The sequence below is a fragment of the Pseudomonas alkylphenolica genome (genome assembly GCF_016009175.1).
GTDB classification, from domain to species: Bacteria; Pseudomonadota; Gammaproteobacteria; order Pseudomonadales; family Pseudomonadaceae; genus Aquipseudomonas; species Aquipseudomonas alkylphenolica_B.
The window spans coordinates 1-56618 of the sequence record NZ_JADUCM010000028.1 but is presented as its reverse complement, the minus strand read 5'-3'; the positions used below and the strand labels follow the sequence as shown (position 1 = coordinate 56618).

51 protein-coding genes (1 of these 51 running past the window's edge) are annotated in these 56618 nt (G+C 63.4%); 29 read left to right on the top strand and 22 right to left on the bottom strand.

Annotated features, from left to right (window positions below; genetic code table 11):
• From I5S59_RS20550 to I5S59_RS20525, 6 genes are all read right to left on the bottom strand, one after another.
• Nucleotides 1-115, bottom strand: the 5' end (the start) of a protein-coding gene (locus I5S59_RS20550) for a LysR family transcriptional regulator (protein ID WP_197878227.1). The gene continues 791 nt to the left of window position 1, outside the view; the window shows 115 of its 906 coding nt (coding positions 1-115); the start codon lies at nucleotides 113-115; the stop codon falls past the left edge of the window.
• 82 nt (nucleotides 116-197) lie between these two features.
• On the bottom strand, nucleotides 198-527 hold the full coding sequence (locus tag I5S59_RS20545; protein ID WP_197878226.1) for a DUF202 domain-containing protein: 330 nt from the start codon (nucleotides 525-527) through the stop codon (nucleotides 198-200).
• Nucleotides 524-880, bottom strand: a complete 357-nt coding sequence (locus I5S59_RS20540) for a YidH family protein (RefSeq protein ID WP_197878225.1) — start codon at nucleotides 878-880, stop codon at nucleotides 524-526. The genes I5S59_RS20545 and I5S59_RS20540 overlap by 4 nt, the downstream gene beginning before the upstream one ends.
• Before the next feature lie 55 nt (nucleotides 881-935).
• Nucleotides 936-2252 (bottom strand): MFS transporter, encoded by a 1317-nt coding sequence (locus I5S59_RS20535; RefSeq protein WP_197878224.1) that lies wholly within the window; start codon nucleotides 2250-2252, stop codon nucleotides 936-938.
• 84 nt (nucleotides 2253-2336) lie between these two features.
• Nucleotides 2337-4502: an acetate--CoA ligase family protein gene (locus I5S59_RS20530; protein ID WP_197878223.1), complete on the bottom strand. Its 2166-nt coding sequence runs from the start codon at nucleotides 4500-4502 to the stop codon at nucleotides 2337-2339.
• 42 nt (nucleotides 4503-4544) lie between these two features.
• A complete protein-coding gene (locus I5S59_RS20525; protein ID WP_197878222.1) occupies nucleotides 4545-5699 on the bottom strand; it encodes an acyl-CoA dehydrogenase family protein in 1155 nt (384 codons plus the stop codon).
• A 155-nt stretch (nucleotides 5700-5854) separates the two neighbouring features.
• On the opposite strand from I5S59_RS20525, the gene I5S59_RS20520 reads away from it, so the two are divergent.
• The gene (locus I5S59_RS20520; RefSeq protein ID WP_232239883.1) at nucleotides 5855-6697 is read left to right on the top strand and encodes an IclR family transcriptional regulator; all 843 of its coding nucleotides are present in this window, start codon (nucleotides 5855-5857) and stop codon (nucleotides 6695-6697) included.
• A 62-nt stretch (nucleotides 6698-6759) separates the two neighbouring features.
• Here I5S59_RS20520 and I5S59_RS20515 read toward each other — a convergent pair whose 3' ends face one another.
• Entirely contained in the window at nucleotides 6760-8385 is a 1626-nt protein-coding gene (locus I5S59_RS20515) for a methyl-accepting chemotaxis protein (protein WP_197878221.1), read from the bottom strand.
• Nucleotides 8386-8522: 137 nt separating this feature from the next.
• A complete protein-coding gene (locus I5S59_RS20510) occupies nucleotides 8523-9434 on the bottom strand; it encodes an AraC family transcriptional regulator (protein ID WP_197878220.1) in 912 nt (303 codons plus the stop codon).
• 105 nt (nucleotides 9435-9539) lie between these two features.
• On the opposite strand from I5S59_RS20510, the gene I5S59_RS20505 reads away from it, so the two are divergent.
• The 7 genes from I5S59_RS20505 to I5S59_RS20475 all read left to right on the top strand — a co-directional run bounded on the left by I5S59_RS20505 (nucleotide 9540) and on the right by I5S59_RS20475 (nucleotide 17067).
• Nucleotides 9540-10097: a carboxymuconolactone decarboxylase family protein gene (locus tag I5S59_RS20505; RefSeq protein ID WP_197878219.1), complete on the top strand. Its 558-nt coding sequence runs from the start codon at nucleotides 9540-9542 to the stop codon at nucleotides 10095-10097.
• Nucleotides 10098-10147: 50 nt separating this feature from the next.
• Nucleotides 10148-11209 (top strand): acyl-CoA dehydrogenase family protein, encoded by a 1062-nt coding sequence (locus I5S59_RS20500; RefSeq protein WP_197878218.1) that lies wholly within the window; start codon nucleotides 10148-10150, stop codon nucleotides 11207-11209.
• Complete coding sequence (locus I5S59_RS20495) at nucleotides 11206-12054, top strand: ABC transporter ATP-binding protein (protein WP_197878217.1); 849 nt, start codon at nucleotides 11206-11208, stop codon at nucleotides 12052-12054. Before I5S59_RS20500 ends, I5S59_RS20495 begins: the two co-directional genes overlap by 4 nt.
• Nucleotides 12020-13219 carry an ABC transporter substrate-binding protein gene (locus I5S59_RS20490; RefSeq protein WP_197878216.1) on the top strand — a complete coding sequence of 400 codons (1200 nt, stop codon included), beginning with the start codon at nucleotides 12020-12022 and terminating at the stop codon, nucleotides 13217-13219. Before I5S59_RS20495 ends, I5S59_RS20490 begins: the two co-directional genes overlap by 35 nt.
• Nucleotides 13219-13974 (top strand): ABC transporter permease, encoded by a 756-nt coding sequence (locus I5S59_RS20485; RefSeq protein WP_197878215.1) that lies wholly within the window; start codon nucleotides 13219-13221, stop codon nucleotides 13972-13974. Before I5S59_RS20490 ends, I5S59_RS20485 begins: the two co-directional genes overlap by 1 nt.
• A 129-nt stretch (nucleotides 13975-14103) precedes the next feature.
• Nucleotides 14104-16197, top strand: a complete 2094-nt coding sequence (locus I5S59_RS20480) for a TonB-dependent siderophore receptor (protein ID WP_197878214.1) — start codon at nucleotides 14104-14106, stop codon at nucleotides 16195-16197.
• Nucleotides 16198-16242: 45 nt separating this feature from the next.
• On the top strand, nucleotides 16243-17067 hold the full coding sequence (locus I5S59_RS20475; protein ID WP_197878213.1) for a class I SAM-dependent methyltransferase: 825 nt from the start codon (nucleotides 16243-16245) through the stop codon (nucleotides 17065-17067).
• A 21-nt stretch (nucleotides 17068-17088) separates the two neighbouring features.
• Here I5S59_RS20475 and I5S59_RS20470 read toward each other — a convergent pair whose 3' ends face one another.
• From I5S59_RS20470 to I5S59_RS20455, 4 genes are all read right to left on the bottom strand, one after another.
• Entirely contained in the window at nucleotides 17089-17652 is a 564-nt protein-coding gene (locus I5S59_RS20470; protein WP_197878247.1) for a nucleotidyltransferase family protein, read from the bottom strand.
• Nucleotides 17653-17748: 96 nt separating this feature from the next.
• A complete protein-coding gene (locus tag I5S59_RS20465) occupies nucleotides 17749-18228 on the bottom strand; it encodes a VOC family protein (RefSeq protein WP_197878212.1) in 480 nt (159 codons plus the stop codon).
• Nucleotides 18229-18302: 74 nt separating this feature from the next.
• Nucleotides 18303-19055: a carbonic anhydrase gene (locus tag I5S59_RS20460; RefSeq protein ID WP_197878211.1), complete on the bottom strand. Its 753-nt coding sequence runs from the start codon at nucleotides 19053-19055 to the stop codon at nucleotides 18303-18305.
• Nucleotides 19056-19150: 95 nt separating this feature from the next.
• Nucleotides 19151-20122 carry a DMT family transporter gene (locus I5S59_RS20455; protein ID WP_197878210.1) on the bottom strand — a complete coding sequence of 324 codons (972 nt, stop codon included), beginning with the start codon at nucleotides 20120-20122 and terminating at the stop codon, nucleotides 19151-19153.
• A gap of 104 nt (nucleotides 20123-20226) precedes the next feature.
• Between I5S59_RS20455 and I5S59_RS20450 the strand changes: the two genes are divergently transcribed.
• Both I5S59_RS20450 and I5S59_RS20445 read left to right on the top strand, forming a co-directional pair.
• The gene (locus I5S59_RS20450) at nucleotides 20227-21108 is read left to right on the top strand and encodes a LysR family transcriptional regulator (protein WP_197878209.1); all 882 of its coding nucleotides are present in this window, start codon (nucleotides 20227-20229) and stop codon (nucleotides 21106-21108) included.
• A gap of 196 nt (nucleotides 21109-21304) precedes the next feature.
• Nucleotides 21305-21763: an REP-associated tyrosine transposase gene (locus I5S59_RS20445; RefSeq protein WP_197878208.1), complete on the top strand. Its 459-nt coding sequence runs from the start codon at nucleotides 21305-21307 to the stop codon at nucleotides 21761-21763.
• A 170-nt stretch (nucleotides 21764-21933) separates the two neighbouring features.
• Here I5S59_RS20445 and I5S59_RS20440 read toward each other — a convergent pair whose 3' ends face one another.
• From I5S59_RS20440 to I5S59_RS20430, 3 genes are all read right to left on the bottom strand, one after another.
• Complete coding sequence (locus I5S59_RS20440) at nucleotides 21934-22386, bottom strand: nuclear transport factor 2 family protein (protein WP_197878207.1); 453 nt, start codon at nucleotides 22384-22386, stop codon at nucleotides 21934-21936.
• A 37-nt stretch (nucleotides 22387-22423) separates the two neighbouring features.
• Nucleotides 22424-22855, bottom strand: a complete 432-nt coding sequence (locus I5S59_RS20435) for a nuclear transport factor 2 family protein (protein ID WP_197878206.1) — start codon at nucleotides 22853-22855, stop codon at nucleotides 22424-22426.
• A 64-nt stretch (nucleotides 22856-22919) separates the two neighbouring features.
• Nucleotides 22920-24248 carry a spinster family MFS transporter gene (locus I5S59_RS20430; RefSeq protein ID WP_197878205.1) on the bottom strand — a complete coding sequence of 443 codons (1329 nt, stop codon included), beginning with the start codon at nucleotides 24246-24248 and terminating at the stop codon, nucleotides 22920-22922.
• Between the two features lie 242 nt (nucleotides 24249-24490).
• On the opposite strand from I5S59_RS20430, the gene I5S59_RS20425 reads away from it, so the two are divergent.
• The 11 genes from I5S59_RS20425 (at nucleotide 24491) to I5S59_RS20375 (ending at nucleotide 39383) form a co-directional block, all read left to right on the top strand.
• Nucleotides 24491-25576: an alkene reductase gene (locus I5S59_RS20425; RefSeq protein WP_197878204.1), complete on the top strand. Its 1086-nt coding sequence runs from the start codon at nucleotides 24491-24493 to the stop codon at nucleotides 25574-25576.
• Entirely contained in the window at nucleotides 25573-27426 is a 1854-nt protein-coding gene (locus I5S59_RS20420; protein WP_197878203.1) for a long-chain-acyl-CoA synthetase, read from the top strand. The genes I5S59_RS20425 and I5S59_RS20420 overlap by 4 nt, the downstream gene beginning before the upstream one ends.
• Nucleotides 27419-28504: an MBL fold metallo-hydrolase gene (locus I5S59_RS20415; protein ID WP_197878202.1), complete on the top strand. Its 1086-nt coding sequence runs from the start codon at nucleotides 27419-27421 to the stop codon at nucleotides 28502-28504. The genes I5S59_RS20420 and I5S59_RS20415 overlap by 8 nt, the downstream gene beginning before the upstream one ends.
• A gap of 67 nt (nucleotides 28505-28571) precedes the next feature.
• Nucleotides 28572-30242, top strand: a complete 1671-nt coding sequence (locus tag I5S59_RS20410) for a DUF1302 domain-containing protein (RefSeq protein WP_197878201.1) — start codon at nucleotides 28572-28574, stop codon at nucleotides 30240-30242.
• Nucleotides 30243-30335: 93 nt separating this feature from the next.
• Complete coding sequence (locus I5S59_RS20405; protein ID WP_197878200.1) at nucleotides 30336-31547, top strand: thiolase family protein; 1212 nt, start codon at nucleotides 30336-30338, stop codon at nucleotides 31545-31547.
• Nucleotides 31548-31551: 4 nt separating this feature from the next.
• Nucleotides 31552-32502 carry an OB-fold domain-containing protein gene (locus I5S59_RS20400; RefSeq protein WP_197878199.1) on the top strand — a complete coding sequence of 317 codons (951 nt, stop codon included), beginning with the start codon at nucleotides 31552-31554 and terminating at the stop codon, nucleotides 32500-32502.
• Nucleotides 32503-32827: 325 nt separating this feature from the next.
• A complete protein-coding gene (locus tag I5S59_RS20395) occupies nucleotides 32828-33814 on the top strand; it encodes a WD40/YVTN/BNR-like repeat-containing protein (protein ID WP_197878198.1) in 987 nt (328 codons plus the stop codon).
• Between the two features lie 14 nt (nucleotides 33815-33828).
• A complete protein-coding gene (locus tag I5S59_RS20390; protein WP_197878197.1) occupies nucleotides 33829-36255 on the top strand; it encodes an efflux RND transporter permease subunit in 2427 nt (808 codons plus the stop codon).
• Nucleotides 36256-36435: 180 nt separating this feature from the next.
• The gene (locus I5S59_RS20385; RefSeq protein ID WP_197878196.1) at nucleotides 36436-37659 is read left to right on the top strand and encodes a helix-turn-helix transcriptional regulator; all 1224 of its coding nucleotides are present in this window, start codon (nucleotides 36436-36438) and stop codon (nucleotides 37657-37659) included.
• Between the two features lie 110 nt (nucleotides 37660-37769).
• A complete protein-coding gene (locus I5S59_RS20380) occupies nucleotides 37770-38537 on the top strand; it encodes an SDR family oxidoreductase (RefSeq protein ID WP_197878195.1) in 768 nt (255 codons plus the stop codon).
• A gap of 12 nt (nucleotides 38538-38549) precedes the next feature.
• Entirely contained in the window at nucleotides 38550-39383 is an 834-nt protein-coding gene (locus tag I5S59_RS20375; RefSeq protein WP_197878194.1) for an SDR family NAD(P)-dependent oxidoreductase, read from the top strand.
• A gap of 142 nt (nucleotides 39384-39525) precedes the next feature.
• On the opposite strand, the gene dmpG is transcribed toward I5S59_RS20375, so the two are convergent.
• The 4 genes from dmpG to I5S59_RS20355 form a co-directional block, all read right to left on the bottom strand.
• Entirely contained in the window at nucleotides 39526-40554 is a 1029-nt protein-coding gene (dmpG, locus tag I5S59_RS20370) for a 4-hydroxy-2-oxovalerate aldolase (protein WP_128326343.1), read from the bottom strand.
• Between the two features lie 10 nt (nucleotides 40555-40564).
• On the bottom strand, nucleotides 40565-41491 hold the full coding sequence (locus I5S59_RS20365) for an acetaldehyde dehydrogenase (acetylating) (RefSeq protein ID WP_197878193.1): 927 nt from the start codon (nucleotides 41489-41491) through the stop codon (nucleotides 40565-40567).
• A gap of 31 nt (nucleotides 41492-41522) precedes the next feature.
• Complete coding sequence (locus I5S59_RS20360; RefSeq protein ID WP_197878192.1) at nucleotides 41523-42314, bottom strand: fumarylacetoacetate hydrolase family protein; 792 nt, start codon at nucleotides 42312-42314, stop codon at nucleotides 41523-41525.
• 74 nt (nucleotides 42315-42388) lie between these two features.
• A complete protein-coding gene (locus I5S59_RS20355; protein ID WP_197878191.1) occupies nucleotides 42389-43162 on the bottom strand; it encodes a glucose 1-dehydrogenase in 774 nt (257 codons plus the stop codon).
• 302 nt (nucleotides 43163-43464) lie between these two features.
• Here I5S59_RS20355 and I5S59_RS20350 point away from each other — a divergent pair, with 302 nt between their 5' ends.
• From I5S59_RS20350 to I5S59_RS20330, 5 genes are all read left to right on the top strand, one after another.
• The gene (locus tag I5S59_RS20350; RefSeq protein WP_197878190.1) at nucleotides 43465-44652 is read left to right on the top strand and encodes an acyl-CoA dehydrogenase family protein; all 1188 of its coding nucleotides are present in this window, start codon (nucleotides 43465-43467) and stop codon (nucleotides 44650-44652) included.
• Nucleotides 44653-44731: 79 nt separating this feature from the next.
• Nucleotides 44732-45754, top strand: a complete 1023-nt coding sequence (locus I5S59_RS20345; protein WP_197878189.1) for a ferredoxin--NADP reductase — start codon at nucleotides 44732-44734, stop codon at nucleotides 45752-45754.
• Between the two features lie 32 nt (nucleotides 45755-45786).
• Entirely contained in the window at nucleotides 45787-47403 is a 1617-nt protein-coding gene (locus I5S59_RS20340; protein WP_197878188.1) for a FadD3 family acyl-CoA ligase, read from the top strand.
• A 77-nt stretch (nucleotides 47404-47480) separates the two neighbouring features.
• Nucleotides 47481-49118 carry a DUF1302 domain-containing protein gene (locus I5S59_RS20335; protein ID WP_197878187.1) on the top strand — a complete coding sequence of 546 codons (1638 nt, stop codon included), beginning with the start codon at nucleotides 47481-47483 and terminating at the stop codon, nucleotides 49116-49118.
• 73 nt (nucleotides 49119-49191) lie between these two features.
• The gene (locus tag I5S59_RS20330; RefSeq protein ID WP_197878186.1) at nucleotides 49192-50424 is read left to right on the top strand and encodes an NADH:flavin oxidoreductase; all 1233 of its coding nucleotides are present in this window, start codon (nucleotides 49192-49194) and stop codon (nucleotides 50422-50424) included.
• Between the two features lie 139 nt (nucleotides 50425-50563).
• Here I5S59_RS20330 and I5S59_RS20325 read toward each other — a convergent pair whose 3' ends face one another.
• On the bottom strand, nucleotides 50564-51397 hold the full coding sequence (locus I5S59_RS20325) for an alpha/beta fold hydrolase (protein ID WP_128326352.1): 834 nt from the start codon (nucleotides 51395-51397) through the stop codon (nucleotides 50564-50566).
• 263 nt (nucleotides 51398-51660) lie between these two features.
• On the opposite strand from I5S59_RS20325, the gene I5S59_RS20320 reads away from it, so the two are divergent.
• The 3 genes from I5S59_RS20320 to I5S59_RS20310 are packed head-to-tail and all read left to right on the top strand — an operon-like array spanning nucleotide 51661 to nucleotide 53818.
• Entirely contained in the window at nucleotides 51661-52395 is a 735-nt protein-coding gene (locus I5S59_RS20320; RefSeq protein WP_197878185.1) for an SDR family NAD(P)-dependent oxidoreductase, read from the top strand.
• 14 nt (nucleotides 52396-52409) lie between these two features.
• Nucleotides 52410-53183 carry an SDR family NAD(P)-dependent oxidoreductase gene (locus tag I5S59_RS20315; RefSeq protein ID WP_128326354.1) on the top strand — a complete coding sequence of 258 codons (774 nt, stop codon included), beginning with the start codon at nucleotides 52410-52412 and terminating at the stop codon, nucleotides 53181-53183.
• Between the two features lie 5 nt (nucleotides 53184-53188).
• Nucleotides 53189-53818 carry a nuclear transport factor 2 family protein gene (locus I5S59_RS20310; RefSeq protein ID WP_197878246.1) on the top strand — a complete coding sequence of 210 codons (630 nt, stop codon included), beginning with the start codon at nucleotides 53189-53191 and terminating at the stop codon, nucleotides 53816-53818.
• A 113-nt stretch (nucleotides 53819-53931) separates the two neighbouring features.
• On the opposite strand, the gene I5S59_RS20305 is transcribed toward I5S59_RS20310, so the two are convergent.
• Both I5S59_RS20305 and I5S59_RS20300 read right to left on the bottom strand, forming a co-directional pair.
• On the bottom strand, nucleotides 53932-55122 hold the full coding sequence (locus tag I5S59_RS20305; RefSeq protein ID WP_197878184.1) for an acyl-CoA dehydrogenase family protein: 1191 nt from the start codon (nucleotides 55120-55122) through the stop codon (nucleotides 53932-53934).
• Entirely contained in the window at nucleotides 55119-56291 is a 1173-nt protein-coding gene (locus tag I5S59_RS20300) for an acyl-CoA dehydrogenase family protein (protein ID WP_197878183.1), read from the bottom strand. Before I5S59_RS20300 ends, I5S59_RS20305 begins: the two co-directional genes overlap by 4 nt.
• Between the last annotated feature and the right edge of the window lie 327 nt (nucleotides 56292-56618).

Sequence of the window (56618 nt, the reverse complement as noted above, 5' to 3'; positions counted from 1 at the left end):
CGCTGATGGCCGAGGCGCTGATGTTCAGGGCCGACTGCGCGGCCGAAAAGCCGCCGCATTGCACGATCGTCTCGAAGATTCGCAGTGCCTTGAGGTCTGCATCCTGTATCCGCATCGATAGAACTCCCTGTTGCCGGGGGCGCCGCGCTCGGCACCGACAGATTGGCCGCGCTGTTATTTACCACAGCGTATGGGGTTCACAAAAGTCGTGCAGCGCAGCCCCCCAGGTGCACCACTACAGCGCCGCAGACCATCAGCGAGATGATGCTTGCCGTCGCGATCACGTGGGCTGACACCGCCAGCGGCGCCTCGCCGTTCAACAGCTGCTGTCGACGCCATGTGCCGTAAATCACGGCGGCCGCAGCCGCTACCAGCATGACACAGGCCAGCACACTGATCGGCCCGTGCTGGCCGTGCCAGCCTTCGCGCAACGCCAGCAGCGCATTGGCCAGCACCGCCAACCCGGTGCGACTCCATGACAAGGCGGTGCGTTCGGCCTGCAAGCCAGGATCGCGTAGCAGGTTCATGCACGGACCACCAACAACAGCGCGATGGTAGCGGCTATGCCCAAGGTTGCGCTGGCCAGCAAGGCGATGCCTGCCGTGCCTGGCAATCGGTGTGCATGGCGCATGGCGATCTCATTGGCGCGCCAGCGCAGGTAGGCTATCGCGCACAGCGTGGCAGCCAAAATGCCAAACGCGATAGCGAGGCCTTCGATGATCACCGGCGGGCCAAGCTTGCTGGCGAACTGATCGAGCAACAACCCGGCGGCCAGCAGGCCAAGTGCAGTGCGAATCCAGGCCAGGAACGTGCGTTCATTGGCCAGGGAAAAACGGTAGTCCGGCTCTTCACCTTTGAGCCGCCATTGCGGTTCGCGCATGGTCTGTTCCTGCAGGAAGGGCCGTAACCTGTCGGTTACGGCGGGTCGATGAAGGTTACTTGCGTGCAGGCAGGGCGATCAGCACAACCACAGCACCCAACAAGGTGATCAGCCCCAGAATGGTCAGGCCCGCGTAGATGCTGCCGGTGCTGGCTTTCATCCAGCCGACCAGGGTCGGGCTGACGAAAGCGCCAATACCCCCCAGGCTGGTGATAAGGGCAATGCCACTGGCCTTGCTACTGCTGGTCAGGAAGGTTTGCGGGATGGTCCAGAACACCACAAAGCTGCCATAGGACGCTGCTGCGGCCAGCGAGAGCAGGGCAATCGCCAGTGTGACGTCGTGGGCTACCAGTGGCAGCAAGACGAAGCAGGCAGCGATGACGGCGCTGCAAGCCAGCAGGTGCCAGCGGCGTTCCATCCGCAGGTCCGAACTGTAGCCGACGACATAGGTACCGACCGCGCCCGCCAGGAACACCGCGCTGGACAACATCCCGACCTGCAGCAGGTCGCTCACCCCGACGTCGCGGATGATGGTCGGCGCCCAGAAGCCAATGGCGTTGAACGACACCAGTACGCAGAAATAGCCCAGCATCCCGATGTACAGCTTGCGGTTGCACAGTGCCTCACGCAGGCCGTGACCTGAGCCGTGTTGCGCGCTGGTCTGCTCGCCAGCCAGGTCGCCCCGCAAGATCGACTTTTCCCTTTCACTGAGCCAGTCGGCATCCTCGGGGCGATCGCACAAGTAGTAGAACGCGACAACGCCTAGACCTACCGCAGGCAGCCCTTCGAGCAGGAACAACCACTGCCAGCCATGCAGACCTTGCAGGCCAGCCATGTGGACCATGATCCAGGTAGAAACCGGCCCACCAATGATGCCGGCGGTGGCCGCACCCATCATGAAGAAACCGGTGACGCGCCCGCGGCGTGCGGCGGGAAACCAGTAAGTCAGGTAGAGGATGACCCCTGGAAAGAACCCGGCTTCGGCAGCGCCGAGCAGGAATCGCATGACGTAGAACTGTGTCGGTGTGTTGACGAACATCATGGCGCTGGAGATCAGACCCCAGAGAATCATGATGCGCAGCAAGGTACGGCGTGCGCCGATGCGTTGCATCCACAGGTTGCTGGGGACCTCGAACAGCACGTAGCCGACGAAAAACAAGCCGGCACCCAGCCCGTAGGCCGCTTCGGAAAAGCCCAGGTCGCTCATGAACTGCAGCTTGGCGTAGCTGATGTTGGCGCGGTCCAGGTAGGAAACGATGTAGCAGATAATCAAGAACGGCATGAGGCGAAGCGCGATCTTGCGGTAGGTTTGCTCAACTTCGTGAGCGGCAAACGTGTCCGGAAAAGCGTTGGTCTGGTGAGAAATGTTCATAGGACCCTCGTTAACTGCAACTATAAAGTCGTTTCAAAGGTCGGCTGCCGTCAGCAGCCATCAGGGTGGCTGAAACGGCCAGCGTCATGAACCGACGAGGGCATCCTTGAGTGCAAGGTGAGGCTGTATGTTAGCGGCCCGGGGCTTGATCAGCGCATCGCCGGCCTTAACACCCTGGCCGGCATTCATCACGAACAGCGGGTTGATATCCAGCTCCTGCACGCTGTCTTTCAAGTCGACGGCCAGCGCCGACAGGCGCATCAGGGTATCGATCAGTGCGGTCAGGTCGGCCTTGGGGCGGCCGCGGGCGCCATCGAGGATCGCAAAAGCGCGCAGGTCGCGCACCATCGACTCGGCTTCCGAGCGGGTAATCGGTGCCAGGCGAAAGCTCACGTCTTTCCACACCTCAGCGAAAATACCGCCAAACCCGACCATCACTGCCGGGCCGAACAGGGGGTCGTTGTTGATACCCAGGATCATCTCGATACCGCCACCGACCATTTCCTGAACCAGTACACCGTCGACAGCAGCCAGGGCATTGTGGCCTTCGGCATTGGTAATGATCTGACGGTAGGCCGCAGTGATGTCCGCAGCCCCCTCAACACCCACGCGCACGCCACCGGCTTCGGTCTTGTGCGGGATATCGGCTGATTGAATTTTCAGCACCACCGGGCCGTGCAAGGCAGCTGCGATATGTACAGCCTCTTCGGCGCTGGTGGCAAGGCCTTCGCGGGTGACGCCGATGCCATAGGCGGCGAGTACTTTTTTGGCTTCGAATTCGGTCAGGTCGTTTCGGCGACCGTGCAGCGCCGCCCGTACTTCAGACCGGTCAAGCACCAGCGGGTGCTCGTCCAGCACCTTGGCAATCTGCCCTCGCGCCTGTGCGAAGGCCCACAGCGCGCTGGCACCACGGGCGCAGCGAACCGGCGACTGATAGCGTGGAATGCCGGCCTTGTCGAGAATCTCGTAAGCCTCTGCGACGCTGGCGGGGTCGGCGTTCCAGGCCACCAGAATGGGAACCTCGCGGGCCTTGGAGATGCGTACGATTTCCTTGGCCAGCTCGACGGCCAGCGTGCCACTGGCAGCGGCCAGTGCGAGGCCGATCATGTCGACATTCGGGTCGTCCGCCAACGTCTCAAGGGTGACCCGCAGCAGGTTCGCGTCGTTGAGCAGACTGGCGGTGACATCGAGCGGGTTGGCAATGGCGGCAAAGGACGGCAGTACCTCTTTGAGGGCAGCAACTGTATGCGCCGACAGGGCAGGCAGTTGCAGATGGCCGTCGGCAGCCCCATCGGCCATGGCAATGCCGGCACCGCCTGAAATGGTGACGACAGCCAGGCGATTGCCCGCAGGCAGACGTCCTGGCAGCAAGGCTTTGCTGCAGTCGGCCAGGTCGCCGACGTCCGAGACTTCGATGATGCCACTCTGGCGGAAAGCGGCTCGATACAGCGCCATCGAACCGCCGAGGTTGGCGGTGTGGGAGGCGGCGGCTTTGGCTCCGGCTTCAGAGGTGCCGACTTTCCAGATCAGCAGCGGTTTACCGGCCATCAGTGCCCGACGGCCAATCGACAACAAGCGCCCGGCGTCCTGGAAGCCTTCGACGTAGCCGGCGATCATGTGCGTGTCGGGGTCGTCGATCATCGCGTCCATGAAGTCCAGCGACGTAGTGACGGATTCGTTGCCGGTGGACACATAGTGACGAAAACCGATGCCTTCCTGGCTGGCCAGCATCACGATTGAATTACCAAATGCGCCGCTTTGCGAGGTGAGGCTCAGGTGGCCTTTGGGGTAGGTGAGGCCATACGGAGCGCCGAAGCCGACATGGATGCCTTCGCTGATATTCATGTAGCCCTGGCAGTTGGGGCCGGTCACCTGCATGCCATGGCAGTGGGCGATGGCGGTGATTTCCCGCTGGACGCGAGCACCGGCTTCACCGGCTTCGGCAAAGCCAGAAGAGAGGATGACCGCATAGCGACAACCTGCTTTCCCCAGCTCGCTGAGCACGCCAGCCACCCGTTGGGCGCCGACGGCGATTACCGCCACATCAGGGCACTCGGGGAGCGATGCCACATCGGGGTAGCACGGGTAACCCGCGACGTCTGTGTAGCGAGGGTTGACGGGTAGAATCTGTCCGCAAAAACCTTTCGCCAGCAGATGGGCGATGGGCTGCCCGCTGATCGAGGACAGGTCCTGGGAGGCGCCAATCACGGCAATGGAGTGAGGATTGAAAAAGGGCTCGAAACGGGACATGGGGCAGTTCCTGTAGCAGAGAAAAGTAGGCGCGTACCCGACTCAGCGGTGGGCAGCGAACACCTGCTTGGCAATGTTCAACTGGTGGATCTGGCTGGTGCCCTCGTAGAGGCGGAACAGCCTGACATCTCGATACCAGCGCTCTATTGCGCCATGGTCGGCGATATACCCGGCACCGCCGAACATCTGCACACAGCGGTCGGCGACCCGTCCGCACATTTCCGTGGCGAAGTACTTGCACATTGAGGCTTCGAGCACCACGTCCTCGCCGCGATCACGCTTGCGGGCGGTTTCAAGGATCATCGAACGGGCCGCAAAGATCTCGGTCTGGCAGTCGGCAATCATCGCCTGAACCAGCTGCATGTTCGCGACGGGCTGGCCAAACTGCACACGGGCACTGGTGTGCTCTATGGCCATTTGCAGCATGCGTATGGCGGGGCCGGTCGACAGCGCGGCGAGGTGTATCCGCTGCTTGTTCAGGGTCTTCATCACAGTCTTGAAGCCTTGACCCTCAACGCCTCCGATCAGGTTGGCCGCCGGCACCCGGCAATTGTCGAAGTACACCGCACTGACGGGCGAACCCGCCTGGCCCATCTTGCGGTAGGGCGTGCCGGTGGTCAGGCCCGGCGTATTACGTTCGACGATGAACGCCGAAACACCTTTTGCGCCCTGGCTGCCCGGTTCAGTACGGGCGGTGACGGTGAATACATCGGCGAGGGGGGCGTTGGTGATGTAGCACTTCTCACCCTTGAGGATGTAGCTGTCACCGTCGCGTTGCGCATGGGTGAGTACGTTGGTGGCCTCCGAACCTGCCTCGGGCTCGGTTACCGCCAGGCAGCCGGTCCATTCGCCGCTGGCCAGGCGAGGCAGAAACTGCTGTTTCTGGGTCTCGGTGCCGTCGATCACGATACCTTCCGAGCCGATGCCGGTATTGGTGCCAACACGCGCGCGGAATGCCACTGCGCATTGCGACAGTTCAAATGCCGCCAGCACCAGTTCCTCGGTGGTCAGTCCGGCCCCTCCATAGGCTTGGGGAATGCTCCAGCCAAAAAAGCCGTTGTCGCGCATGCGCTGCACCAGCGCGGGAGGGACTTCATCGTGCTGCTCGACGTGGGCCTCCATCGGTATGGCCTCGGTCGTCACGAAACGGCGGATGGTGTTCAAGAACACGTCCAGCGCCTGCTGATCGCGGATCATTGTTGCCTCCAGTCTTGTTTTTATTGGTTTGCAGGAACATATGGCGCTTCATCCGATCGTCAAACAAGCATCGTTCTGCTCTGCAGAACACTGTTTGAATAATCGGAACATTGCTGGCACGCTTGTTTTGGATTGCACAGCGCTGGAGGTGGACAATGACGACACACGACATGCCGCAAAACGGCTCTGAGGATTGGCATTCACCCGAGCGGCACTACCTCGCGGAAGAGTTTGCCGATGACCGGCAATTTGCTATGACGCTGGCCCGTGGGTTGGAGATTCTGCATTGCTTCACCGCGCGCGATACCCAACTCGGCAATGCCGAACTGTCTGTGCGTACCGGGATGCCCAAAGCGACGATTTCGCGCTTCACCTACACCCTGGTGCGCATGGGGTACTTGCGTATCAACCGCCTGAACAACAAATACCAGTTGGGCGCGGCGGTGCTTTCTCTGGGTTATCCGTTGCTGGCCAGCCTCAATATCCGGCAGATTGCCCGGCCGTTCATGAAAGAGCTGGCTGATCACATCCGTGGCTCGGTGTCGCTGGGCATGCGCGACCGGCTCAATGTGGTGTACCTGGAAAGCAGCCGCAGCTCTGCTCCCATGAGCCACCCGCCGGATGTCGGGCTGAGCTACCCGGTGGCACGTACGGCGATGGGCCGGGCGTTCCTGGCGGCAGCCTCGCGTGAAGAACGCACGGCGTTGCTGAACCAGATCAAAGTGCGGACTCCCGAGGACTGGACGGCTTTTCAGGGGCGTATTGAAGAGAGCATCCAGGATGTTCACGCACGTGGTTTTTGTCTGTCGTACGGTGACCTGCGTCGCGAGATTCACGCCGTTGCGGTGCCGATGCGGCCCATGGCCGATGGCGAGATTCTGGTGTTCAACTGTGGCGTATCGGCGTTTTTGCTTAATGAGGGGCAGCTGAAAAACGATATCGGCCCGCGACTGGTATCCATGGTGCGCAGCATCGAAGGCATGATGGGGATTTTTTAAGGGATACCTGCGCACAACCCGCGCAGGTATTTACGCCACAGTGCACTGTACGAGCCCAGCGCTTACACCTTGAAACGGGCCACCAATGCCGTCAGCTCGCCGGCCAGTCCTGACAACGCCTGGCTGGCCTGTTGCGTCTGCTGTGCGCCGCTTGCCGAGCGGGTCGACAGCTCGCGGATGTTCAGCAGGTTGCGGTCGACCTCACGGGCCACCTGGGCCTGTTCTTCGGCAGCGCTGGCAATCACCAGGTTGCGTTCGTTGATCTGGCCAATCGCGCTGTAGATGCCTTCGAGCACCTGGCCTGATGCCTGGGTGATGCTCAGCGTCGATTGCGCGCGCTGGGTGCTGGCCTGCATCGAGGCCACGGCCGATTCGGTGCCCTGTTGTACCGCAGCGATCATCTGTTCGATTTCCTGGGTCGACTGCTGGGTGCGGTAGGCGAGGGTGCGCACTTCGTCTGCCACCACCGCAAAGCCACGGCCTGCCTCGCCGGCACGTGCCGCTTCGATGGCCGCATTAAGCGCCAGCAGGTTGGTTTGCTCGGACACCGAGCGAATCACATCCAGCACCTGGCCGATGTCGCGAATCTGCCCGGCCAGTTGTTGCAGGCGCTCGCTGCTGGTGTGCACTTCGCTGGCCATGGCGCGGGTGCCGTCGAGGTTTTCTCCGACCTGCCTGCGGCTTTGTTCAGCCAGTTGATTGGAGGCGCTGGCCGCTTGCGAGGTGGTGACGGCGTTGCGCGCCACTTCTTCGACGGCAGTGGTCATTTCAGTGACGGCGGTGGCGGCCTGTTCCAGCTCCTGGTCCTGTTGACGCAAGCTGCTGGCGCTTTGTTCGGTGACTTCATCGAGGGCGCTCGCGGCACTGGCCAGCTGGCTGGCGCAGCCGGCGATCTGCCCGAGGGTGTCACGCTGGCTGTGCTGCATACGCTGCAATTCGCTGAACAGCTGGCCGATTTCGTTACGGCTGTGCACGGCCACCGGCACGCTCAGGTCGCCGCTGGCGATGCGTTGAAAATGCAGGCCTGCCTCGCGCAGCGGGCGCAGCACGCGCTGGGCGATGAAGCTCCAGCACAGTGCGGCCAGCAGCAGGGTGACAACGCCCAGCACCGCGCTCAGCACCTGGGCGTTGCTCAGGCGCCGGTCAGACTCCAGCATGATCTGCTGGCTGCGCTCGTTCAGCGCCGCCACCAGCTGCTGACGCAAGGCTTGCAGGCGGGCCATGGCATTGCCGGCGTCGGTGTTGACGGTGAAGTAGCGCTGCAGGTCGTTCTGCTGGGTGGCCTCGCGCTGCCCGGCCACGGCGCGGGCGTAATCGCCGAAGGTGTTTTGCAGGTCCACAGCCAGGGCTTTGAGGGCAGGGTCCTGAGCATTGGCGACCAGCTCGCCGATCAATGTGCGGCTGTTTTCCAGCAGTTGTTGCGACAAGGCGAGGCGCTTGTTGGCGCTGTCGCTATGGCCGCCGGTCTGTTCGATAAAGCCGGAGGAGACGTTGGCACTGGCGCGGATGGCCATCAGCAGGGCGTTGTTGAGGCGGTCCGACTGGTGTGCGGTGTGGTCCAGCTCGGTGATCTGCTCGTCGCTGCCGACGGCTGCGCGCCAGGCGCTGACGGTGGAGAACAGCAGGGTCAGGCTGAACAGCGTCAATACCCAGAACATCCCGGTGCGGATTTTCAGGTCGGCGAACATGCGGGCAGTACTCCTTGGTTTTTTATTAGCGTCGCGCCGCGTCGAAGACTCGCGGTGAGTGGACTGCTATCGGAGTGTGCCCGCGCAGACTTGAGGGCCCGGATGCGCTTGTGTTCGATTACCGCCCGCAGATTGTCTCAACGCCCCTCATGCTGGCGCCGGTAAGCCCCCGGCTGCACGCCCATGGCCTTGCTGAAGGCGCGGGTGAAGGCGGCGATGGACTGGTAGCCCACGGCCGCGCACACCTGTTCGACGGTGTTGTGCGCCTTGAGCAACTGGCAGGCATGGCGCATGCGCAGGGCCAGCAGCACTTGCCCCGGCGACTGGCCGGCCAGCTCGCTGAAGCGCTTGAAAAAGGCCGAGCGCGACAGCCCGGTGCAGGCCGCCATGCTTTCCAGTGGCCAGGGCTGCTCGGGATGTTCGATCAGTTGCTCGACCAGGGTGGCGAACTGCGGGTGGCGGGCCAGCGATACCAGGCCGCCCATGGGCAGGTCTGCCTGCACCTGCTGGCGCAGCACGTAAAGAAACAAGAGATGGCTCAGGCGCTCAAGCAAGGCCGAGGAGGGCGCAGGCTGGCGCTGGCATTCGGCGAGGATCAGCTCGAACAGCGCGGTGGCGGCACTCAGGGCCGGGTCGCCAGCCCGCAGGATCAGCCAGTCAGGCAGGCCTTCGATGATCAGCGACGACAGGCCCGGCTGGAAATGAAAGAACCCGCACACCAGGCCGACGCCATCATTGGCGTCATGGTCCAGCGGCAACATGGCCATGCGCGGTTGCTGGCGGGCCAGTTCGCAGTCGGCGGTGCCAGACAACCGGTACTCAAGGTCACGCAGCAGGAACACCGCGTCACCCGCTTCCAGGGCAACGGCCAAGGGCTGGCCAGCGATGTGCAGCCAGCAATGTCCCTGCACCACCAGGTGAAAACTGGCCCGTGCCAGGCCCTGGGTGCTGGCGTGCCAGCCACCGCAATAACGCCCGACATGGAACAGGCTGGCGTCTAGCTCAAGGCTTTCTAATAACCAATCGACAAGGGGGCTGGAGGAAATCATCTAATGGAAAGACTCAGGAGCAAGGAATAACGACTCTAGAATATGGAAGGTATTTCTTATAACCAACAGACTTGTGGGACACCCTAGTATGCAGGAGTCCACTCCATGTCGCGCGTTACTCTACACACGCTGCAAAGCGCCCCTGAAGCCGCTCGTCCTTTCCTGGAAAACGCCCAGAAGAACTCGGGCTTCATCCCCAACCTGCTCGGCGTGCTGGCCAATGCCCCGGCCGCGCTGGAAACTTACGTGACCGTTTCAGCCCTCAACGGCAAGGCCGAGCTGAGCCTGGCCGAGCGCGAAGTGGTGCAGCTGGTGGCCGCCACCAATCATGGCTGCGACTTCTGTGTGGCCGGTCATACCGCCGTGGCGCTGAACAAGGCCAAGCTGCCGCAAGAGGTGGTCGACGCCCTGCGTGCCCGTGGCGAACTGCCGCAGGAAAAGCTCGAAGCCCTGGCCGCGTTCACCCGTGAAGTGATCGCTACCCGCGGCAATGTCAGCGATGCCGGCTACAGCGCTTTCCGTGACGCCGGCTATGGCGAAGGTCACGCCCTGGAAGTGATTCTCGGGGTGAGCCTCGCCACCCTGTGCAACTTTGCTAATGTGTTCGCCCAGACGCCGCTCAATGACGAGCTGAGCAAGTACCGCTGGCAACCTTCGGCATAAGAACCCTGGGCGCCGGCGCAGGCTGGCGCTTTTTTAAAGGAGTAAACGCTATGCTTGATCCTGCATTGGTCACCTGGCTGGATGCCGAGGCTGAAGCCCTCGATCTGGGCCACTGCGACCCGCAGGCAGTGTTGGGGCAGTTGGCTGCGGCGCAGGTGTTGCGCGTCGGTATCGACGAAACCCTGGGCGGCAGTGGCGGTACAGTCGCCGACGCGGTGGAAACCGTGGCCAACGTCGCCAGTCATTCCCTGGCCGCTGCCTTCGTATTCTGGGGCCAGCGTGCCTTTATCGAATACCTGCTGCACAGTCCCAATAGCGCTTTGCGCGAGCGCTTGTTGCCGAAACTGCTCAGTGGTGAGCTGGCCGGCGCAACCGGACTGTCCAACGCCATGAAATACCTGTCTGGCATCGAAGCGTTGCAAGTCAGAGGCCTTGCCGATGCACAGGGCTGGACCCTCGACGGACGCCTGTTCTGGGTCACCAACCTGCGCAAGGGTGGTTTTGTCGTGGCCGCTGCGATTGAAGAAGAGGGCGCTTCACCGTTCGTGCTGGCGATCCCGGATAACGCTGCCGGGCTCACCCGCTCGGACGACCTGCAACTGATGGGGCTGCAATCGAGCAACACGGCAGCGTTGAATTTCGAGCAGGTCGCACTCAGTCGTGACTGGCTGCTGCATGAGAACGCCAAGCAGTTCCTGCCGGCAGTTCGCCCTTCGTTTCTGGGGTTGCAATGTGGCATGGCCATCGGCCTGGCGCGGCGCTCGCTGGACGAAGTGGAAGGCCACTTGCAAGGCATGCGCTCGTTCCTCGGCGAGGCCTTGAGCGTGTTGCGCGAGCGCCTGGAAAACACTGTCGCCGAATTGAAAAACGGCCTGCTGGAAGGGCGCTTTCTGACCCAGCCTGCGGCGTTGTTCAAGTTGCGCATCACCTTGGCCGAGACGGCAGCCGATGCGGTGCAACTGGAGCTGCAAGCCAGCGGTGGCAAGGCCTACCTGAGCGCCTATGGTGCAGGCTTCGCGCGGCGCTGGCGCGAATCGGCATTCGTGCCGATCGTCACCCCAAGCCTGGTGCAGTTGCGCGCCGAGCTGCAGCGCCAGGCGTCGTCAGCATGACCCAGGTGTTGCTCGAAGCCCGTGGGATCAGCCTCGGTTATCCACGGGAACACGGTTGGCAGAGCGTGCTGGAAGACTTCGACCTGCAACTGGCACCCGGCGAGGTGGTTACCATCCTCGGCCCCAGCGGCGTCGGCAAGTCGAGCCTGCTGCGGGTGCTGGCCGGTTTGCAGCAGGCACGCAGTGGGGCTGTCAGCCTGCTCGGCGAGCCACTGCAGGGGCCGCATCCACGCTTGGCGGTGGCCTTCCAGGACCCCAGCCTGTTGCCCTGGCTGAGCCTTGAGAAAAACGTCGCCTTTGGCCTGGACTTCGCCCGCCAGCCCAAGCTTGCCGCCAGTGAACGCCGCGCACGGATCGACCACGCCATCGAGGCCGTCGGTTTGCAGCATGCCCGTGAGCAGTACCCGGCGCAGCTTTCCGGTGGCATGGCGCAGCGTACCGCGCTGGCCCGCTGCCTGGCGCGGCAGCCACAGGTGCTGCTGCTCGATGAACCCTTCGGCGCGCTGGACGAAGTGACCCGCGCCGACATGCAGCAATTGCTGCTGCAACTGATCGCCCGCCACAACACGGCGGCGGTACTGATTACCCACGATATCGACGAAGCCCTGCTGTTGTCTGATCGGGTACTGCTACTGGGCAACCACCCGGCGCGCACCCTTGGCCAATGGCACATCGACCTGCCGCAGCCCCGCGAGCAGCGGGTCGAGGAACTGGGCGCGCTGCGTATCGACATTCTCAAAACCCTTCGGCGGGCCAGCCGCGCTTCTGAACCTGATTCTGAACCCTTGCCGCTAGCGTCGGAGACTGCCCATGTGCCTGGACGACTTCACCCACACTCGTCGTGACTTCATCAAACTCAGTGCCTTGCTGACGGCCGGTGGCGCCATGCCGCTGCTGAGCAGCCTGCAGGCGCGCGCCGCCAGCGACCCGGATGCCCCGGTGCGCATCGGCTATTTGCCGATTACCGACGCCACCCCTTTGTTGGTGGCTCACAACAACGGCCTGTTCGAGGCCGAAGGCATCAAGGCCGAGCGCCCCGTGCTGCTGCGCAGCTGGGCGCAGGTGATCGAAGCGTTCATCTCCGGCCAGGTCAATGTCATTCACCTGCTTTCGCCGATGACGGTCTGGGCGCGCTATGGCAGCAAGGTGCCGGCCAAGGTGGTGGCCTGGAACCATGTCGGCGGTTCCGGCCTGACCGTGGCTTCGGGCATATCCGAGGTCAAGCAGCTGGGCGGCCAGAGCGTGGCGATTCCGTTCTGGTATTCGATTCACAACGTGGTGGTGCAGCAACTGTTTCGCGACCACGGCCTGACCCCGGTGTCGAAACCGACCACGGCGGCCCTGGCCGCCAACGAGGTCAACCTGGTGGTGCTGCCACCTTCGGACATGCCGCCGGCGCTGGCGAGCAAACGCATTGCCGGGTACATCGTTGCCGAACCCTTCAATGCCCTGGCCGAAGACCTCAAGGTCGGCCGCGTGCAGCGCTTTACCGGCGATATCTGGCGCAACCATGCCTGCTGTGTGGTGTTCATGCACGAGCATGACCTGAACAACCGCCCGGAGTGGTCGCAGAAGGTGGTCAATGCCATCGTCAAGGCGCAACTGTGGACCCGCGATCACCGTGCCGAAGCGGCGGCGCTGCTGTCCAAGGCCGGCCCGAACCGCTACACCCCGCATACCCCGCAGGTGCTGAGCAAAGTCCTGGCGCCGTCTGCCGACGACCGTGCGGCTTACCTGGCCAGTGGCGCGATCCAGCATGCGCAGTGGGACGAAAAACGTATCGACTTTCAGCCGTATCCGTTCCCCAGCTACACCGAAGAGCTGGTGCGCCGCCTGCAGAACACCCTGATCGAAGGCGACAAGGGCTTTCTCGCCGGCCTTGATCCGCAACAGACGGCACGCGACCTGGTCGACGACCGCTTTGTGCGCAACAGCATCGAAGCCGTGGGTGGGCTCAAGGCCTTCGGCTTGCCGGACAGTTTTGAACGCAGCGAGGAGTTCGCGATTTGATGGGTAAGCATGTACTGCATGGCGCCCTGGGCGTTGCCGGCTTGCTGGGGTTGTTGTTGCTGTGGTGGCTGGGCGTGCAGGTGTTTGGCGAGGCCGATGGCCTGTCGGCGCGTTTTTCGCCGCAGGCCACGCTGAACAGCCTGGTCGAGTTGCTGGGGCAGGGCGAGGTTTACGAGCATGTGTGGGTCAGCCTCAAACGCATTCTGATCGGCTTGCTCCTGGCGTTGCTGATCGGTGTGCCGCTGGGCTTGCTGGTGGGCAGCTACCGTTACCTTGAGGCAGCGACCACACCAGCGTTCCAGTTCCTGCGGATGATATCGCCGTTGTCGTGGATGCCGGTGGTGGTGATGCTGATGGGCGTGGGCGACCAGCCGATCTACTTCCTCCTGGCCTTTGCCGCGCTGTGGCCGATTCTGCTCAATACCGCAGCCGGCGTGCGCCAGCTAGACCCACGCTGGCTGCAGTTGAGCCGTAGCCTCAGCGCCACACGCTGGGAGACCCTGTGCAAGGTGATCGTCCCCGGGGTGATCGGCCACGTGCTGACCGGGGTGCGCCTGGCCATCGGTATCCTCTGGATCGTGCTGGTGCCGTGCGAAATGCTCGGGGTCAGCGCCGGTCTGGGCTACTTCATCCTCGATACCCGCGACCGCCTGGCGTACTCGGAACTGATGGCCATGGTGCTGTTGATCGGGGTGCTGGGGTTCATGCTCGACGCCCTGGCGCGCGGCCTGCACCGGCGCTGGGTGCACGCCTGAGACCTGGTTCCTGGCTCCGGCAAGCCCGTTTCTGTCTGGCAGAGCGGGCGTGCCGGCTTTTGAGGTGATCTGGCGTTTCAAATCGTTCCTTTAATTGTTATGTTATTACATATTAATTAAGGAGCCCTCATGAATTACGCCCCCGGACGCTTGTCCCTCGGCCTGTCCGCTTCGTTGTTCGCCTTCCCCGCTGTCGCCGCCGAGCCGGTGTTGCTGGAGGCGCTGAGCGTCACCGAGCGTCAGCTTGAAGAAACCGCCACTGGCCCGGTGCAGGGCTATCGCGCGACACGCTCGAGTACCGCGACCAAAACCGACACCGACATCCGCGACACCCCGCAAAGTATCGCCGTGGTCCCCAGCCAGGTACTTGAAGACCTCAACAGCACGCGTATCGATCGTGCCCTGGACTTTGCCGGCGGGGTGAGCCGGCAGAACAATTTCGGCGGCCTGACATTCCTCAATTACAGCGTGCGCGGCTTTACCACCGGCGAGCTGTACAAGAACGGGTTCGCCGTCAACCGCGGCAGCTACAGTGCCCCGGATACGTCCAGCATCGAACGCATCGAGGTGCTCAAAGGGCCGGCCGCCAGCCTGTACGGGCGCGGCGATCCCGGTGGCCTGGTCAATATCGTCACCAAGCGGCCCGAGGCTTACGCGTTCAGCCAGTTCAAGGTCAGTGCCGGCAGTTGGGACCGTTACCGCAGCAGCCTGGATGTGAATACGCCGCTGAGCGACGACGCCAGCGTGCTGTCGCGGGTCAACGTGGCGGTTGAAGACAACGGCAGTTTCCGTGATTACGTCGGCAGCGAGCGACGCATTGTCAGCCCGTCGCTGAGCTGGCAATTGAGCCCTGAAACGCGGTTGTCGATCGACAGCGAGTTTTCCCGCACCGAATCGGTGTTCGATCGCGGCATTGCCGCCGTGAACAACGAGCTGGGCCCGGTAAGCCGCTCGAGCTTTTTCGGTGAACCCAACGACGGGCGCATCCGCAACGACAACCAGACCCTCGATCTGACCCTGGAGCACAGCCTCAACGACAGCTGGACGCTGCGCCTGGCCAACCACTACACCCAAGGCCGGCTCAAGGGCAACAGCTCCGAGCCGCAGCAGGTGGTGGGCAGTACGCTCAGCCGCTTTTATCGCGAGCGTGATTTCGAGTGGAACGACAGCATCCCCCAGGCCGAGCTGCATGGCCAGTTCGACTTCGCTGGCTGGCAACACCAGACCCTGGCGGGCCTGGAGTACGAAAACTACCGCAACAGCCAGAAATACCCGCAGAGCGCGACGTCGCCGGACTATGGCCTGAACCTCTACAACCCGGTGTATGGCAAGCCGAAACCGGCCCTGGTCAAGCCCAACGATTTTTTCGAGCGCACCGAGAGCTACGCACTCAACCTGCAAGACCAGATCACTTTCACCGGGCGCCTGCGCGGCTTGCTCGGGGTGCGCCTGGAGCACATCGAACAGACGGCCCAGAACCGCACCAGCCAGGTCAGCAACCGCCAGGAGAAAGACGTCGTCACCCCGCGTGCCGGGCTGTTGTATCAGCTCACGCCTGAAGTCGGTGTGTTCGCCAACGCCTCGACCTCGTTCAAGCCGAACAGTATTGGCACCCAAGGCCAGGTGTACAAACCGGAAAAGGGCCTGGGCTATGAAGCCGGGGTCAAGCTCGACCTGTTCGACAGCCGCCTGGGGGCGACTATCGCCTTGTTCCGCATCGACAAGGAAAACGTCATCACCACCGATGCCTTCGGCGACAGCGTTGCTGCTGGCAAGGCGCGCAGCCAGGGCGTTGACCTGCAGTTCAGCGGCCAGCTCAGCGACGCCGTACGCCTGATCGGGGCCTATGCCTACATCGACGCCGAAGTCACCCACGGCGATGCCAGCCTGCCCAAGGGCAGCGATCTGCTGGGCATACCGCAGCACAGTGGCAGCCTGATGGCGGTGTACACCTTTCAGAATGGCCTGCTGCAAGGCTCGGATGTCGGTGCGGCGGCCAACTACGTCGGTGAGCGTTCCGGCCAGGCGGGCAGCAGCTTTCGCTTGCCGGGCTACAGCACCGTCGACCTGCTCGGCCATTACCGGGTCAGCGAACAGGTCACGCTCGGCCTGAACCTCAACAACCTGTTCGACCGCACATACTACGAGCGCGGTTACAACGCCGTGTGGAACATGCCGGGCGAGCCGCGCAACCTCATGGTCAGCCTGAGCGTTGCGCATTGAGTGCGCTATAGTCGAATGCTTCAACCTGTGGCAGGGAGGCCTTTCATGAACGACTCGATTGAACTCAACCGGCGCAACTGGGATGAACGCGCAGCGCTGCATGCCGCGTCCGGTGACTATGAGGTGGAGCGGTTCGTTGCCGACCCCCGGCATCTGTCTGAAGTGGTGCGTTTCGACCTGCCGCGCCTGGGCGATATCCAAGGACTGCAGGCAGTGCACCTGCAATGCCATATCGGCACCGATACCTTGTCGTTGGCGCGGCTGGGCGCGCAGGTGTGCGGGCTGGACTTTTCCGCGCAATCACTGGCCCAGGCGCGGGCGTTGGCCGAGCGCTGCGGGGCGCCGATCGAGTATGTCGAGGCGGATGTCTATCGTGCTGACCAGGTGCTGGCACCCGGAAGCTTTGATCTGGTTTACACCGGTATCGGTGCCTTGATCTGGTTGCCGGAAATCGGGCCGTGGGCGCGAACAGTGGCCGCGTTGCTCAAGCCCGGAGGCCGCTTGTTCTTGCGCGAGGGGCACCCGATGTTGCTGGCAGTGAATGAGGACTATCAGGACCGGTTAGTGATCGAGTATCCCTATTTCGAGCGGCCGGCACCGACGGTGTGGGAAAGCGACCAGACCTACGTGCAGACTGGCACCGCACTTACCCAGACCATTACCCACGAATGGAACCACGGCCTGGGTGAGGTGATAGGTGCCTTGCTTGCACATGGCTTGCAGATTACCGCACTGACGGAGCACGACAGCATCCCCTGGGAAGCGCTGCCGGGGCAGATGAGCAAGGACGCGGCGGGGGAGTGGTCGTTGAACAAGGACCGCTGGCGCTTGCCCTTGAGTTACACATTGCAGGCAGTAAAGCCGGGTTGATCCCGGCGTTTGTCTATCAGCCTATGCCGGATCGATGATCGTCAACCAGGGCCAGCGTGACTGGTAGCTCTTCGCCTTTTCTGCGAACAGATCGGGTTGCGCATTGTTCGGGTTGATCCGCAGCAGACCGTGCTCAATGTCGCTCAGGCCATAGGGGGCGTAAAGGTCTGCGTTGTCGATATCCAGCCCGATGCAGGTCCCGGCGATCAGGTAGCGGTCAATGCCGTCCCTGGCGGATAGCAACTGCGGGTAGTGCCTGCCAAAACGTGCCTGGTACCAGAGGTGAACGCGCGCCTGGTTCTTGACCTCGACATTCACCTCCAGGTCCTGAAACAGGCGCTGCGCAGCCTGAATCACAGCATTTTCGGCGGCCCAGGACAGGTCGTCGTCGAAGTAGAACACGTCGTAGTCCTTGATACCCCAGGCGGCCGGTCGCTGCGCCTGCTGATTCCACACCGCCTGGAACAGGCAGCCGGCGGTGAGCATGCATTGCTTGAGCCCCAGTAATGGCAGGCGTTCAGCAATCCGGGCATTGACCGGGTTGCCCATGGCCAGGGCGATCAGGCGATCGGCTGTCAGGCTCATGGGCGCGTGGTCTTCAGGTTCCTGTACATCCATGTGCACGCTGTCCTTTTGAGTGAGGGGGCAGTGCCCATGCTACCCGGGGCAAGGCCCGGCGGGTCAACCCTTGAGCGCCGCTTCAATGCCGGCAATGTCGATCTTGACCATGTTCATCATGGCCTCAAAGGCGCGTTTGGCCGCGGCCGGGTCTGAATGGGTGATCGCTGCCGTCAGCGCCCGTGGGGTGATCTGCCAGGAAATGCCCCACTTGTCCTTGCACCAACCGCAGACACTTTCCTGGCCACCGTTGCCGACAATCGCCTGCCAGTAGCGGTCGGTTTCGGCTTGGTCGTCAGTGGCCACCTGAAAGGAGAAGGCTTCGCAGTGCTTGAACATCGGCCCGCCGTTCAGGCCCAGGCAGGGGATGCCCATCACCGTGAACTCAACCGTCAGCACATCGCCCTGTTTACCTGAAGGGTAGTCGCCAGGCGCCTTGTGCACGGCGACAACAGCACTGTCCGGAAAGGTCTGGGCGTAGAACGTCGCGGCGTCCAACGCGTCGCCTTCAAACCACAGGCAAATCGTGTTTTTGCGGGTCATGTCGGGTCTCCGAAAGCGGGACTGGGACAGATAGTGTAGTCGCAGTCAACCGGGCTTCCCTGCCCGCACGGGCGTCAGGCAATCATCTCGACTTTGCCGGTCGCCAGGCGGTAGACACCGCCGACGATTTTCAGTTTGCCCTTGGCGATTGCATCAGAGAGCAGGGGCGTGGCGCCTTTAAGGCGTTGCACCGAGTCTTTGACATTTTGCACTGTGGCATTTTCCATCAAATTGCCGGGCTGCTTCAGTACCTTCTCGACAGCGGGTTGCAGGGCGTGTGTCAGGGTCGGGATCTGCCCGGGGAACACGGTTTTGTCCTTCACCGCCTTGATCCCGGCCTCGATGGCGCCACAGCTCTCGTGGCCCAGTACCAGGATCAACGGGGCACCCAGCACTGCAACGGCATATTCAAGGCTGCCCAGGCCTTCGCCAGTGACGAAATTGCCTGCCACGCGCACGGCGAAAAGGTCACCGCGTGCAGTGTCAAAGGCATACTCGGGGGCGATTCGGGAGTCGGAGCAACTGAGCACGGCCACGAACGGATTCTGGCCGGACACCAGGGCTTCGCGTTCGTCCTTGAAGTCATGGGTTTGCGAGTTCCCGCTCACATACCGTTCATTGCCGGCAATCAGGCGTTGCAACGCCTGGTCAGGGTTGATTGCGTTCTGTGGTTTAGGGGGCGTTGAGGTTTTCTCGGCGGCCTGTAGCAGCCGGGCGGGCAGCGTGCTGCCGAGCAGCAGCGCGCCGGCGCCGAGCCCGGCGATACGAAGAAAACGACGACGATCAGGGGTATCTGAAGGGGAAGTTGAATCGGATGATTTACACATGATGGTGTGTACTCGGTGGCAGTAGCTACAGGCGGGGCTGGTGATTCGAAGAGCCTGCAGCACCAGGACAATGAAGTCTAGTTGACACTGTCACACTATGTTTTTTCCGCCACAGCGGCGCCCGCTAACACCCCTGGCGACGTGCCTTTGACCGCTGCCGGTTTCAACCGCGACACGCCGAACAGCACCAGTGCCAAACCGATCATCTGGTACACCGACACGTCTTCGCTGAGCACCGCCCACGACGCGAATACAGTCAGCACCGGCCCCAGGTTGCCGACTGCGGCGGTATGGGTCGCGCCCATGCGCTGGATCGCCAGTGCCACCCAATAGATCGGCAACACCGTGGAAATCAGCGCCATCAGCGCGGCATACACCCACACCGACGACGGCAGTTGCCACAACAGCCGGGTATCGGCTACCAGCAGGTAGTGCGCCAGCACCATCAACGACGAAACCCCGCCCGCCAGCCCGGCCAGGCGCATCGAACTCATGCGCTTGAGCATCACGCCGGTGCCCGAGTAATACAGGGCATAGGTCACCGCACTGGCGAATACCCACGCCGCGCCCAGCATCACTTGCCCACCCATACCGGCGACGCTGACGTCATGCACGAAGGCCACGCCCAGGCCCAGGTAGCACAGGCCCATTGCCGCCAGGGTTCGCAGGGTAGGGCGCTCGCGCAGGGCGATGGCCTGAAACACCAGCACCAGCGTCGGGTAGGTGAACAGGATCAACCGCTCAAGCCCGGCGCTGATGTATTGCAGCCCGTAGAAGTCGAACAGGCTCGCCAGGTAATAGCCGAACAGGCCCAGCAACATCACTCGCACGCCATCCCCCAGGCTCAGGCGTGTTGTCGTCGGACCGCGACTGGCCCATACCAGCCAGGCAAACAGCGGCAGCGACAACCCCATGCGCATCGCCAACAGGGTGATGGCGTCCACCTGGCTGGCGGCATAGGAAAGCTTGACGAAAATCGCCTTGAGGCTGAAACCGAGGGCCGACAGCACCGCAAACAGGCTGCCGTTCTGGACGCAACGTTGACAGAACGCACGTAATGTATTCATCGACAGCTCAAACAGGGGCAGGAATAGGCGTTATTCTAAAGTGAAGGCAAACGCTGCAGAATCGCATTTTTCCGAAACAAGCCTTCGTCAAAAGAGAAACCCTGATGCATTTCGACCTTTCCGACCTGCGCTTGCTCAGCGCCATTACCGCCTCGGGCAGTTTGAGCAAGGCGGCGGCCAGCATTCCGGTTGCGGTTTCCGCGGCCAGCACGCGCCTGCGCCTGTTTGAAGAGCGCTGTGGCGTTACCTTGTTCACCCGCAAGGCCGACGGTATGCAGCTTACCCCGGCCGGTCGCCTGGTGCTGGATGCGGCGAGCAGCGTGCTGGGCGAGGCGCAAAAGCTTCAGGACACCCTCAAGGAGCTTGCCGGGCAACGGCGCATCACCTTGCGCCTGGCGGCCACCACGGTGACCACCAGCAGTCTGCTGCCCGCAGTGCTGGGCTCATTTCTGGCGGATTACCCGGAAGTTGACCTGCAGTTGTCCGAGTACCGCAGCGCCGATGTCATGCGTGCGGTGCTGACCGGAGAATGCGAGATTGGCGTATATGACGGCAGCGTCATCAGCGACGGGGTCATGTCCTTGCCTTTTCGCCGGGAGCGCCTGGTGATGCTGGTGCCGACCGGCCACCCGCTGGCCGAGCGTGAACAGACGCGCCTGCGCGATGCGCTGGGGTATCCCTTCATCGGTATGGCGGCCGAACGGGCCATGCAGCGTTTTATCGAAGAGCGTGCACTGAAGCTGGCCATGCCCTTGCAGATTCGCGTCCGCGCCCCGAGCTTCGAAGCCATCGCCCAACTGGTGGCCCAGCGTGCCGGCGTTGCGATGCTCCCGGAAACCACTGCGTTGCGCATGGAGCAAGAGCTGCCGGTGTGTACGGTGTTGCTTGACGAAACCTGGGCGACCCTCGAGTTACGGTTGTGTATCAAAGGCTGGGAATCGCTCAGCACCCATGGTCGCCAACTGGTCAGTTTTCTATCCCCGTAGGAGCGAGGCTTGCCCGCGAACCTGACGCCGCGGTCTATCGGTCAAACCGCGTCATCGTTTTTCGCGGGCAAGCTCCGCTCCTACAGCGAAGCGGGCGCTGCGGTGTGTTGGTTACACCGCGAACAACAATTTACGGTCCATCTACCTCCCGAGTTCTAGCCTGAAGTGAAAGGCCCATGATCAAGGAGGATCTTTTATGCCACGTAGCCGTCATGCGCATCGATTACGCATCGGCCGTTGTTCATTGCCGGGTCAGGTCTATTTGGTGACCACGATTGTCCAGCATCGGCAGCCTGTATTTACCACCTTTGAACAAGGCCGACTGGTGGTTCATGCATTGCGTAAAGCGCATCGGGAAGCGCTGGTGTCTTCACTGGCCTGGGTTGTGATGCCGGATCATCTGCACTGGTTGATCAAGCTTGAGAGCTGCACGCTTTCTTACCTGATGGCAAGAACCAAATCACGCATCATGCTTGCGGTGAATCGTTCGGTTGGACGTGAAGGATCACTCTGGCAACACGGTTTTCATGACCGGGCCATCCGCAGGGAAGAAGACCTGCAAGCTGTAGCCCGTTATATCGTTGCCAATCCGTTGCGGGCGGGGCTGGTCAAGCGCATTGGAGATTACCCATTGTGGTACGCGGTTCGGCTGTAGGAGCGAGGCTTGCCCGCGAATCTGGCACCGCGGTCTATCGGTCTGACCGCGTCATCGTTCTTCGCGGGCAAGCTCCGCTCCCACAGGTACGGGCGCAGGATGTCGTGGCATGGCTGTAGGAGCGAGGCTTGCCCGCGAACCTGACGCCGCGGTCTATCGGTCAAACCGCGTCATCGTTCTTCGCGGGCGTGTGGGCGCAGGATGTCGCGGCAGCCCTGCTCGTGACTGATCACCATACGCCGATGGACGATACGCCAGCCATTAGGTGTCGATACCCAGCAATCCTGGTACTCGGCCAGCGATTCATAGGTCAGGTCCTGCAGGCTGCCGGCACCGCGGTGCGCGGCGCGGACATACACGCGGCTCTCGACACCGGCGTCGCCGGTTTCGACCAGCAGGTTGCCGAGCAAGTGCTGGGAAGGCCCGCAGCCTTCCAGGTGCACACGGATCATGGCGACAATCGTCTCGCGCCCCTGCAGTCGGTTCAGGCCACCATAGTCGGCGGTCGCTTCCTGCACAAACACCTCATCCAGTGCGCACCAGTCGCGCTGGTCGCACGCGCGCGCGTAGCGGGAAAGAACCACACCGAGCTCACGCTCAAGCAGCAGCTGTTTGATGTCCATCGTGTCTCCCTTTGTTTTGACTGTGCGCAGGGTGTTTTCAACCCAGCAAATGCCCGCTCAGGTCGCCGGTCATGTCCAGCTGTGAATAGTCACGAAAACGAAAGCGCCACACCCCGTCGACACGTTCGAACTCATCCAGGTACCGCCCGCCGGCGATGGCTTGCAGGGGCAGGGTGTCGGTGGCCTGGAACACCGTGTAGCAGGAGCGGACCGTGGCGGTTCCTGCCGTTTCGTCGATGTCGATGATGGGGTTGCTGATGACGTGGCGGGTGCGCGGTGTACCACAGGGGTAGAGCTTGATGCGTTGCTGCCAGATGCCCAGCAGCGCGGTGTGATCTATCGGTTCCGGGCTTTGGACCTTGATGCGGGCATGTGCAAACAGCTGTGCGGCTTCGATCAGTTGGCCGCGGTCCAGGCATTCGGCGTAACGGTAGAGCAGGTTGCAGATCTGCACGGCGCTGGTGCTCATGATGATCCTCATAAAAAAAAGCCGCTGGAACCTGTAAAGATCGCAGCGGCGAGGCGGGAAAGGATCAGGCCGTGACAGCCCGGACCGGTGCCAGGTGAGGCGCGGGGTTCTTCATCTGCTGACGATAACGCGGTAGCGCCAACGCCAGGAAAATGCTCGCCAAAGCCAGCAGCGACACGGAGGCGGCGAGGGCATAGCGCAGTGATTCACCGCCCAGGCGCGGCACGAAAAAGTCACTGAGCATACCCACCAGCAGCGGTCCGACACCAACGCCCAGCAAGGTCATGGACATGACGAAAATCGACGTCGCCTGGGCCAGTCGGGTGGCCGGGAACAGGTGGGTAATGGCACTCAGGCAAGGCGTTGCCCACCAAACACCGAGGAAGGCGAAGCCGCTGTAGAACAGGAAGGCCTGCGGCACGGCGGTGTCGCCGATGTTGAACGCCGTGCCCTGTGGCCAGAGGAAGTAGGCCAGCGCGAAGGGAATGCTCAGCAGTGTACCCAGCAACGGTACGCCAATCTGCCAGCCGGCGTCGCGCCGCGCCATGCGGTCGGTGACAATGCCGCAGGTCAGAGTGCCGACAGTCGCCCCGGTGCCGCCGCCCACGCCTACCAGAAAACCTGCCTGTTGCAGGTTGAGGCCGTGCGAGCGAATCAGGAAGCTCGGGCTCCAGGTGCCGATGGCGTAACCGGCAATCGCCGCTGCGCCACCGGTCAGTACCAGCCACAGGAACGACGGCATGCGAAACAGCTCGACCAGGGTTTTCGCCCAGCCGTCCTGCTGCACCGCGACCATGCCCAATGGCGCCACCGGCCTGGGCGAACGCACGGTCAGCAACAGCAGCAAACCGAGGAAAATGCCCGGTGCACCGATCAGCAGGAACGCATAGCGCCAGCCGTGGTGCTGGGCAATCCAGCCGCCCAGGCCCAGGCCCACGATGGCGCCCAGGCTGGAGCCGAGCATCAGCACTGACAGGGCCGTGGAGCGGCGATTGGCCGGGTACAGGTCCGAGACCATGGCCACCGACGGCGCAGTGCCGCCGGCTTCACCGACCGCCACGCCAATGCGCGCCAGTACCAGGGTCAGGAAGTTGCCGGCCATGCCGCAGAGCATGGTCATCACGCTCCAGGCGATGCAACTGAACGCGATCACCGGCTTGCGCCCGATGCGGTCCGACAGGCGTCCCATCGGGAAGCCGAACACGGTGTAGAACACGGCGAAGGTCACCCCCGACAGCAGACCGATGCCGGTATCGGAAATACCGAACTCGAGTTTCACCGGTTCGATCAGGATCGCCATCAACTGACGGTCGATGTAGTTGAACACATAGATGCTGGCGAGCACGAAAAGCGCGTAGTGCGTTCGCCAGGTCACGGCGGTGGGTTGGGTCACTGCGGGTACTCCCGTTTTTGTTCTAGTTGTCGCGATGCTCGGCGGGTCACGGGCTTTTTTCATCGTCCGTTCAGACCATCTTTGCAGCTTTGGGCAAACCATTGCCAACCTAGTCTTGACGGACGATGTTTCGCCTTCGCTCAACGTCAATCATTCAGCCCATTCGCTGGTATGTCAGCACCTGCCCGCACCACGGCAAGCCCTGCGACAGCCTGAAAATAAAAAGAAGCTGAGGATCTGAAATGAGCGTCTTGTTCGAGCCGGTCGCCCTGGGCGAGCTGCAACTGGCCAACCGCATCGTCATGGCCCCCATGACGCGCAGTCGCGCTCTTGCCGATGCAGTGCCCGGCAGCGACATGGTCGAGTACTACCGTCAGCGTGCCAGTGCCGGCCTGATCGTCGCCGAAGGCACCGCGCCTTCCGCCAGCGGCCTGGGCTATTGCCGCACCCCGGGCATCTACAGCAGCGAACAGATCGAACACTGGCAGCGGGTTACCCAGGCGGTGCATGCCGAGGGCGGGCGCATCGTCCTGCAACTGATGCACGTGGGGCGCGCTGCCAGCCAGTACAACAAGCCGGCCGGGGCCGCGACCGTGGCGCCCTCGGCACTGCGTGCGCGCACCCAGGTGTTCAGCGATGCCGTGGGCCTGGTGGACACCGACGCGCCCCAGGCGCTGACCTTGCAAGGCATTCACGAGGTCATCGACGACTATCGCCAGGCGGCATTGAATGCGCGCCAGGCCGGTTTCGACGGTGTCGAGTTGCATTGCACCAGCGGCTACCTGCCGATGCAGTTCATGGCCTCCGGCAGCAATCAGCGCAGCGACGCCTACGGCGGCGATGTGACCGGGCGGGTGCGTTTTGCCAAGGAAGTGATCGAGGCCCTGGCCGCTGCCATCGGCGCCGGGCGAGTCGGTTTTCGCCTGTGCCCCGGCAACCCCTACAACGACATCGACGACCGCGATCCGGCGGCTACCGCGGCGGCCCTGTGCGACGCCGTGGCGCCGTTGAACCTGGCCTACCTGCACATCATGCGCTCGCCTCTGGCCGAGCTCGATGCCTTCGCCCTGGCGCGTCGGCACAGCCCGCATGCATTGATTCTCAACGATGGTTTCGACGGCCCTTCGGCCAGTGCCGCACTCGCGTCGGGCGAGGGGGCTGCTGTGTCGTTCGGTCGTCATTTTATTGCCAACCCCGATCTGGTGGAGCGCCTGAAGCGTGGCCTGCCGCTCAGTGGTTTTGACCGCAAGACCCTGTATACGCCGGGCGCGGCGGGCTACTCGGATTACCCCACCCATCCCGTCAACACCCAAGAGGTGGCGCAATGAACCTGAATGAATTGAACGGCGTTCTGCCGACCCGCGCGGTGCCACGGGAACAGACCCAGGCGCTGCTCGACCGGCGCTCGGCCGCCGCCGGCCTGATCAAACCGCGTGACCTCTACACCCTGGCCGACCGCCTGGAGCAGCAGGCTCGCGAGCAGGGTGAGCGTCCGTTCCTGATCTACGCCGAGCAGGTGCTCAGCTACGCCGAGGTCGACGCCCGCGCCAACCAGATGGCCCATACGTTCTATGCCAATGGCCTGCGCGCGGGCGATGTCTGTGCCCTGGCCATGGAAAACCGCCCGGCGTTCTTTTGCGCCTGGTTCGGCCTGGTCAAACTCGGGGTGGTGGTGGCCTTCATCAACACCCAGATCAGTGGCCGGCCGCTGCTGCATGCCCTGCAAACCACGGATGCCAAGGCTTTGGTCGTCGGCGAAGAATGCCTGGCCAATGTCCAGGCCACCGAAGGCTTTCCGGCGCTGCCGTGCTGGTTGATACGCGACCCGGAAAACCCCTGGGCCGGTGCGCTGCCCAAAGGCATCGACGGCCATTTCGATACGCGCCTGGACAACGCCCCGCGCACCCCGTTCCCGCGTGACATCCGTGCGCACATCGAGGCGCAGACGCCGACCTTGCTGATCTTCACCTCGGGCACCACCGGTTTGCCGAAAGCGGCGCGCTACAGCCACATGCGCTGGATGTCCTCCGGCGACGTGATGGAGTGCACCCTGCAGGTCACCCACGCCGATGTGTTCTATTGCTGCCTGCCCCTGTACCACGGTGCGGCCGCCACCTCGGTAACCTCAACCGCGCTGCGCGCCGGGGCGGCCATCGTCGTGCGCCGCAAGTTAAGCGTGCGCGAGTTCTGGAACGATGTGGCGCGTCACCAGATCAGCATCTTCCAGTACATCGGCGAGATCTGCCGCTACCTGCTCAACCAACCCGTACAGGTAAACGAGCGCGAACACAGCCTGCGCTGCATGCTCGGTGCCGGGCTGTCGCCAGACACCTGGCAGCGCTGGCTGGAGCGCTTCGGGCCGATCCAGGTGTTCGAGGGCTGGGGCGCCACCGAGGCCAACGCCGCGATCATCAACGTCGACAACCACTTTGGCTCATGCGGCCGCGTGCCGGACTGGAACAAGACCAACGTGCGGCTGGTGCGCTACGACATCGAAAACGACTGCCACCCGCGTGACGAAAACGGTTTCTATCAGGTCTGCAAGGTCGGTGAGGTGGGTGAGGCCATGGGCTTTATCGTCGATCACCCGGACATCGGCGCCGGGCGTTTCGAGGGTTACACCTCGGCCGACGCCACCGAAAGCAAAATCCGTCGCAACGTGCTGCGCGAGGGCGATGCCTACTGGAGTTCCGGCGACCTGCTGCGCGAGGACGCCGACGGCTACTGCTATTTCGTCGACCGCATTGGCGACACCTATCGCTGGAAGAGCGAGAACGTGTCGACCCAGGAAGTGGCGGACGCCTTGGGCGACTTGCCGGGCCTGGAACTGATCAATGTCTACGGTGTTCAGGTACCCGGCCATGAAGGGCGTGCCGGCATGGCGGCGGTGCTGATGCAGGCGGACCGGCCGTTCGATCCGGAGGCGCTGTACGCCCTGACCGAGGCACGGCTGCCACGCTATGCGGCCCCGGTGTTCGTGCGCGTTACCCGGTCGGCCGACCTGACCGCCAGCTTCAAGTTGCGCAAGGTTGACCTGCAGCGCGAGGGCTACTGCCCGTCACGTTGCAGCGACCCCTTGTTCATCCGCGACGAGCAATCCCGCTCCTATGTGCCGTATTCGGCAGAGGCCCTGACGCGAGCCGGCCTGACGCCTTTCGCGGTGGCCAGCCATGACTGACCTCGACGCGAACGGTCACGAGCTGCGCGACGGCCTGCGCTACCCGTGGCTACAGGCGCCCGATTCCGGTGCAGTGCTGGAAGTGGCCCCCGGCGTGTTCTGGCTGCGCATGCCGCTGCCGTTTCGCCTGGACCACATCAACCTCTACCTGCTGCGTCACACCGACGGCTGGGTGGTGGTCGACACCGGCATGAACCTCGATCAGACCCGTGAGGTCTGGGACCGGGTACTGACCCAGGTGTGTGACGGTCTGCCGCTGCTGGCGGTGGTCTGCACCCACTTTCACTCCGACCATGCCGGGGTGGCCGCCTGGCTGTCGGAGCGCTTTCACTGCCCGGTGTACATGACCACCGGCGAGTTCCAGTCGTTGCACGTCAAGTTTCCCGCCGATCAGCCACCGGGCTGGGACTTTCTCGATTTCTATCGCAAGGCCGGGGTGGCTGACGAACAAAGCGTCGAGATGTTCGGGGTAATGAGCAATGCGCACTTCCTGCCGGCGCCGCTGAACCATTACCGCCGCCTGCAAGACGGCAGTGTCCTCGAAATCGGCGGCCGCAGCTGGCAAGTGGTCGTCGGTCGTGGCCATTCGCCGGAGCACGCCTGCCTGTATGCCGCCGATGACGGCTTGCTGATCTCCGGCGACCAGGTGCTGCCGCGCATCACGTCCACGGTTGGCGTGCACGCCACCGAACCCCTGGCCAACCCGCTGCGCGACTGGCTCGACTCCATCGAGCAACTGCGCAGCTTGCCCGACAGCGTGTTGGTGCTGCCGGCGCACGAGCGGCCATTTTTCAATTTGCATCAGCGCCTGGATCAACTGGAGGCGCATCACCGGGCGCACCTGGCGCTGATGCTGGCCAGCTGTGACGAGCCGCGCACTGCGCTCGAACTGATGGCCGTTTTGTTTACCAGGTTGTCGGGTCGTTTCGACGAACTGATGGCGCTGGGCGAAACGTTGGCGCACGCCAACTACCTGGTGGCCGAAGGGTCGCTGGTGCGGGAAGAGCACCAGGGGCGATATCGCTTCCGGTGCGCGGTAAGGGGAGCGTGCGCGGCTACACCGCTCAAGGTGTTTTAAGCGGGCGTCACGGCAGCAGTGTTGAACATTCCGGGCAGCCAACCGGTTGCCCTACAGGAGAGACAGTGTGATCAACAAAAACAACAATAATTCTACGGTCATGGTTTCGAGCGTATTTCGGGTCAGCAGCCTGGCGGCAGCGATTGCGCTGGTGTCCATGCCAGCCTGGGCTGGAGATACGATCGAGTTCGACAATGGTCTGACCATGGATTGGTCCGTAACGACCAGCTACGGCATCGGTGTGCGCACCGGCAGCCAGAGCGACCGCTTGTTGGGCAACGCCAACGCCGACGATGCCGACCGCAACTTCGATCGCGGCAGCCTCACCACCAACCGCGTGGGCGCGCTGGGCGAACTGATCCTGCGCAAGGACAACTACGGCGCCGTGGTGCGTGGCAGTACCTTCTACGACGATGTCTACCACAAGGACAACGACAACGATTCACCCCGCACGGTGAACAAGGAAGGGCGCAACGACGAGTTCACCAGCGATACCAAATACTACAGCGGTGGCCGTACCCGACTGCTCGATGCCTATGTGTTCGGCGGCTGGCGCTTCGACAACGCGACCATGCTCGACGTCAAGGCCGGGCGGCATATCGAGTCCTGGGGCGAGAGCCTGTACTACCCGGGTGTCAACGGCGTACAGAACCCGTCCGATGCCGTGAAAGCTTCGCAGCCGGGGGTTGAGGTCAAGGAAGTGCTGTTGCCGGTGGGCCAGTTCTCCGGGGTGTACCGCATCAACCCCAGCCTGAGCTTCGGCGCCTACGTTCAATATGAATGGAAGGGTACCGAGCTGCCGCCAGTGGGCAGCTACCTGTCGGGCAGCGACGTGGTCGGACCGGGGCGCGAGTTCATTTACGCCAACGGCCAGAAGGTGCTCTACCGTGGCACCGACGAACCGAGCGATGGCGGCCAGTGGGGTGTGCAGGTGCGTTATCGCCCCGTACCGGCACTCGAGCTGTCGCTGTTCCACGTCAACTACCACGATAAGAACCCGGCTACCGCCCTGATCGGCTATGACCCGGTGGCCGTCGGCGGTGGCCTCAATGCCATGGTCATGAACGGCTACCGGATCAAGTACTTCGAAGACATCAAGCTGACCGGTATCAGTGCCTCGACCAAGATCGGTGACGTTCAGGTCGGTGGCGAATGGTCGTACCGCGACGGTGCGCCGGTGATGGTCAATACCGCCCTGGGCGCAGTACCGGCCAAAGGCAAGGGGCAGCAGATGCAGCTGTCGGCGATGCGTATCCTCGGTGATCGTCCCTGGGCGCAACAGACCACCCTGACCGCCGAAGTCATCCGCGTGCAGGTAGACAGTGTCGAATCCGCCTCGGCCGCGCCGAACCTGCAAGGCCTTAACCTGATTCCTCAAGTGGCTCCATTGGTGGCGTCTTCCGATGACTATACCTACAAAACCAGCGCCGGCTGGCGCACCAAATCCTCCAGTGCCTACACCGTGGGCGCATCGTTCAGTTATCCGGGCGTTTTCCAAGGCTGGGATCTGGAAGTCCCCCTCAGTTTCTCCAACGTCTTCAGCGGATCGACACCCATGGCCGGCAGCATCTCCGGCGTGGCAGGCGACCGACGCCTGAGTGTGGGCACCACTTTCAAGTACCTGGGCAACCTCGAAACCAGCTTGAAGTACATCGCCTACCTGGGTGAGGCGGACCCGATCAAGCGGCCGTTCGCCGACCGCGACTACGCCACGTTCTCGATGAAATACAGCTTCTGATCGACCACGCACAAGCCGGGTCGCGTTCACGCGCCCGGACCTTCTTCAGCAACTGAACAGCGTCGAAGCGCAGCGCGTCGACCGGGAGGCACTATGGGGCTCAAAGGGCATGCGGCCCTTGTTGGCACCGCGCAATACAAACCGGAAAAATACTCGACGGCGCCGAAGATGTTCCACCTGGAGCAAGTCGCCGACCTGGCGGCCCAGGCCCTGCGTGACGCCGGACTGAAAGCCTCGGACCTCGACGGGCTGGTGATCAACGGCCCGCATTTTCACGAAGCCTCGGTGTTCGTGCCGGCGATGGCCGCCGAGTACCTGGGGCTGCGCCTGAACTTCGCCGAGGTGGTGGACCTGGGCGGCTGCACGTCGGTGGGCATGGTCTGGCGTGCGGCCGCCGCCATCGAACTGGGCCTGTGCCAGGCGGTGTTGTGCGTGATCCCTGCGCGCATGGCGCCGTTCGGCCCCGATGAAGACCCCAGCTGGATGGCCCGCTCCATGCGTTACGGTGGCCACAGCACGGCATTTGGCGCCCCCGAAGCCGAGTTCGACCTGCCTTACGGGCACATGGGCCAGAACACTGGCTACGCGATGATCGCCCAGCGTTACGCTGCGCAGTATGACTACGACCAGCGCGCGATGGCCAAGATCGCCGTCGACCAGCGCACCAACGCCCTGGCCAACCCGCAAGCCATGTTCTTCGGTCAGCCGCTGACCATCGAGCAGGTGCTGGCGAGCAAAATGGTCGCCGACCCGCTGCACGTCCTCGAGATCGTCATGCCGGTGGCCGGTGGCGCCGCGATGATCATCACCAGCAAGGAAGTGGCGGCACGCTGCCGCAAACGTCCGGCGTTCATTACCGGTTTTGGCGAACACCTGGCGTTCAAGTCGCCTTCCTACGCCCAGGACATGATCAACACGCCGATCGGCCCGGCGTCGGAGCGGGCCTTCGCCATGGCCGGCCTCAAGCCCAAGGACGTCGACGCAGCACAGATCTACGACTGCTACACCATCACCACCTTGCTGACCCTGGAAGACGCCGGTTTCTGTGGCAAAGGCGAGGGCATGGCGTTCGTGCGCGAACACGACCTGACCTTCCGCGGTGATTTCCCGATGAACACGCACGGCGGGCAACTGAGCTTCGGTCAGTCGGCTTCGGCCGGTGGCATGAGCCAGGTGATCGAAGCGGTCACGCAGATCGCGGGTACTGCCGGTGAACGCCAGTTGGGGCGCTGCGACAGCGTCTACGTCTCCGGTACCGGTGGCGTGATGAGCGAGCAGGGCGCATTGATTCTTCAGGGAGCATAAGCACATGTCCAACAACAAACCGATGCCGGTTGCGACGCAAATTTCCGCACCGTTCTGGGAGGGCCTGAAGGCTCGCCGCCTGTTGATCCAGCAATGCAATGCCTGTGATCACTGGAACTTCTACCCGCGCCGGCATTGCACGGCGTGCCTGGAACATGACCTGGCCTGGCGCGAGGTCGACGGTGCCGCGACGCTGTACAGCTACACCGTGACGCGCATTGCCACCTTGCCCGACTTCATGGACGAAATGCCGCAGAAACTGGCAGTGGTCGAGCTGGCCCAGGGGGTGCGGATCAACACCAACCTGGTCGGCCTGGCTGAAGACGAAATCCGCATCGGCATGCCGTTGCAGCCGGTGTTCGCCGAGGTCGATGCCAAGGGCAACCGCCTGCTGCGCTTTACCGGTGTCGACAAGGATGCGGCGAGCCTTGAGCGGCCACCTGCACAAGACAGCGAACCATTGCCTGAGGTCTCGCAGCAACCGCCTGCGCGGCAGATCGACCTCAACGACGGGCCAGCCTTGCAGACCCTGGTCAGCGAGCAGTTCAGCGACTGGAGCAACGTTGTGGTGGTCGACCAGGCGTTGATCGACACGTTTGCGCAGTTGTCGGGTGACGATTACTGGATCCACACCGACCCGGAGCGCGCACGCCTGCAAAGCCCGTTTGGTGGCACCATCGCCCACGGTGCGCTGGTGCAAGTGTTGCAGTCGCGGATGAAGCTGGCGCTGGGCTTCGAGATCACCGGCTTCAGCACCCAGATCAACTACGGCTCCGACCGCCTGCGCTTCCCGGCGCCGGTACCGGCCGGTTCGCGCATCCATTCGCGGGCGCGGGTGAAAAAGGCCGAGATCTCGGCGCGCGGCACCCAAGTGACCCTGGAACTCAACACCCATGTGGTCGGCCAGGACCGTCCGTCGGTAATCAACGACCTGGTCATTCTTTACCTCGCCTGATCACAGCAGCGCCCGTTTCGCCGGTAGGCGCGTGGCTTGCCCGCGAAGAACGAAGACGCGGTTGAGTCGATACACCGCGTTGTCCGCTTCGCGGGAAGCCTCGCTCCTACAGAGACGAACGAAAACGCGGTGCCCCGACCGCTGCGCCATTTACGCCATCGCATAAGCCATTTGGACGATGTTTCACCCTGTCCTTGCGCTGACTATTCCCCCAAGAGGCAACGCCCGATTCGCTTGCCTCGCATGCCTTGGCGCCTGACAAGAACAAGAGGATTGGCCCTATGACTTGCCCTATGCACGCGTGCCCCGAACAGGAGCGTTGCCCATGCGCTCGATAATCGGATACCTGGTTTGCCTGGTGGTCGCCCTGACCATTGGCTACACCTTTTCCCCCAAAGTGGCGCCTCAGGCCGAAGTGCTGGCCACGCGTCCGGACCGGGTGCAGATCAACGGCCTGCTCAATCTTGGCTCGCGTGTGGTCGCCGTGGGCGAGCGCGGCAGCATCCTGCTCAGCGATGACCAGGGCGTCAGTTGGCAAGCCGCCAGTGTCGCCACCCAGCGCAACGCTACCCTCACCGCCGTGCTGGCCCTGGACGACAAACGCCTGCTTGCCGTCGGCCACGATGGCTGGATCCTGCGCTCCCTGGACGCCGGCAACAGCTGGCAGGAAATGCGCTACGACAGCGAACTGGGTGAGCCGCTTCTGGGCATCTGGACCGGTGGCGGCGACAAAGTCCTGGCCTTCGGCAGTTTCGGCAAGTTCTACCAGTCCACCGATGCCGGCCAGAGCTGGACGCCGCAAGCCCTGGACATCGACAGCGCACACCTGAACAGCATGGCCGGCGCCAACGACGGCCGGCGCATGCTGGTCGGCGAGCAGGGCCTGGTGCTGCGCACCGATGATGCCGGCAAGCACTGGCAAACCCTGCCGGCGTTCTACAGCGGCTCGCTGTTCGGCATCGTGCGTCTGAGTGCCGACAACTGGGTGACCTACGGCATGCGCGGGCACGTGTTCGTCAGCCACGACTTCGGCGACAGCTGGACGCAGATCAACGTCGGTAACCAACTGCCGCTGTACGGCCATGTGGTGCTGCCCGATCACACCGGGCTGGTCATCGTCGGTGCCGGCAGCTCGGTGGTACGTCTGGATGCACAGGGCGCGCTGGTCGGCGTCGGCCGTCTGGCCGGGCTCGGTACCCTGACCTCGGCGACGATGGTCGGCTCACGCCTGCTGGTCGGCGGCGAGCGCGGCGTACTGCAAGGTTCAAGTGGCAGCGCAGCTGCTCTAGCGGCCGCACAGGCCACCCAGTAAACGAGAGGCAGGTAATGAATCAAGGAAAACACTGGGTAACGCGCGGCGTCCTGATCTGCGCCGACTACCTGATGGCCTGGCGCAAAGGGTTGATGGTGCTGTTTGTCCTGACCACCCTGGGCCTGGGCTACAGTGCCACCCACACGCAACTGGACCCGGGCTTCAACAAACAGATTCCGGTGACCCATGCGTACATGGTCAACTTTCTCAAGTTCAGCCGCTACTTCACCGGCGCCAACCGGTTGTTGGTCAGCGTGCACTGGAAGGGCGAAGGCGACATCTATAACCCCGAGTACCTGGAGACCCTGCGCAAAGTCACAGACGATGTGTTTTTCATCTCCGGGGTCAGTCGTCCCAGCGTGACGTCGCTGTTTACCGCCAACGTGCGCTACATCGAAATCACCGAGGAAGGCTTCTTCGGTGACGTGGTGGTGCCACCGCGCTTCAGCGGCACCGCTGAAGACCTGGCGCAGGTACGCAGCAACACCGCGGCTTCCGGCCAGGTCGGGCGCCTGGTGGCCAATGACCTGAAGTCGGCGATGGTGCGTGCCGACCTGCAGGACACCGACCCGGTGACCGGCAAGCCGGTGTCCTATGTCGAGATCGCCAAGCGCCTGGAAGACATCCGCGCCAAGTACAACAGCGATGACATCGAGATCAACATCGTCGGCTTCGCCAAACTGGTGGGCGATGTTGTCGAAGGGCTCAATACGGTGATCGGCTTCTTTGTCATCGCTTTCGTGATCACCGGGTTGCTGCTGTGGCTGTATTCGCGTTCCCTGCGCCTGACCGTGGTGGCGCTGGTGGTGGCCTTGCTGCCGGTGGTCTGGCTGCTGGGCCTGTTGCCGTTGCTCGGGCTGGGCATTGATCCGATGTCGATCCTGGTGCCGTTCCTGATCTTCTCCATTGGCGTGTCCCATGCGGTGCAGATGACCAATGCCTGGAAACAGGATGTACTGGCCGGCAGCACCTCCCGGGAGGCGGCACACTCGGCGTTCTGCAAGATCTTCATCCCCGGCTCCCTGGCCTTGCTGATGAACGCCCTGGGCTTCGCGGTGATCATGCTGATCGATATTCCCATCGTTCACGAACTCGGGGTCACCGCGTGCATCGGTGTGATGTTGATGATCATCACCAACAAGCTGATGCTGCCGATCATCATTTCCTACCTGCGGCTGGAGCCCGGGCTGCTGCGCCGCGCGCAATCGCGGCCTGCGGGCAAGCACCGGCTGTGGTGGCGGCTGTCGGCGCTGGCCGAGCCCGGGCCGGCACTCGGTGTGTTTGCCATCAGCCTGTTGCTGCTGGTGGCCGGCGCTTACAAGGCACGTGACCTGGCCGTCGGCGATATCGGCGCAGGCGCGCCGGAACTGCGGGCCGATTCACGCTACAACCAGGACAACGCCAAGATCATCAGCAGCTATGCCATCGGGCTCGATGTGATGTCGGTGTTCGTTCAGGTCAAGGGCGTCGACGAAGGCTGCCTGTCACCGGCGGTGATGCGGGCGGTGGAAGCGTTCGATTTTCGCATGCGCACGGTGTCGGGGGTGCAGTCGATCCAGAGCGTGGCAGACATGGGCAAGCGGGTAATTGCCGGTAACAACGAAGGCAACCCGCGCTGGGCGGCGATTCCCGGTTCTGCCCGTGGCCTCAGCCAGGGTGCGCGGGCTTATATCCCGGACGATGGCCTGGTGACCGACGGCTGCCAGCAGATGCAGATCCTGGTGTTTCTGACCGACCACGAAGGCAGCACCGTCAGCCACGCGATAAGCGAGGCGAAGCGGATCATTGCCGAGGTCAACTCGCCGCAGGTGGAGTTCCTCCTGGCCGGCGGCAACGTCGGGGTGATGGCCGCGTCCAACGAAGCGGTGAAACGCGCTGAAGTCATCATGCTGGGTGCGCTGTTTGGCTCGGTAGCGCTGTTTTGCTGGCTGACGTTCCTGTCGATCCGCGCCGTGCTGTGCATTCTGGTGCCGCTGGCGATCGTTGCGATCCTCTGCAACGCGCTGATGACCCTGCTGGGGATCGGCCTGAAAGTCGCGACCTTGCCGGTGATGGCGCTGGGCGTAGGGGTAGGGGTCGACTACGGCATCTACCTGTACGAACGCATCCAGCATGAAATGCTGCGCGGCGCCAACCTGCGCGAAGCCTTCTACGAAGCCATGTGCCAGCGTGGCACGGCGGCGGTGTTCACGGCCGTGACCATGTCGATCGGCGTGTGCACCTGGGCGTTTGCACCGCTGAAGTTCCAGGCCGACATGGGGGTGTTGCTGTCGTTCATGTTCCTGGTCAACGTGCTGGGGGCTATTTTCCTCCTGCCGGCGCTGGCCGCCTGGTTCAACCGCGGGCGACCGCTGGTCAGCGAACGGGTACGTCAACCCGCCGCCGCACAGGGCCAGTTCCGGCTGAAAAACAGCCCGGCGTCGCGTGATACGAACCCGTAAAAAATAAACCCGCCGGGCCTATTGTGGACGGCGACAAGGATAGGGAAACTGATGCGCGAGCCCCCATACGGGGCTCGCGGGCACGTTGCAGTCAAGAGGGTGAACCCTGAGTTCGCCCCAGCCGAAATTATAAAAATAATAAGGGAAGGGCACCGTCCTTACCCGTGCGAGGAGAAGACTATGCAAGATGTTGTCTTGACCCACGAAGCCCTGGCGAACCTTGGCCTGGACCTTACCCGTTTCAACCAGCTGGTGGGCGAAGTCTACGACGGCGCCCTCGATCCGAAACTGATGGCCAAGGCCCTCAAAAGCTTCCTTACCCTTTACGACGCCAACTACGTCACCCTGATCCTGCGGGTGCCGGACCAGCCCGACGTCGGCCTGATGATCATGGCCGGCGATATCGAAGGCGCCGGCGACGTCAACTACATGACCTACCCGCGTACCAACACGCCGTTCGTCAACCAGCCGCTGGACCATGTTTTCACCGTTGATGACATCATGAGCTCCACCGAGTGGGAGCACAGCGCCTACTTCAAGGCATTCTGCGGCCCCAACGACGTTTACCACGTGATGGGCGCCGACGTTTCCACGCCGGACAGCGGCAAGGTCCGCTTCCGTATCACCCGCCCGAAACGCTCCCCCGGTTTTTCCGCCGACGAACGGGCTTTGTGCGCGATGTTCCTGCCGCACCTGCGTCGGGCCTTGCAGTTGCACAACTTGCTGGACCGCAGCGAATCGCTGAGCGAATTGTATTCCCAGGCGATCGGCCGCTTGTCGGTGGCCACGCTGGTCCTCGACGAAAGCGGCAGCGTGCTGCAGGTCAACCCGGTGGCCCAGGAAATCCTCGCCCGTTCAGACGGTTTGAAACTGGTGGGCGGGCGCCTGGAAGCGACGTACCCGAGCGACAACCGCGAGCTGCAACGCCTGATTCGTGGCGCGTTCTCGCCGGATGCGCCGAAAAGCGCCGAGGCCATGTCGGTGACCCGGCCTTCCGGCCTGGTCAACCTTGGTGTGGTGGTGGAGTCGATCCCGTCCCTGGACTGGGCCGAGGAGAAGGGCCAGCCGGCGGCGCTGGTGTACATCCGCGACGCTGAGAGCAAATCACTGGCCAACGAAGTGGTGACCAAGCAGTTGTTCAACCTGACCAAGGCCGAGACCGCACTGGCCATGGAGCTGACCAACGGCCTGTCCCTGGAAGAAGCCGCCGAAGTGTTGAACATCCGGCGCAACACCGCCCGTGCCCACTTGCGCTCGATCTTCTCCAAGACTGGCGTGCGGCGCCAGACCGAGCTGGTGCGCATCCTGCTCAACAGCGTGGTGGCGTTGGGAAAACCCAAGTTGGCGTTGAAAGCCGCCGAGAAAATCAAAGTACCACCGCTGAAGCTGGCCGTGACCGCCTGAGTTACACCGCCGCTGGCGCCTGCAGGCGACGCGCATTTTTAGTCCGCATAGACGATGCCCCCGGGTGATCGGCCTATCGATACTGGCTGGACCTATCACGGAGAACCACTATGCCTATTACAGCCATCACCGGTAGCGCCTCGGGAATCGGTGCTGCCGTCAGCGCCGCCATGCGCGCAGCCGGCCACCAGGTCATCGGTATTGATCGCAGCAACGCTGAAGTGATCGCCGACCTGTCCACCTCTCAGGGGCGTGACGCGGCAATCGCCCAAGTGCTTGAGCAGAGCGGCGGGGTCCTCGACGGCCTGATTTGCTGCGCCGGAGTGGGTGTCACCGCGCCCAACTGCGGGCTGGTCCTGGCGGTCAACTATTTCGGCGTCAGTCAGCTGCTGAGCGGCCTGCATGACGCCCTGGCCAAAGGGCAACAGCCGGCGGCGCTGGTGATCGGTTCGGTAGCTGCGACGCACTCCGGGCCTGCCGGCCAGCCGATGGTCGAGATGATGCTCGCTGGCGACGAGGCGCAGGCGCTGGAACTGGCCAATACCCTCGGCGAGCCGCACGTCGCCTATGCCGCCTCAAAATTCGCCATCAGCCACCACGCCCGCAACCTGGCGGTGAGCTGGGGCAAGCAGGGCATTCGCCTGAACCTGGTGGCGCCGGGCGCAGTGGCTACGCCCTTGCACCAGGCCTCGCTGGACGACGAACGTTTCGGCAAGGCGACCCGCGAGTTCGTCGCACCGCTGGGCCGTTCCGGGCACCCGGATGAGATCGCCCGCGTGGTGGCGTTCCTGCAGTCGTCGCAGGCATCGTTTGTCCATGGCACCGTGGTGTTCGTCGACGGCGGCATGGATGCCATGGTTCGCCCCTCGCGCTTCTAATAAGGAACCCGCATGAACAAGGTGGCATTCATCACCGGCGCCAGCCGGGGGATTGGCCGCGAGGCGGCACTGGCGTTTGCCCGTGCCGGTTTCGACCTGGCAATCAGCGCCCGCACCCTCAACGAGGGCGAGCAGCACGAACATGCGTTACGCGACGCTACCGGGGCACCGCTGGCCGGCAGCCTCAACAGTACCGCCGAGGCTGTGCGTGAACTCGGTTGTCGGGTTTTCGTGGTGCCGATGGACCTGCTCGACAGCGCCTCGGCCTTTGACGCCTGCGAGGCGGTACTGGCCGAATACGGGCGCATCGACGTGCTGATCAACAACGCGATCTACCAGGGCAGCGATCTCAACGCCGGGTTCATGAGCCTGCAGGCGCAAACCCTGGAACGGATGTTCAAGGGCTACATTCTCACACCGTTCCTGTTGACCCGGGCGGTCACCGAGCACATGGTGGCGCGCGGTGGCGGCGTGGTGATCAATGTCACTTCCGGTGCCGGTGAAAGTGATCCACCGGTGGCGGCGGACAAGGGCGGCTGGGGCTATGCCTATGGCGCGGGCAAGGCGGCGGTATCGCGCTTGTCCGGGGTATTGGCCGCAGAGCTGGGCGACCTTGGCGTTCGCGCCTACACCCTCAATCCCGGGGTGGTCAGCACCGAGGCGCTCAAGGCCACCATCGGTGACAAAGGTGTGCTGGCCTTGCGTTCCGGTATCGCGCCACCGCATGTACCGGCGGCCGTGATGCTGTGGCTGGCCACCGCCGAACAGGCACCTTCGTTTCAACGCCGGACCATCGCCGCGCAGCCGTTTGCTCTGGAGCACGGCATCGTCGCTGACTGGCGCTGAACCTACCTTACCCTGTAGGAGCGAGGCTTGCCCGCGAACCTGACGCTGCGGTCTATCGGTCTAACCGCGTCATCGTTCTTCGCGGGCAAGTCGGAGCGCCGCCCGCTCGCTCCTACAGGGTATCGAGCGAGGTTGAACCGGCTTACGCCTGTTGGCGCTGGCGGGCGAGGGTCATCGCGGTATCTTCGATCATGTCTTCCTGACCGCCGACCATTCCACGCCGTCCCATCTCGACCAGGATCTCCCGCGCCGACACGCCGTACTTCTTCTCGGCACGCTTGGCGAACAGCAGGAACGAACCATAGACCCCGGCGTAACCCATGGTCAGTGCATCACGGTCGCTGCGAATCGGGAAGTCCATGATCGGCACCACCAGGTCTTCAGCGACATCCTGGATGCCGAACACGCTGACACCGGTGTCGATGCCCATGCGGTCGCACACCGCCACCAGCACTTCCATCGGTGTGTTGCCGGCACCGGCACCCAGGCCTGCGCAGGCGGCATCGATACGGTTGGCGCCGGCAGCAATCGCGGCGATGGAGTTGGACACGCCCATCGACAGGTTGTGGTGGCCGTGGAAACCGATCTCGGTTTCCGGCTTGAGCGCTGCGCGCATCGCCGCGACACGGGCACTGACGTCATGGGGCAGCAGGTAGCCCGCCGAATCGGTCAGGTAGATGCAGTTGGCACCGTAGCTTTCCATCAGCAAGCCCTGCTTGACCAGGCCTTCAGGGCTGTTCATGTGCGCCATCATCAGGAAGCCGACGGTGTCCATGCCCAGGCCGCGGGCGTGGGAGATGTGCTGCTCGCTGACGTCGGCCTCGGTGCAATGGGTGGCCACGCGAATGGTGTTGACCCCCAGCTCATGGGCCATCTTCAGGTGATCGACGGTGCCGATACCGGGCAGCAGCAAGGCCGAGACCTTGGCCTTTTTCATCAGCGGGATCACCGCCGACAGGTACTCCTCGTCGGTGTGGGCCGGAAAGCCGTAGTTCACCGAGCTGCCACCGAGGCCGTCGCCATGGGTGACCTCGATCAGCGGCACGCCGGCAGCATCGAGGCCGCAGGCGATGTCTTTCATCTGTTGCAGGCTGATCTGGTGACGCTTGGGGTGCATGCCGTCGCGCAGGCACATGTCGTGAACGGTGATGTTTTTGCCGCGAAGATCCATGGTCGTCTCCTTATGCGTGGGCGGTTTGGGCAGTGGCTTGCAGCACCAGCTCACCCTTGAGGATTTCCTCGGCGAACATCTCGGCGGTGCGCGCTGCAGCCGCGGTCATGATGTCGAGGTTGCCGGCGTACTTGGGCAGGTAGTCGCCCAGGCCTTCGACTTCCATGAAGATCGATACCCGGTTGCCGTCGAACACCGGGCCATTGACCAGCTTGTAGCCGGGTACGTAACGCTGCACTTGCTTGATCATCGCCTCGATCGCGGCCGTGATTGCGACCTGGTCGGGCTCGCTGGCGGTAAGGCAATGCACGGTGTCGCGCATGATCAGCGGCGGCTCGGCGGGGTTGATGATGATGATCGCCTTGCCTTTTTTGGCGCCGCCGACCTTTTCCACCGCACTGGAGGTGGTTCGGGTGAATTCGTCGATGTTCTTGCGGGTGCCGGGGCCGACCGATTTCGACGCGGCGGTGGCAATGATTTCGGCGTAGTCCACCGGCTGCACACTGGAAACCGCGGCTACCAGCGGAATGGTGGCCTGGCCACCGCAAGTGACCATGTTGACGTTCATCACGCCCAGGCCCAGTTGCGCCTTGAGGTTGACCGGCGGCACGCAGTACGGGCCGATGGCCGCCGGGGTCAGGTCGATCATCAACACGCCCAGGGCGTTGAGCTTGAGTGAGTTCTGCGCGTGCACATAGGCCGAGGTGGCGTCGAAAGCGATCTGGATCTGGTCTTCGACAACGTGTGGCAGCAGGCCGTCAACGCCGTCGGCGGTGGTTTTCAGGCCCAGTTCGCGGGCCCGTGCCAAGCCTTCGGAGGTGGCGTCGATGCCGACCATCCACACCGGCTCCAGCACCTCGCTGCGCATCAGTTTGTACAGCAGGTCGGTGCCGATGTTGCCCGGCCCGATCAGCGCGCATTTGATCTTGTTGCTCATGGTCTTTGGCTCCAGGGGAGGGAGGAGGGGGTCAAGGGACAAAGCGCAGGCTGGTTTCGCCCAGCCCGCTCATGGACAGGCTGATGCGGTCGCCGGCGACCACAGGCACCAGCGGCGCGAGGGCGCCCGAGAGAATGATTTCGCCGCGGCGAAAGGGAATGCCCAGCTCGCCCAGGGTGTTGGCCAGCCAGGCCACGGCCGCGCACGGGTGGCCTTGCACCGCCGAACCGAGGCCCGAGCCCGCCGGCTGATCGTTTTTCAGCAGTTGCATGTGCACCGCTGCCAGGTCCAGAGAGCGTGGGTCGATGCGTTGGCTGCCGAGGGCGAACACGCCGCAGGAGGCGTTGTCGGCCACGGTGTCCTGGATGCGGATCTGCCAGTCGTCGATGCGCGAATCGACGATCTCGAAGCACGGCGCCACCGATTGTGTGGCGGCCAGCACGTCGTCGGCGCTGATGCCCGGGCCTTGCAGGTCTTCACCGAGGATAAAGGCGATCTCGCCTTCGGCCCGCGGCTGGATCAGGTTGTAGCGGGCCAGGCTGACGTCGCTGCCATCCGCCACTTGCATGGCATCGGTGAGGAAGCCGAAGTCCGGTTGGTGGACGTCGAGCATCTCTTGCACGGCGCGGCTGGTAACGCCGATTTTCTTGCCGATCACCCGCTCGCCGAGGGCTTCGCGGCGGTGCAGGAACTTCAGGGAAATCTGATAGGCCTGCTGCAGGGTGATCTGCGGGTAGCGACGGGTCAGCGGCGCGAGTGTCTGGCGGTTGCGCAGGGCATTGAACAGCTCGTCACCGAGCGCGTGGATCAGTTGGGCGTCCATGGCGAAGGCTCCAGAGGGTAGGAAGTAAAAAAGCCCGTCCCGAGAGCAACAGGAACGGGCTCAGAAGAGTGGGTTCAGCCGGGCCAGACCGACGAGTCGGCGCCACCATCGACATCGATGATCTTGCCGGTGACCCAGGCCGAAGCAGGGCTGGCCAGGTACAGGGCAGCGGCGGCGATGTCTTCCGGGGTGCCGAGGCATTTCAGCGGGGTATTGGCTTCCATGGCCTGGCGCATGGCGGCCGGCATCACGCCGTTCAACGCCTCGGTCAGGGGCGGGCCGGGGGCGACGGCGTTGACCCGGATCTGCGGCGCAAAGTCTTGCGCCAGCAGGCGGGTCAGGTGGCTGAGGGCGGCCTTGGCCGTGCCGTAGGCGCTGAAGTGGCGCTGGGCATAACGTGCCGCCACCGAGCTGATGTTGATGATGTTGCCGCCACCGGCGTCGCGCATCAGCGGCACGCACAACTGGCAGAAGGCGTAGGTGGTGGCGACGTTGAAGTTGAGCATCTGGGCGAACTGCTCGGGCGTCAGCGTCAGCGGGTCATTCGGTCCGCCGCCGCCGACGTTGTTGACCAGGTGGGTGATGCGGCCCATGTGCTCGACGCTTTGCCGTACCAGGGCCTGGCGCTGCGTATCGTCGTTGACGTCACAGGTGATGGCCAGCGCGCGCCGGCCCAGGCTGCGGACTTCTTCGGCCACGGCTTGTACATCTTCCAGCGAGCGTGCCGAGCACACCACATCGGCACCGGCTTCGGCATACGCCAGGGCAATGGCGCGACCGATACCCCGGCCGCTGCCGGTGACGATGGCGACGCTGCCGTCCAGTTGGAAACGCTGCAAAATACTCATGGGCCCTTGCTCCGTGGGGTCGACTATGGATGTGTTCACTATCGCTGCGGTGGCGGGGCAGGGCATCGTCTCAACGGACTAAGGCCTGCTTCCGCCTGTAGGAGCGAGGCTTGCCCGCGAAGAACGACAATGCGGTGAAACAGGCAAACCGCAGTGCCCCTTCGCCGGCAAGCCTGGCTCCTACAGGTACGTTGTTGAACGATTACACCCCTAGTCCGCTTTGACGATGAAGGATTGCTCGCTCGATCCGATGATCCATCACAACTGGCGCAGTGGCGCAGTGAGATCGGGAGAATTGAGTGATGCACAGCATGCGAGAAAAGACCCAGGACGAATGTGATCTGCTTGAACGTGCACGCCGTTTGGTGCCGGCACTCAAAGCACGCACGGCGCAGGCCGACAAGGACTTGAAGGTGCCGGACGAAAGCGTTGCCGAGCTGCAGTCGGCAGGCTTGTTGCGGGCCTTGCAGCCACGCGCCTTCGGTGGTTATGAAGTGGACCCGCGGACCTTCTTCGAAATCCAGACCATCCTCGCCGAGGGCTGCATGTCCACCGCCTGGATCTACGGCGTGATGGGGGTTCACCCCTGGCAGCTGGCGCGTTATCCGATCGAAGCCCAGCGTGAAGTTTGGGCGGACGACCACAGTGCGCTGATCTGCTCGACCTATATGCCGGCCGCCAAGGTCACAGTGGTCGAAGGTGGCTACCGCATCAGCGGGCGCTGGGGCTTCTCCAGCGGCAGCGAGCACTGCCAGTGGATCTTCCTCGGCGGCATCATTCCGCCTGATGGTGACATGGCCGCCGAGCACGGCACTTTCCTGCTGCCGCGCAGCGACTACCAGATCGAACGCAACTGGGACGTGCTGGGCCTGCGCGGCACCGGCAGCCATGACATCGTGGTCGAGGATGTATTCGTCCCGGCTCATCGTGTGCAGCGCACCAACAACTGCACCCTCGAAGCGACGCCGGGCCGCCTGGTCAACACCAACCCGATCTACGCGATCCCGTTCGCCCAGGTGTTCTCCCGTGCGGTCTCGACCTCGGCGATCGGCGCCCTGCAAGGTGCGATCAACGAGTTCCGCGACAATGCCGCCAAGCACATCGGCAAGCACGGTGCCCGCACCGCTGACGATCCGGTGGCGCAAACCGCGGTGGCCGAAGCGATGATCACTGTCGACGGCCTGCGCCTGGTGCTGGAGCGCAACTACGAGCACCTGATGAGCCTGGCCCGTGCCGGCGAATACCCGGACACCGAAACCCGCCTGTTGTATCGCTACCAGTCGGCCTACGTAACCAACATCTGCGCCGAACGGGTCAACGACCTGCTGCGCAGCATGGCCGCCTCGGGGCTGTACAACACCAACCCGGTGGCGCGGCTGTTCCGCGACCTGCATCAGGCGCGCGGGCACATCGCCAACAACTACATGGCCTACGGGCGCAGCTACGGCGCAGTGATGCTCGGCCTGCCGAACCCGGACCCCTACGTCTGAGGCTGTAGCAGCCGTTTCGATACCCCTGGGTTTGCACCTGCCCGTGGAACGCGGGCAGGTGGTCATGAGTACCTGACCTATGAACAATTATCTTGCCCTGCGCGTGGCACAAGTGATCGAGGAAACCGCCGATGCGCGGTCTCTGGTGTTCGACGTGCCTGAGCACCTGAGCGAACGCTTTCGCTACCAACCCGGCCAGTTCCTGACCCTGCGTGTGCCTTTCGAGGGCGGCTGGTTGCCACGTTGTTATTCACTGTCCAGTACACCGTTGCTGGATGAACCGTTGCGGGTAACGGTCAAGCGCGTGCATCAGGGGCGCGCGTCGAACTGGCTGTGCGGCGAGTTGCAGGCCGGCCAGACCCTGGAAGTACTGGCACCGGCCGGGGTGTTCGTGCCGCGCAACCTGGACAGCGACTTGCTGCTGTTCGGCGGCGGCAGCGGGGTGACGCCGGTGCTGTCGATCCTGCGTTCGGCGTTGCTGGCAGGCAGCGGCCGGATCTTGCTGATCTACGCCAACCGTGATGAAGCCTCGGTGATCTTCAAGGATGAGCTCAAGGCCCTGGCCAGTGCGCATCCGCAACGCCTGCAGATCGTCCATTGGCTCGACTCGGTGCAGGGCGTGCCGAGTGTCGGGCAACTGGCCGAGCTGGCGCGGCCCTTCATCGATGCCCAGGCGTTCATCTGTGGCCCGGGGCCGTTCATGGATGCGGTGGTCAGCGCGCTCGGCGCGCTGGGCATGCCGGACGCCCGGGTGCATGTCGAGCGCTTCGTCTCGCTGCCCGGCGAAGGTGAGCTGCCGCTGGTGTCCAGCAGCGAGGCGGCAGTGGCCGCGCAATTGGCGGTGCGCCTGGATGGCGAGGACTACCAGCTGGCCTGTGACAGCGGTGAAACCGTGCTGGCGGCCATGGAGCGTGCCGGTCTCAACCCGCCCGCCGCCTGCCGTGTCGGTGGCTGCGCCTCGTGCATGTGCAAGCTGGAAAGCGGTGATGTCGAGCTGCTGCACAACGATGCCCTGGACGCGGGCGATCTCGCCGAAGGCTGGATTCTGGCCTGCCAGGCCGTGCCCACCAGCGCGCAATTGCATATCCGCTTTCCCGAATGACGTTTCCGAATGAAGCCGAGCCAGAGCCTACGATGAATCAGAGCCTGAACCCTGCCGCGCCGTTGAGCGCAGCCCCAGCCACCCTGGCCCAGTTGGTCTTTAGCAGTGCCGAACGCTTTGCCGGGCGCATTGCCATCGAGGAAGACGGCCAGCACATCGACTACGCGCAGTTACCCGAGCGCGTCATGGCGTTCGCCAGTGGCCTGATGGCCCTGGGTATCCAGGCCGGCGACCGGGTCGGTGTCTGGGCGCCGAACAGCGCCGAGTGGATCCTCGCGGCGCTGGGCATTCAATGCGCCGGCGCGGTGCTGGTGCCGATCAACACGCGGATGAAGGGCCCCGAGGCCGCCGATGTGCTGGAGCGCAGCGGCTGCCGTGTGTTGTTCGTGCAGCAGCGCTTTCTCGAGGTGGACTACCCGGCGTTGCTCGCGCCGTATCGGCCGGCCAGCCTCGAACACCTGGTCATTATCGATGGCGACACGCCGGAGCAACCTGCGGACCTGACGCTTGCGCGGTTCTTGCAGGGGGCGGCGACCATCGACAGCGAAAGTGCCAAACGCCGTGCGCTGGCCGTCGAGCCCGGGGCCATGTGCGACCTGTTGTTCACCTCCGGTACCACCGGCAAACCCAAGGGCGTGATGAGCGGCCATGGCCAGAACCTGCGGGCGTTCAGCGAGTACGTCAAGATCCTTGGCCTGGTGCCGGGCGACCGCTACCTGATCGTCAACCCGTTCTTCCACGCGTTCGGCTACAAGGCCGGGTGGCTGACCTGCCTGATTGCTGGCGCGACCATTTTGCCCCACGCAGTGTTCGACGCCGAAGCGGTGTTCCAGCGCATTGCCCGCGAGCGCATCAGCGTTCTGCCCGGCGCGCCGACCCTGTACCTGTCGCTGTTGGCCCACCCGCAACTCAAGCAGACCGACCTGTCGAGCCTGCGTATCGCCGTGACCGGCTCGGCGAGCATTCCGCCCAGCCTGATCGAGCGCATGCGCAATGAACTGGGCTTTAGCGTGGTCACCACCGCCTATGGCCTGACCGAATGCGGCGGGCTGGCGACCATCTGTGACCCGCAGGACTCGGCGCAAGTGATTGCCGGTACCAGCGGCCGGCCGATTGCCGGTACCGAAGTGAGCATCCGCGACCCGCACAACCAGGTGCTGGGCGCGGGGCAGACCGGCGAGATCTGCCTGCGCGGCTTTCACATCATGCAGGGCTATTTCCAGAACCCGCAAGCGACCCGCGAAACCATCGACGCCGACGGCTGGCTGCATACCGGCGACGTCGGGCGTCTGGACGAGGCGGGCAACCTGATCATCACCGACCGGTTGAAGGACATGTTCATCGTCGGCGGCTTCAACTGCTACCCGGCCGAGATCGAAGCCGCACTGATCAAACACCCGGCGATTGCCCAGGTGGCGGTGATCGGCATCGCCGATGAGCGCATGGGCGAGGTCGGCTGCGCCTGCGTGGTGCTGCGCGACGGTGAAGCGCTGGACGCGGCGCAACTGATCGCCTGGAGCCGTGAGCAAATGGCCAATTACAAGGTGCCGCGCCAGGTGCGCTTTCTCAGGGCCTTGCCCTTGAACCCGTCGAGCAAAGTGGCAAAGAACGAACTGCGCGCGCTGGTGGCCGACAGCGCGCCGGCATGAGGCCCGCACAGCCGGGCAAATGGATTTTTCAACGCTGTGGCGACCCAAGCAAAAACAACAACAAAAAGGAGAGGAGCATGTTTACGCGAAACACGGTTGCGCGCTATCCGGGGAGCAGGCGTTGCCTGCTGGCAACGGCGATCACCGTCGCCAGCGCCACGGTCAGCGCCGCGCCGACTATCGAGCTGGGGGAAAACACCACGCTGGACTCGTCGCTGACGGTCAACTACACCGCCTCGATGCGGACCGCCAAGCAGGCCAGCCAATACCTCAACGACCCCAACAACGACGACGGCACGCGCAACTTCAAGCGCGGCTCCCTGATCAACAACCGCCTGAGCCTGTTCGGTGAACTGCAACTCAAGCACGACAACCTCGGGGCGGTGTTGCGCGGCAGTGATTTCTACGACGATGTCTACCACCAGCGTAACGACAACGACTCACCGGAGACGGTGAACAAGGTCGGGCACAACGATGGTTTCAGCGACGAAACCCGCCGCCTGAGCGGCAACACCGCGCGCCTGCTCGACGCCTATGTGTATGGCAACTTCGATGTCGGCGAAACCCAGTACTTGTCGCTCAAGGCCGGGCGTCACCTGGTGGCCTGGGGCGAGAGCCTGTTCTGGCCCAACATCAGCCAGGGCCAGGCGCCAGTGGATGCCACCAAGTTCAACGTGCCGGGTACCGAGGCCAAGGACTCGTACCTGCCGGTGGGGCAGGTGTCGGCGTCGTGGTCGCTGAATGAAGACCTGGCCTTTGTCGGTTACTACCAGTACGAGTGGGAAAAAACCCAGCTCAACCCCGTGGGTGACTACTTCGGCAGCGACACCTTCGGCCCCGGCGCCGAGTTTTTCCGCCTCGGCAGTGGCGTGATCGACAGCCTGCCCAACGGCGCAGCGGTCAGCTATGCCGGTGAGAAAGATGCCAAGGACAGCGGCCAGTGGGGCCTGGGCGTGCGCTACCGGATCACCGAGAACACCGAGGTGGGGCTGTTCCACTACCGCTACAACGAGCGCATCGGCTCGCTGTTCTTCGACTTCTCCGGCACCACCCAGTACTCGTCGCTCAAGAGCATTGGCCACAAAGGCGAACCGCTGACCTACCGCCTGGGCTACTTCGAAGACGTCGAACTCACCGGTATCAGCTTCAGCTCGAAGATCGGCGACTCGGTGCAGTATGCCGGTGACCTCAGCTACCGCGATGGCGCCTCGGTCTACCTGAACAACGGCGCGCCGACCACCGGGCAGATCTGGCAGGGCAACCTCAACGCCTCGTACATCCTCGGCCCGAGCTTCCTGGCGCAGCAGACCACGTTCATGGGCGAAGTGGTGCATCAGCACATCGAGGGTGTCGACAGCCTGACGATCACCGGCGGCGGGCCTGGCGTGGACGGCACCTTCGACACCTTCGAGTCGAAAACCCAGACCCGCGGCTCGACCCTGCTGGGCATAGGCGCCTACATGGATTACCCGTCGATTGCCACCGGCCTGGACCTGAGCACCAAGGTGGTGTGGACGCAGAACGTCGACGGCAGCGCCTACCAGGGCCTGGGCCGCGACGAGAAGCGCCTGACCGTGGGTGGCGACTTCAAGTACCTGGGCAACTTCCAGATCGGCATGACCTATGTCGCTTACCTGAGCTCACCGGATGTCGCCCAGGGCCGGCTGCTGGCCGACCGCGACTACCTGTCGCTCAACGCCAAATACACCTTCTGATGACCCCGGCTGCGTCGCGCCAACGCGTCGCAGCCTTCGCTTGTAGCCTGATAACAACAAAGAGAGGCATGTCATGAACCCTCGTCCGACCCCGTCACCGTTCAGTCCGATTGCGATTGGCCCGCTGACCCTGAAAAACCGCTTTATCAAGTCCGCCACCAACGAGGGCATGAGTGCTGGCGGCGTGCCTTCCAAGCAACTGGTCAAGCTGCACTCGGCGCTGGTTGCCGGTGGCACTGCATTGACCACCGTGGCTTACTGCGCGGTGAGCAGCGATGGCCGCACCTTGCCCAACCAACTGACCCTGAGCCAGTCCAGCCTGCCGCACTTCAAGGCCCTGACCGATGGCGTGCACGCAGCCGGTGGCCTGGCCAGCGCACAGATCACCCACGGCGGCTGCTTTACCTTTATTCGCGAGCGCTCGACCAAGCGGCCGCTGTCGGCCAGCGGCGGCTTCAACAAGATCGGCATGATGAGCGGCATGTTCCTCAAGCAGGCGATGACCGAAGCTGACATGCAACAAGTGGTGCGCGATTTCGCCCAGGGCGCGCGCCTGGCGCGTCAGGCAGGCTTCGACGCGGTGGAAATCCACATGGGCCATGGCTACCTGCTCAGCCAGTTCATTTCACCGATGTACAACAAACGTCGCGACCAGTACGGCGGCAGCCTGGAAAACCGCCTGCGCTTTCCGCGCCGGGTACTGCGGGCGGTGCTGGATGCAGTCGGCCAGGACATGGCGGTGATCTGCAAATACAGCGTCACCGAAGGCGTGCGCGCCGGTAACAGCGCCGAAGACGGGGCGAAGATCGCGCGCATGCTCGAGGAAGAGGGGGCTCACCTGCTGGTGCTCAGCGCGGGGATGAACGCCGAGTCGATCACTACCATGTTCGGCTCCTCGTTCCCCAAGGAAAACCGCGTGCAGCAGAAGAACAAGATCATCGCCCTGGCGATGGCCATTCAGCGCCGCAAAGAGCCGACCGTGGAGTTCCGTGAGCTGTACCTGCTTGAACATGCGCGCAAGGTGCGTGCTGCAGTGAACATGCCGTTGGCTTACCTGGGCGGTGCCAAGAGCCTGGCGAGCATCGAAAAGATCATGGCCGAGGGCTTCGACCTGGTGGCGATGGGGCGGGTGTTGCTGGCTGAAAACGACTACGTCAACAAGCTTGAAAGCGGCGCCAGTCGCGACTCCATCTGCACCGCCTGCAACCGCTGCGTGGCGATGATGTATACCCCGGGGGGTACTTCGTGCGTGTTGGGCAAGCCGGGTGATGCGCAATTGAACAGCCAGAAGGCGGCAGATCGCTAACCACACAATAAACAAATACACCACAACCCCTGTGGGAGCGGGCTTGCCCGCGATAGCGGTGGATCAGCTGACATCAATGTTGACTGTTCCGACGCATCGCGGGCAAGCCCGCTCCCACATGAACTGTGGTGATTGACGATCAACCGTTCTGCAGGAAGTCGATGCAGCTGCGGTTGAACAGTTCGCGGTGTTCCACCTGGACCCAGTGTCCGCAACGGTTGAGCACGATGAACCGGGCGTTCTGCGCGCCATCGATGATGCGCTGGGCGCCACTGACCGGGTTGAAGTGATCGTTGCTGCCCCAGAACCCGAGGATCGGGCACTGGATCTCGCCCAGGCGCGATTCCATGTTCTGCACCATCATCGTGCTGAACAGGTTCTTCGGCTGGGTCACCGCCACCGCGACCCGCTCCTGCAACAGGCTTTCCGGCAGGATCGAAGCGTCGAACAGTTGCAGGCTCATCATGCTGCGCATCTCGTCCATGCCGATCGGGCCGGCACTGAACAGGCTGACCATGCGCACGATGCCTTCCATCTTGAAGTAGGCCTCGCGCTCCTCGACACCGCCTGGTGCCAGCAGGATCAGGCTCTGTGGCAGGTCCGGCTGACGCAGGGCCAGGCCCAGGGCAATCGCGCCGCCCAGCGAGTTCCCCAGCAGGGTGCAGCGCTTGACGCCGATCGACTGCAGGAAGGTCGCCACGCATTCGACGAAGAAATCCAGGTTGTACTGCACGTCTTCGGGTTTGTCCGAGCGGCCGAAACCCGGCAGGTCAAGGACGATGTTGCGGTAGCCGGCCGCGACGAACTGCGGGTAGTTGCCCTTGAAATTGCTGAAACCACTGGCGCCCGGCCCGCTGCCGTGCAGCCACAGCACTACGGGGCCTGCGCCCTCATCGAGGTAATGCAGGCGCAAACCGTTGGGCAGCGTTGCGTAATGGCCGACGGGCAGGGGCAGGTCTACGGGTTGGTTCATGGGGTTCTCCATTTTTCTGCGGATTCATGACGCACAACCGCGTCAGGCGTGCCAGCGGTGTGAAGGGGAACGCTGCGCCTGACGGGGTGTGCTCCTCTGCATGCTGGGGCCGTGCGCCGCTGTCGGCATCGTCCGTTCAGACCACGGTGGGCGCGCTAGTCCCATCGGACGATGTGAGCCCGGGCACATGCCGCTAATCATTCAGGGGACGGCCCCTCTGCAAGGGCGGCGGGCCGCAGCTATTTGCACACTGGGAGAACGCAATGAAGTTACTCGATAAAGTGGCCTTCGTGACCGGCGCCGCGCAAGGCATGGGTCAGGCCATCGTGCGTGGTTTTGTCGCCGAAGGGGCGAAAGTGGTAGCGGTCGACCTCAATCAGGCGGCACTGGCCGAGAGCCTCGCCGACCTTGGCAGCAACGTCCTGGCCCTGGCCTGCAACGTCGGTGACGGCGCTTCCGTGGCCGATGCCATGGGCCAGGCCGAGGCGCATTTCGGCGGCCTCGACATTCTGGTCAACAACGCCGGTGTCGGCGGCCTCGACAGCTTCCTCGAAACCCCTGACGAAAGCTGGGCGCGGGTGATCGGCGTGAACCTGGGCGGCACCTTCCTGTGCTGTCGCGAGGGCGCCAAGCTGATGGTCAAGGGTGGGCGCCAGGGCGCGATCATCAACCTCTCCAGCACCGCCGCGCTGACCGGCGAGGGGCCTAGCCATTACTGCGCCTCGAAAGCCGGGGTGATGGGCCTGACCCGTTCGATCGCCCGCGAGCTGGCGGCCAGCGGTATCCGCGTCAACACCCTGGTACCGGGGCCGACCAACACGCCGATGATGGCGGGCATTCCTGACGAATACATGCAGGCGCTGCTGAAAAACGTCCCGTTGGGTCGCATGTGCGAAACCGACGAGATCGCCCGTGTCGCGGTATTCCTCGCCAGCGAAGACGCCAGCTTCATGACCGGCCAGAACATCGCGGTCAACGGCGGCATGGCCTTTATCTGATCGGAGCGTTACTGATGAGCAAGCGTTTACAGGGAAAAATCGCCTTTGTGACCGGTGCCGGCTCCGGCATTGGTGAAGCCACCGCCGTACGATTCGCCGAAGAGGGCGCCATCGTTGTCTTGTGCGGGCGCCGCGTGGAGCCGTTGCAAGGTGTGCAGGAAAAGATTCTGGGCTTCGGTGGCCAGGCTGAAATTGCCGTCGCCGATGTCAGCGACGAGCAGGCCTACGTCGGCGCACTGGAAGCCACCGCGCAGCGCCACGGCCGCCTGGACATTCTGGTCAACAACGCGATGGCCTACACCTGGGGTGGCATCGACACCATGAGCACCGCCGACTGGCACGCGAACTTCGCCACCACGGTCGATGGCACCTTCTTCGGCACCCGTACCGCCATGCGCCTGATGAAAGCCCAGGGTGGCGGCTCGATTGTCAACATCGCCTCGATCTGCGGCCTGTTCGGCACCGCATGGATGGCCGGCTACTCGGCGGCCAAGGCGGCGGTCATCAACTTCAGCCGCGCGGCGGCCAGTGAAGGCGCGCCCGACAACATTCGTTGCAACGTGATCATCCCTGGTGTGGTCGACACCCCGGCTACTGCCGGCATGCTCGGCGACAGCAAGGCCCGAACCAACACCGAGAAAGTCATCCCGATGAAACGGGTCGGCCTGCCGGTGGAACTGGCCAATGCCATCCTGTTCCTGGCCAGCGACGAAGCCTCGTATGTCACCGGCGCCAGCCTGGCGGTAGACGGTGGCCGCGGTTCCGACCTGTACACGGTGATGGAGTGATGGGCGTGGAATCCGCCGCGCTGCTTGAGCGCATCGACCGTCTTGAGTCGCTGGACGCCATCCGCCAGCTGGCTGGCAAGTATGCCCTGGCCCTGGACATGCGCGACATGGATGCCATGGCCAACTGCTTCGCCCCGGATGTGCGCGTGGGCCGTGACAAAAGCGGCCGGGCGCACCTCAAGGCGTGGCTGGACGAAACCATGCGCAAGCAGTTTCACGGCACTTCCCATCACCTGGGCCAGCACATCATCGAGTTCAGCGACGCCGATCATGCCACCGGTGTGGTGTATTCCAAGAACGAGCATGAGACGGGCCCGGAGTGGGTGATCATGCAGATGCTCTACTGGGACGACTACGAGCGGATCGACGGGCGTTGGTGCTTCCGCCGGCGCTTGCCGTGCTACTGGTATGCGACCGATCTGAACAAGCCACCGATTGGCGGCCTGAAGATGCGCTGGCCGGGGCGTGAGCCGTATGCCGGCACCTTCCACGAACTGTTCCCGTCCTGGGATGCGTTCTGGGCGCAACGGCCGGACAAGGATGCCTTGCCGCAGATCGCCGAACCGGCGCCGCTGGAAGGCTTCCTCGCCAACCTGCGTCGTGGGGCGGATGCCCCGAAGATCCGCGTTCGCTGATCTGTCTTTCGCGGGTAAACCCGCTCCCACAGGGGCGTGCATTGGCTGAGGCATGCACCTTACTGTGGGAGCGGATTTATCCGCGATGCCCGGCATAGCCGGGCCAGTTTCGCCTACACTAATCGCGGCTCGCGCGGCATACCCAGTGCCCGCTCGGCAATGATGTTGCGCTGAATCTCGTTACTGCCGCCATAAATCGTGTCGGAGCGGGTAAACAGGAACAGCGACTGCAAACGGTTCAGCTGATAGGGCGCCGCTTCGAGCACTTCCGCTTCGTCACCCAATACATCCATCGCCAGCTTGCCGAGGTCCGAGTGCCAGGTCGACCAGGCCAGCTTGTAGATCATCGCCTCGCGCTTGAGGCTGCCGTCCTGCGGCCCCGAGAGCATGCGCAGCGAGTTGTAGCGCAATACCTTGAGCCCGGACCACGCCTGCGCAATGCGCTGGCGCAGCAACGGGTCGCGTGCGGCGCCGTTGGCGCGGGCAATGCGGATGATTTCGTCGAGCTCGTTCTGAAACTGCATTTGCTGGCCCAGCGTCGACACCCCGCGTTCGAAGCCAAGCAGGGCCATGGCGATCTTCCAGCCGTCACCCGGCTTGCCGATCATGTTGTCAGCGTGAGTCACCGCCTGATCGAAAAACACTTCGTTGAACTCGCTGGTGCCGGTCAGTTGCTGGATCGGGTGCACGCGAATCTGCGCCTGGGCCATCGGCACCAGCAGGAACGACAGGCCATGATGCCCCTGGCTGCCGGGCTCGGTACGCGCCAGCACGAAACACCAATCGGCTTCGTGGGCCAGCGACGTCCAGACTTTCTGCCCGCTGATCAGCCAGTGTTCGCCGCTGTCATCAAGCCGTGCCCGGGTCTGTACGTTGGCCAGGTCAGAGCCCGCGCCAGGTTCGGAATAGCCCTGGCACCAGAACTCGCGACCCTCAAGGATGCCGGGCAACAGGCGCTGTTGCTGGGCCGGGGTGCCGAAGGCGGCCAGGGTCGGGCCGACCAGGCCTTCGCCGATGTGGCCCATGCGCCCGGGGCCGCCGGCGCGGGCGTATTCCTCGTGGAAAATCACCTGCTGGCAGATGCTCAGGCCGCGTCCGCCATGCTCCTTGGCCCAACCCAGGCCAATCCAGCCGCCTGCGGCCAGTTCACGCTCCCAGGCTTTGCGCTCCTCGGGAAAGCTGTGTTCGTCCCCTGGGCCGCCGCGAAAGCGTAGCGGGGCAAACTCGCCCTTCAGGTGGTCGGCCAACCAGTGGGCGACTTCGCCACGGAAAGCTTCGTCGGCAGTGCTGAATCCGATTTTCATGCGTCTTCTCCAAACAGGTGGGCCGCCAGGCGTTCACGGTGCAGCGCCGGGGTGCCGAGCAGTTGCTCGCTGGCGCGGGCGCGCTTGAAATACAGGTGCGGGTCGTATTCCCAGGTAAACCCCACGCCGCCATGCAACTGGATCGATTCGGCGGCGCAATGGAAAAGCGCTTCGCTGGCATGGATCTTTGCCGTGGCGGTGGCCATGGTCAGTTCGCTGGCGACTGTCACGTCGCCGTCCGGATCAAGGTGTTCCTGCACCACGCATGCCGCGTAATAAACCGCAGAACGGGCACATTCAACCTGCAGCATCATGTCGGCGCAGCGGTGCTTGATCGCCTGGAAGCTGGCGATGGTGCGGCTGAACTGCCGGCGTTCAGCGATGTAGGCCAGGGTCAGGTCGAGGGCTTGCTGCGCGCCGCCAGCCTGCTCGGCGGCAAGGCCGGCAGCGGCGATCTGCAGGCTGTCGCGCAACACCGCCCAGCCCTGGTCAGGGCCACACAGCAACTGCGCGTCGCTGACCACCACGTCGTGCAGTTCTACCCGGGCCAGGCGCCGGGTCTGGTCCAGGGTGGGCAGGGCAGTGCGTGCGATACCGGCGGTATCGGCGTCGAGTGCGAACAGGCTGATGCCCGATGTGCCTTCGCTGCCCGGGCTGCGTGCGGCGACGACCAGCAGGTCTGCCTGTGCGCCGTCGACGACCTGGGTGTAGACACCCTCAAGGACAAAGCCGCCAGCAGCGGGCCGGGCGATCGTGTGTACGCTGTGTGCGTCCCAGCCTTTACCGCTGGCAACCGCCAGCGTTGCCGTGGTTTCGCCAGCGGCAATCGCACTCAGCCAGCGCTCCTGCACCACCGGGTTGTCGCCCAGCAGCAGTGCGGGCGTGGCCAGGCAGGCGGTAGCAAACAGCGGTGAGCCGAGCAGAAAGCGGCCGCTCTGTTCCAGCAGGATTGCCAGTTCGACAAAGCCCAGGCCCATGCCGCCGAAACGTTCGGGGACCATCAGGGCCGGCCAGCACAGCTCCAGGCCGATACGTTGCCAGACCTCGGGGGCGTAACCGTCGGCGCGGCTCATGCTGGCGCGCACGGCCAGCGAATCGCTGGCGCTGGCGAGAAAGCGCTCGGCGCTGTCGCGAATCATCAGGTGTTCTTCGGTAAAAGCGAACTCCATGGGGTGGTCTCTGCAAGGCGGATGAATGCCGCAGTCTGGAATGCCGGGCGGGGTGCCTGAATCACTAAAACGGACTAGGGAACAGGAGTTCGCCCGGTTAACTGTGGGAGCTGGCGAAGCCTGCGATCGAGCGCGCAGCGGTCGCAGGTTGCTCAGCCAACTTCGCCCACGGGGCTGCTACGCAGCCCATCGCAGGCTACGCCAGCTTGTGTCTTCACATGCCTTTAAAATCAGAGGTGAGAGCGGTGGATGGCAGACTGATAGCCAGCAGTGCCCTAGAGCACGAGTAGGAGCATAGTCGCCATCCACCTCTCACTCTGGCCCGAA

Excerpts from the sequence above, each read along its gene's own strand:
- I5S59_RS20465 (WP_197878212.1), bottom strand. The coding sequence starts at position 18,228 with ATGACCCGCAAAAACACGATTTGCCTGTGGTTTGAAGGCGACGCGTTG.
- I5S59_RS20460 (WP_197878211.1), bottom strand. The coding sequence starts at position 19,055 with ATGTGTAAATCATCCGATTCAACTTCCCCTTCAGATACCCCTGATCGT.
- I5S59_RS20490 (WP_197878216.1), top strand. The coding sequence starts at position 12,020 with ATGTGCCTGGACGACTTCACCCACACTCGTCGTGACTTCATCAAACTC.
- I5S59_RS20315 (WP_128326354.1), top strand. The coding sequence starts at position 52,410 with ATGAGCAAGCGTTTACAGGGAAAAATCGCCTTTGTGACCGGTGCCGGC.
- I5S59_RS20535 (WP_197878224.1), bottom strand. The coding sequence starts at position 2,252 with ATGAACATTTCTCACCAGACCAACGCTTTTCCGGACACGTTTGCCGCT.
- I5S59_RS20475 (WP_197878213.1), top strand. The coding sequence starts at position 16,243 with ATGAACGACTCGATTGAACTCAACCGGCGCAACTGGGATGAACGCGCA.
- dmpG (WP_128326343.1), bottom strand. The coding sequence starts at position 40,554 with ATGGATCTTCGCGGCAAAAACATCACCGTTCACGACATGTGCCTGCGC.
- I5S59_RS20325 (WP_128326352.1), bottom strand. The coding sequence starts at position 51,397 with ATGAACCAACCCGTAGACCTGCCCCTGCCCGTCGGCCATTACGCAACG.
- I5S59_RS20470 (WP_197878247.1), bottom strand. The coding sequence starts at position 17,652 with ATGAGCCTGACAGCCGATCGCCTGATCGCCCTGGCCATGGGCAACCCG.
- I5S59_RS20330 (WP_197878186.1), top strand. The coding sequence starts at position 49,192 with ATGAACCCTCGTCCGACCCCGTCACCGTTCAGTCCGATTGCGATTGGC.
- I5S59_RS20385 (WP_197878196.1), top strand. The coding sequence starts at position 36,436 with ATGCAAGATGTTGTCTTGACCCACGAAGCCCTGGCGAACCTTGGCCTG.
- I5S59_RS20515 (WP_197878221.1), bottom strand. The coding sequence starts at position 8,385 with ATGTTCGCCGACCTGAAAATCCGCACCGGGATGTTCTGGGTATTGACG.
- I5S59_RS20485 (WP_197878215.1), top strand. The coding sequence starts at position 13,219 with ATGGGTAAGCATGTACTGCATGGCGCCCTGGGCGTTGCCGGCTTGCTG.
- I5S59_RS20375 (WP_197878194.1), top strand. The coding sequence starts at position 38,550 with ATGAACAAGGTGGCATTCATCACCGGCGCCAGCCGGGGGATTGGCCGC.
- I5S59_RS20525 (WP_197878222.1), bottom strand. The coding sequence starts at position 5,699 with ATGATCCGCGATCAGCAGGCGCTGGACGTGTTCTTGAACACCATCCGC.
- I5S59_RS20340 (WP_197878188.1), top strand. The coding sequence starts at position 45,787 with ATGAATCAGAGCCTGAACCCTGCCGCGCCGTTGAGCGCAGCCCCAGCC.
- I5S59_RS20520 (WP_232239883.1), top strand. The coding sequence starts at position 5,855 with ATGACGACACACGACATGCCGCAAAACGGCTCTGAGGATTGGCATTCA.
- I5S59_RS20435 (WP_197878206.1), bottom strand. The coding sequence starts at position 22,855 with ATGAGCACCAGCGCCGTGCAGATCTGCAACCTGCTCTACCGTTACGCC.
- I5S59_RS20455 (WP_197878210.1), bottom strand. The coding sequence starts at position 20,122 with ATGAATACATTACGTGCGTTCTGTCAACGTTGCGTCCAGAACGGCAGC.
- I5S59_RS20335 (WP_197878187.1), top strand. The coding sequence starts at position 47,481 with ATGTTTACGCGAAACACGGTTGCGCGCTATCCGGGGAGCAGGCGTTGC.
- I5S59_RS20425 (WP_197878204.1), top strand. The coding sequence starts at position 24,491 with ATGAGCGTCTTGTTCGAGCCGGTCGCCCTGGGCGAGCTGCAACTGGCC.
- I5S59_RS20365 (WP_197878193.1), bottom strand. The coding sequence starts at position 41,491 with ATGAGCAACAAGATCAAATGCGCGCTGATCGGGCCGGGCAACATCGGC.
- I5S59_RS20500 (WP_197878218.1), top strand. The coding sequence starts at position 10,148 with ATGCTTGATCCTGCATTGGTCACCTGGCTGGATGCCGAGGCTGAAGCC.
- I5S59_RS20480 (WP_197878214.1), top strand. The coding sequence starts at position 14,104 with ATGAATTACGCCCCCGGACGCTTGTCCCTCGGCCTGTCCGCTTCGTTG.
- I5S59_RS20420 (WP_197878203.1), top strand. The coding sequence starts at position 25,573 with ATGAACCTGAATGAATTGAACGGCGTTCTGCCGACCCGCGCGGTGCCA.
- I5S59_RS20505 (WP_197878219.1), top strand. The coding sequence starts at position 9,540 with ATGTCGCGCGTTACTCTACACACGCTGCAAAGCGCCCCTGAAGCCGCT.
- I5S59_RS20445 (WP_197878208.1), top strand. The coding sequence starts at position 21,305 with ATGCCACGTAGCCGTCATGCGCATCGATTACGCATCGGCCGTTGTTCA.
- I5S59_RS20395 (WP_197878198.1), top strand. The coding sequence starts at position 32,828 with ATGCGCTCGATAATCGGATACCTGGTTTGCCTGGTGGTCGCCCTGACC.
- I5S59_RS20400 (WP_197878199.1), top strand. The coding sequence starts at position 31,552 with ATGTCCAACAACAAACCGATGCCGGTTGCGACGCAAATTTCCGCACCG.
- I5S59_RS20350 (WP_197878190.1), top strand. The coding sequence starts at position 43,465 with ATGCACAGCATGCGAGAAAAGACCCAGGACGAATGTGATCTGCTTGAA.
- I5S59_RS20390 (WP_197878197.1), top strand. The coding sequence starts at position 33,829 with ATGAATCAAGGAAAACACTGGGTAACGCGCGGCGTCCTGATCTGCGCC.
- I5S59_RS20540 (WP_197878225.1), bottom strand. The coding sequence starts at position 880 with ATGCGCGAACCGCAATGGCGGCTCAAAGGTGAAGAGCCGGACTACCGT.
- I5S59_RS20345 (WP_197878189.1), top strand. The coding sequence starts at position 44,732 with ATGAACAATTATCTTGCCCTGCGCGTGGCACAAGTGATCGAGGAAACC.
- I5S59_RS20510 (WP_197878220.1), bottom strand. The coding sequence starts at position 9,434 with ATGATTTCCTCCAGCCCCCTTGTCGATTGGTTATTAGAAAGCCTTGAG.
- I5S59_RS20530 (WP_197878223.1), bottom strand. The coding sequence starts at position 4,502 with ATGTCCCGTTTCGAGCCCTTTTTCAATCCTCACTCCATTGCCGTGATT.
- I5S59_RS20415 (WP_197878202.1), top strand. The coding sequence starts at position 27,419 with ATGACTGACCTCGACGCGAACGGTCACGAGCTGCGCGACGGCCTGCGC.
- I5S59_RS20300 (WP_197878183.1), bottom strand. The coding sequence starts at position 56,291 with ATGGAGTTCGCTTTTACCGAAGAACACCTGATGATTCGCGACAGCGCC.
- I5S59_RS20545 (WP_197878226.1), bottom strand. The coding sequence starts at position 527 with ATGAACCTGCTACGCGATCCTGGCTTGCAGGCCGAACGCACCGCCTTG.
- I5S59_RS20450 (WP_197878209.1), top strand. The coding sequence starts at position 20,227 with ATGCATTTCGACCTTTCCGACCTGCGCTTGCTCAGCGCCATTACCGCC.
- I5S59_RS20405 (WP_197878200.1), top strand. The coding sequence starts at position 30,336 with ATGGGGCTCAAAGGGCATGCGGCCCTTGTTGGCACCGCGCAATACAAA.
- I5S59_RS20355 (WP_197878191.1), bottom strand. The coding sequence starts at position 43,162 with ATGAGTATTTTGCAGCGTTTCCAACTGGACGGCAGCGTCGCCATCGTC.
- I5S59_RS20320 (WP_197878185.1), top strand. The coding sequence starts at position 51,661 with ATGAAGTTACTCGATAAAGTGGCCTTCGTGACCGGCGCCGCGCAAGGC.
- I5S59_RS20380 (WP_197878195.1), top strand. The coding sequence starts at position 37,770 with ATGCCTATTACAGCCATCACCGGTAGCGCCTCGGGAATCGGTGCTGCC.
- I5S59_RS20305 (WP_197878184.1), bottom strand. The coding sequence starts at position 55,122 with ATGAAAATCGGATTCAGCACTGCCGACGAAGCTTTCCGTGGCGAAGTC.
- I5S59_RS20360 (WP_197878192.1), bottom strand. The coding sequence starts at position 42,314 with ATGGACGCCCAACTGATCCACGCGCTCGGTGACGAGCTGTTCAATGCC.
- I5S59_RS20440 (WP_197878207.1), bottom strand. The coding sequence starts at position 22,386 with ATGGACATCAAACAGCTGCTGCTTGAGCGTGAGCTCGGTGTGGTTCTT.
- I5S59_RS20495 (WP_197878217.1), top strand. The coding sequence starts at position 11,206 with ATGACCCAGGTGTTGCTCGAAGCCCGTGGGATCAGCCTCGGTTATCCA.